The sequence below is a fragment of the Pseudoxanthomonas sp. SL93 genome (assembly GCF_026625825.1).
GTDB lineage: Bacteria > Pseudomonadota > Gammaproteobacteria > Xanthomonadales > Xanthomonadaceae > Pseudoxanthomonas_A.
Genome location: NZ_CP113065.1, coordinates 282,047 through 339,717 on the forward strand (window position 1 = coordinate 282,047; position 57,671 = coordinate 339,717).

At 66.6% G+C, this 57,671-nt stretch carries 39 protein-coding genes and 3 tRNA genes (2 of these 42 running past the window's edge); 30 read left to right on the top strand and 12 right to left on the bottom strand.

The genetic code is table 11. From position 1 onward, the window contains the following. The 3 genes from lspA to OVA13_RS01320 form a co-directional block, all read left to right on the top strand. Positions 1-451: the 3' portion of a signal peptidase II gene (lspA, locus tag OVA13_RS01310; protein WP_267792043.1), read on the top strand. The gene continues 53 nt to the left of window position 1, outside the view; 451 of the gene's 504 nt are visible here — the last part of the coding sequence; its start codon lies beyond the left edge, outside the window; it ends in the stop codon at positions 449-451. Between the two features lie 8 nt (positions 452-459). Next, complete coding sequence (gene ispH, locus OVA13_RS01315) at positions 460-1,410, top strand: 4-hydroxy-3-methylbut-2-enyl diphosphate reductase (RefSeq protein WP_267793593.1); 951 nt, start codon at positions 460-462, stop codon at positions 1,408-1,410. Positions 1,411-2,002: 592 nt separating this feature from the next. After that, on the top strand, positions 2,003-2,485 hold the full coding sequence (locus tag OVA13_RS01320) for a hypothetical protein (RefSeq protein WP_267792044.1): 483 nt from the start codon (positions 2,003-2,005) through the stop codon (positions 2,483-2,485). A gap of 492 nt (positions 2,486-2,977) precedes the next feature. Here the strand turns inward: OVA13_RS01320 and OVA13_RS01325 are convergent, their stop codons facing one another. After that, complete coding sequence (locus OVA13_RS01325; protein ID WP_267792045.1) at positions 2,978-4,048, bottom strand: hypothetical protein; 1,071 nt, start codon at positions 4,046-4,048, stop codon at positions 2,978-2,980. A gap of 63 nt (positions 4,049-4,111) precedes the next feature. Continuing rightward, entirely contained in the window at positions 4,112-5,230 is a 1,119-nt protein-coding gene (locus OVA13_RS01330; protein WP_267792046.1) for a hypothetical protein, read from the bottom strand. 223 nt (positions 5,231-5,453) lie between these two features. On the opposite strand from OVA13_RS01330, the gene OVA13_RS01335 reads away from it, so the two are divergent. From OVA13_RS01335 to radA, 3 genes are all read left to right on the top strand, one after another. After that, the gene (locus OVA13_RS01335) at positions 5,454-6,044 is read left to right on the top strand and encodes a hypothetical protein (protein WP_267792047.1); all 591 of its coding nucleotides are present in this window, start codon (positions 5,454-5,456) and stop codon (positions 6,042-6,044) included. Positions 6,045-6,181: 137 nt separating this feature from the next. Continuing rightward, positions 6,182-6,257 (top strand) — tRNA-Thr (locus tag OVA13_RS01340). Positions 6,258-6,363: 106 nt separating this feature from the next. After that, positions 6,364-7,752 carry a DNA repair protein RadA gene (gene radA / locus OVA13_RS01345; protein WP_267792048.1) on the top strand — a complete coding sequence of 463 codons (1,389 nt, stop codon included), beginning with the start codon at positions 6,364-6,366 and terminating at the stop codon, positions 7,750-7,752. A 130-nt stretch (positions 7,753-7,882) separates the two neighbouring features. On the opposite strand, the gene ccsA is transcribed toward radA, so the two are convergent. Further along, the gene (gene ccsA, locus OVA13_RS01350; RefSeq protein ID WP_267792049.1) at positions 7,883-8,674 is read right to left on the bottom strand and encodes a cytochrome C assembly family protein; all 792 of its coding nucleotides are present in this window, start codon (positions 8,672-8,674) and stop codon (positions 7,883-7,885) included. Between the two features lie 93 nt (positions 8,675-8,767). Between ccsA and ffh the strand changes: the two genes are divergently transcribed. From ffh to OVA13_RS01385, 7 genes are all read left to right on the top strand, one after another. Then, entirely contained in the window at positions 8,768-10,138 is a 1,371-nt protein-coding gene (gene ffh / locus OVA13_RS01355; RefSeq protein WP_267792050.1) for a signal recognition particle protein, read from the top strand. A 121-nt stretch (positions 10,139-10,259) separates the two neighbouring features. Then, the gene (locus tag OVA13_RS01360) at positions 10,260-11,060 is read left to right on the top strand and encodes an aminotransferase class IV family protein (RefSeq protein ID WP_267792051.1); all 801 of its coding nucleotides are present in this window, start codon (positions 10,260-10,262) and stop codon (positions 11,058-11,060) included. 103 nt (positions 11,061-11,163) lie between these two features. Further along, positions 11,164-11,421 (top strand): 30S ribosomal protein S16, encoded by a 258-nt coding sequence (gene rpsP / locus OVA13_RS01365; RefSeq protein WP_267792052.1) that lies wholly within the window; start codon positions 11,164-11,166, stop codon positions 11,419-11,421. Positions 11,422-11,459: 38 nt separating this feature from the next. After that, complete coding sequence (gene rimM, locus OVA13_RS01370; protein WP_267792053.1) at positions 11,460-11,987, top strand: ribosome maturation factor RimM; 528 nt, start codon at positions 11,460-11,462, stop codon at positions 11,985-11,987. A gap of 61 nt (positions 11,988-12,048) precedes the next feature. Then, positions 12,049-12,819 (top strand): tRNA (guanosine(37)-N1)-methyltransferase TrmD, encoded by a 771-nt coding sequence (trmD, locus tag OVA13_RS01375; protein WP_267792054.1) that lies wholly within the window; start codon positions 12,049-12,051, stop codon positions 12,817-12,819. Positions 12,820-12,968: 149 nt separating this feature from the next. Then, positions 12,969-13,367, top strand: coding sequence for a 50S ribosomal protein L19 (gene rplS, locus OVA13_RS01380; RefSeq protein WP_267792055.1), 399 nt, complete (start codon positions 12,969-12,971; stop codon positions 13,365-13,367). A 163-nt stretch (positions 13,368-13,530) separates the two neighbouring features. Then, positions 13,531-13,938: an Hsp15 family ribosome-associated heat shock protein gene (locus OVA13_RS01385; RefSeq protein ID WP_267793594.1), complete on the top strand. Its 408-nt coding sequence runs from the start codon at positions 13,531-13,533 to the stop codon at positions 13,936-13,938. A 164-nt stretch (positions 13,939-14,102) separates the two neighbouring features. Here the strand turns inward: OVA13_RS01385 and OVA13_RS01390 are convergent, their stop codons facing one another. The 3 genes from OVA13_RS01390 to mutS form a co-directional block, all read right to left on the bottom strand. Next, positions 14,103-14,720 carry a DUF937 domain-containing protein gene (locus OVA13_RS01390; RefSeq protein ID WP_267792056.1) on the bottom strand — a complete coding sequence of 206 codons (618 nt, stop codon included), beginning with the start codon at positions 14,718-14,720 and terminating at the stop codon, positions 14,103-14,105. Positions 14,721-14,945: 225 nt separating this feature from the next. Continuing rightward, a complete protein-coding gene (gene katG, locus OVA13_RS01395; RefSeq protein WP_267792057.1) occupies positions 14,946-17,195 on the bottom strand; it encodes a catalase/peroxidase HPI in 2,250 nt (749 codons plus the stop codon). 410 nt (positions 17,196-17,605) lie between these two features. Continuing rightward, the gene (mutS, locus tag OVA13_RS01400) at positions 17,606-20,176 is read right to left on the bottom strand and encodes a DNA mismatch repair protein MutS (RefSeq protein WP_267792058.1); all 2,571 of its coding nucleotides are present in this window, start codon (positions 20,174-20,176) and stop codon (positions 17,606-17,608) included. Between the two features lie 495 nt (positions 20,177-20,671). Here mutS and OVA13_RS01405 point away from each other — a divergent pair, with 495 nt between their 5' ends. The 11 genes from OVA13_RS01405 to OVA13_RS01455 all read left to right on the top strand — a co-directional run bounded on the left by OVA13_RS01405 (position 20,672) and on the right by OVA13_RS01455 (position 32,382). Beyond that, positions 20,672-23,290, top strand: coding sequence for a TonB-dependent receptor (locus tag OVA13_RS01405; RefSeq protein WP_267792059.1), 2,619 nt, complete (start codon positions 20,672-20,674; stop codon positions 23,288-23,290). 127 nt (positions 23,291-23,417) lie between these two features. Continuing rightward, positions 23,418-23,915 (top strand): CinA family protein, encoded by a 498-nt coding sequence (locus OVA13_RS01410; RefSeq protein WP_267792060.1) that lies wholly within the window; start codon positions 23,418-23,420, stop codon positions 23,913-23,915. Positions 23,916-23,966: 51 nt separating this feature from the next. Continuing rightward, complete coding sequence (gene lexA, locus OVA13_RS01415; protein ID WP_267792061.1) at positions 23,967-24,608, top strand: transcriptional repressor LexA; 642 nt, start codon at positions 23,967-23,969, stop codon at positions 24,606-24,608. Between the two features lie 190 nt (positions 24,609-24,798). Continuing rightward, complete coding sequence (recA, locus tag OVA13_RS01420; protein ID WP_267792062.1) at positions 24,799-25,833, top strand: recombinase RecA; 1,035 nt, start codon at positions 24,799-24,801, stop codon at positions 25,831-25,833. Positions 25,834-25,878: 45 nt separating this feature from the next. Beyond that, entirely contained in the window at positions 25,879-26,388 is a 510-nt protein-coding gene (gene recX, locus OVA13_RS01425; RefSeq protein ID WP_267793595.1) for a recombination regulator RecX, read from the top strand. Positions 26,389-26,481: 93 nt separating this feature from the next. Beyond that, positions 26,482-29,133, top strand: coding sequence for an alanine--tRNA ligase (alaS, locus tag OVA13_RS01430; protein ID WP_267792063.1), 2,652 nt, complete (start codon positions 26,482-26,484; stop codon positions 29,131-29,133). 148 nt (positions 29,134-29,281) lie between these two features. Continuing rightward, positions 29,282-29,491 (top strand): carbon storage regulator CsrA, encoded by a 210-nt coding sequence (gene csrA / locus OVA13_RS01435; RefSeq protein WP_267792064.1) that lies wholly within the window; start codon positions 29,282-29,284, stop codon positions 29,489-29,491. Between the two features lie 77 nt (positions 29,492-29,568). Then, a tRNA-Ser gene (locus OVA13_RS01440) sits at positions 29,569-29,661 on the top strand. A gap of 188 nt (positions 29,662-29,849) precedes the next feature. Continuing rightward, positions 29,850-29,926: transfer RNA gene (locus OVA13_RS01445), tRNA-Arg, on the top strand. Positions 29,927-30,053: 127 nt separating this feature from the next. Continuing rightward, a complete protein-coding gene (locus tag OVA13_RS01450; RefSeq protein WP_267792065.1) occupies positions 30,054-30,566 on the top strand; it encodes a hypothetical protein in 513 nt (170 codons plus the stop codon). 151 nt (positions 30,567-30,717) lie between these two features. After that, complete coding sequence (locus tag OVA13_RS01455) at positions 30,718-32,382, top strand: right-handed parallel beta-helix repeat-containing protein (RefSeq protein ID WP_267792066.1); 1,665 nt, start codon at positions 30,718-30,720, stop codon at positions 32,380-32,382. Between the two features lie 63 nt (positions 32,383-32,445). Here OVA13_RS01455 and OVA13_RS01460 read toward each other — a convergent pair whose 3' ends face one another. The 5 genes from OVA13_RS01460 to OVA13_RS01480 are packed head-to-tail and all read right to left on the bottom strand — an operon-like array spanning position 32,446 to position 39,046. Next, complete coding sequence (locus OVA13_RS01460) at positions 32,446-33,798, bottom strand: nucleotide sugar dehydrogenase (RefSeq protein ID WP_267792067.1); 1,353 nt, start codon at positions 33,796-33,798, stop codon at positions 32,446-32,448. A gap of 40 nt (positions 33,799-33,838) precedes the next feature. Beyond that, positions 33,839-35,116: a glycosyltransferase gene (locus OVA13_RS01465; RefSeq protein WP_267792068.1), complete on the bottom strand. Its 1,278-nt coding sequence runs from the start codon at positions 35,114-35,116 to the stop codon at positions 33,839-33,841. A gap of 6 nt (positions 35,117-35,122) precedes the next feature. After that, positions 35,123-36,616 carry an alkaline phosphatase family protein gene (locus tag OVA13_RS01470; RefSeq protein WP_267792069.1) on the bottom strand — a complete coding sequence of 498 codons (1,494 nt, stop codon included), beginning with the start codon at positions 36,614-36,616 and terminating at the stop codon, positions 35,123-35,125. Between the two features lie 42 nt (positions 36,617-36,658). Beyond that, entirely contained in the window at positions 36,659-37,855 is a 1,197-nt protein-coding gene (locus tag OVA13_RS01475) for a glycosyltransferase (protein WP_267792070.1), read from the bottom strand. Between the two features lie 15 nt (positions 37,856-37,870). After that, positions 37,871-39,046, bottom strand: coding sequence for a glycosyltransferase (locus OVA13_RS01480; protein ID WP_267792071.1), 1,176 nt, complete (start codon positions 39,044-39,046; stop codon positions 37,871-37,873). A gap of 246 nt (positions 39,047-39,292) precedes the next feature. On the opposite strand from OVA13_RS01480, the gene OVA13_RS01485 reads away from it, so the two are divergent. The 4 genes from OVA13_RS01485 (at position 39,293) to OVA13_RS01500 (ending at position 44,561) form a co-directional block, all read left to right on the top strand. Continuing rightward, a complete protein-coding gene (locus OVA13_RS01485; protein WP_267792072.1) occupies positions 39,293-40,741 on the top strand; it encodes a right-handed parallel beta-helix repeat-containing protein in 1,449 nt (482 codons plus the stop codon). Between the two features lie 54 nt (positions 40,742-40,795). Further along, complete coding sequence (locus OVA13_RS01490; RefSeq protein ID WP_267792073.1) at positions 40,796-41,548, top strand: 4'-phosphopantetheinyl transferase family protein; 753 nt, start codon at positions 40,796-40,798, stop codon at positions 41,546-41,548. A 184-nt stretch (positions 41,549-41,732) separates the two neighbouring features. After that, positions 41,733-43,130 carry a TIGR03013 family XrtA/PEP-CTERM system glycosyltransferase gene (locus tag OVA13_RS01495; protein ID WP_267792074.1) on the top strand — a complete coding sequence of 466 codons (1,398 nt, stop codon included), beginning with the start codon at positions 41,733-41,735 and terminating at the stop codon, positions 43,128-43,130. Positions 43,131-43,208: 78 nt separating this feature from the next. Next, positions 43,209-44,561 (top strand): glycosyltransferase, encoded by a 1,353-nt coding sequence (locus OVA13_RS01500; protein WP_267792075.1) that lies wholly within the window; start codon positions 43,209-43,211, stop codon positions 44,559-44,561. 48 nt (positions 44,562-44,609) lie between these two features. On the opposite strand, the gene OVA13_RS01505 is transcribed toward OVA13_RS01500, so the two are convergent. After that, positions 44,610-45,260 (bottom strand): J domain-containing protein, encoded by a 651-nt coding sequence (locus OVA13_RS01505; RefSeq protein ID WP_267792076.1) that lies wholly within the window; start codon positions 45,258-45,260, stop codon positions 44,610-44,612. Positions 45,261-45,401: 141 nt separating this feature from the next. Between OVA13_RS01505 and OVA13_RS01510 the strand changes: the two genes are divergently transcribed. Then, the gene (locus tag OVA13_RS01510) at positions 45,402-52,928 is read left to right on the top strand and encodes a polyketide synthase (protein WP_267792077.1); all 7,527 of its coding nucleotides are present in this window, start codon (positions 45,402-45,404) and stop codon (positions 52,926-52,928) included. Next, positions 52,925-57,671, top strand: the 5' portion of a protein-coding gene (locus tag OVA13_RS01515) for a non-ribosomal peptide synthetase (protein WP_267792078.1). The gene runs 1,067 nt beyond the window's last position; the window shows 4,747 of its 5,814 coding nt (coding positions 1-4,747); the start codon lies at positions 52,925-52,927; the stop codon falls past the right edge of the window. The genes OVA13_RS01510 and OVA13_RS01515 overlap by 4 nt, the downstream gene beginning before the upstream one ends.

A 57,671-nucleotide genomic window follows, 5' to 3' on the forward strand; every position in this document is an offset into this window, starting at 1 on the left:
CGTCATCGCGCTTGACCAGTGGTCCAAGGCCTGGGTGCTGGCCGCGTTGCCCGAGTACACCGCCGTGCCGGTGATCGACGGCTTCTGGAACTGGTACCGCACCTACAACACCGGCGCCGCCTTCAGCTTCCTGGCCAACGCCGGCGGCTGGCAGATTTGGTTCTTCAGCCTGCTCGCGGTCGGCATCAGCGGCCTGCTGGCGTTCTGGCTGTCGCGCACCGCTCGCCACGACTGGCGGCAGGCCCTGCCGTACGCGCTGGTGATCGGCGGCGCGGTGGGCAACGTCATCGACCGACTGGTCCACGGCCACGTGGTGGACTTCATCCAGTGGCACTGGCGCGGCCACTACTGGCCCGCGTTCAACATCGCCGACTGCGCGGTGGTGGGCGGGGCCATCGGCATCGCCGTGTTCGGCCTGCTGGAAGGCAAGCGCACGCCCAAGGGTTCATAATGACCGCCATGCAGGTCCTGCTCGCCAATCCCCGCGGTTTCTGTGCCGGTGTCGACCGCGCCATCGAAATCGTCAAGCGCGCCATCGAAACGCTGGGCGCGCCCATCTACGTGCGCCATGAAGTGGTGCACAACCGCTTCGTGGTGGATGACCTGAAGCAGCGCGGCGCGGTGTTCGTGGAAGAACTGGACGAAGTGCCCGACGGCGCCACCGTCATCTTCAGCGCGCATGGCGTGTCGCAGGCGGTGCGGGGCGAAGCCGCGCGCCGCGGGCTGAAGGTGTTCGACGCCACCTGCCCGCTGGTCACCAAGGTACACCTGGAAGTGGCGCGCCACTGCCGCGCCGGCCGCGACGTGGTGCTGATCGGCCACGCCGGCCATCCGGAAGTGGAAGGCACCATGGGGCAGTGGAACGCCGAACGCGGCGCCGGCAACATCTACCTGGTGGAAGACATCGACAACGTCGGCACGCTGCAGGTCAGCCAGCCCGACAACCTGTTCTACACCACCCAGACCACGCTGTCGGTGGACGACACGGTGGGCATCATCCAGGCGCTGCAGGCCCGCTTCCCGCAGATCCAGGGGCCCAAGAACGACGACATCTGCTACGCCACCCAGAACCGCCAGGACGCCGTGCGCGACCTGGCCAAGCAGTGCGACCTGGTGCTGGTGGTGGGCTCGCCCAACAGCTCCAATTCCAACCGCCTGCGCGAGCTGGCCGAGCGCGATGGCGTGGAGTCCTACCTCATCGACGGCGCCCACGAGATCGATCCGGCCTGGGTCACCGGCAAGCAGCGCATCGGCGTGACCGCCGGCGCCTCCGCCCCCGACGTGCTGATCGACGGCGTACTGCAGCGCCTGCGCGACCTGGGCGCCGGCACCATCAGCGAACTGGACGGCGAACCGGAAGACATGGTCTTCGCCCTGCCCAAGGAACTGCGCATCCAGCTGGTCGGCTGAGCCTTCGCCCCCGAGCGGGGCAGGGATCCTTCGTGGGACGCCCCCGGCCGGAACCGGTCAGTGCGGCGCGCATCGCGTGCTGCGACCGGAGAAAATTTCCCCGCTGCCGCACCTCCGCGCCTCGATGCCGCGGAAATTTTCCCCGCCACCGCAGTTCCGAGCCGCACGCGCGCACCTTTCAGGTTCGCGCGCTCACAATGAAGCCGCGTCATCTCACCTGAAAGCCTCGGTGCCGGGGAAAATTTCTTCGTCATCTCACTTCAGAGCCTGGACGTCGAAGAAAATTTCCTCGTCATCTCACTTCAAAGGTCCGGCGGCGGGGAAATTTTCCTCGTCATCTCACCTCAACGCCGCGTCATCGAGGAAAACATCCTCGTCATCTCAGCTGAAAGCCTCGCGCGCGCACCTTTCTGGTTCGATTTCTCACACATGAAGCGCGGCGACGCCGCCCATGCACGCGCGTAAGCCGCGTGCCCCCTCAACTGTGAGCCATTTTCCGTGGCGACCCGCTTGGAAGCGTGCGCGCATCGCGCTAGCGTGGCAGTGCCGTCGGATACGGCGGCTTCACCTGACATGGAATCAAGGAGCGACAATGAGTCAGAACCTCGTGGACCTGCAGATCGACAGCACCATCCTCAACCAGCTGGACGCGGCCATCGTGCAGATGGATGCCTGCCTGGCCGGCCTGGTCTCGCTGACGCCGGAACAGCGGCGCGGCCTGATCAAGATGGGCGACAAATCGGAAGCCTTCTGCCGCGCCGCCTTCAACGTGGCCGAGCAGCACGCCGGCATCATGGCGCGCGACTTCGACATCGAAGGCGTTCGCCGCGACCAGCAGACGCTGGACCAGCTGCGCCCGCGCATCCTGCGCATCGCCCACCTTTACCAGCGATTGACCGACACCGAGATGGCCCTGGGCAGCGACCTGATGGCCGCCGCGCTGGAGGTCTACGGCGTGCTGAAAGTCGCCGGCAAGGGCAAGGGCCTGGACGAAGCCCGCCGCCACCTGGCCAGCCGCTTCCGCATCAGCACCCACGAATCCGATGCGCCGGGGGAGGGCGGTGGCAACGGCTAGCGATGGGGTGTTGGAGGTTTGATCCAAAAAGACGGCCCCGCGGTGCGGGGCCGTCTTCATTCCGGCGATCGACAGGCGATGGGCGCCGCGCCGTGTGCCTGCATTGCGTGACGGGAAACGCGAGTGGGAATTCGTGATGCGGGACAGCTGCCGTTGGCTCTCGCAGAAGAACCCACCCGTGCCGGCTTAGGGGATGTCGCCCGAGCTGGGCAGGGGCGCTGGCACGGTACGGTATTACTTCATCCGTAGGGGGATTGGCGATCAACCCAACGCTCGGGGCGGCGCATCACAGATGCGCCGCTTCCCTGACCGACCCCAACGCGGGTGATCCGTATTGTGGGGCGTGGAAGTCCTAGAACGGTGCTGGGACTGCCGCCCCGAGTGTGTCGAAGTGGAAGACAAGGACGATGCACTCCATAGAGGTGGTCGCTACGGTGAGGTCGCACACCAAAGAAGTGTAAGGCCAAGGTCTCAAAAAACTCACAGGCCCTTTTACTCGCTTATTCTTTTCCGAGGTTTTGGGCGGCTTGTCATGAAGGCTCGAAGCTGGGAGTCGTACTTCTGCGTATGAGTATCAATACAAATTAGACTCTGAAGTCTTGCAATGTAAGAGTCCAGCCACGCGTACAGGTCATCTTCCTGAGCGCTTCTGAAGATAGAGGACTTCACCTTTGTGGTAACGCGAACGAGGAATCCGTATGGTGCTGCACGGTCGAAATCCATAGGTTCAATTAGCTCGAAATCTACGTAAGTTGACGTTTCATCGAACTCAACTTCAAGTGATAGTTCAAAAGTTGGATGGACTATATTAAGTGTGCCGTCCTTCATTCTAGTTATGACGGATTCTTCCGGAAGTTCGATGGAGATTCGGTTGTAGATTGCGCCATTATTTCCGGTTGCGTAATAGAGCTGACCTATCGATTCATCAAAGTTTTCATTTAAAAAGGACTCTCTCTCAGAGTAGTCCTTTGTGAAAGCGTCTAAGGCCTTATTGCGTAGAACTTCCTTGGGAAGATCGTTGCGGCCAAACTCTTTAATTTTTGCCGTGTCTATCTCGTTCTCGACGAAATATGAATTCAGATGAAGGTCGAGTTCGTTGATGAGGATAAATTCAATTACTGACTCTATGATCTCTTTATAGAAGTCAAACCCAGGCGCTCGCTCATTTGGGAGTGATAGTTCTTTCTTTCCTGCGTAAGCAAGAAATCGCTTCTTTAGCGCTGCGTTTTCAGCAAGAAGCGCCATTAGGTGTTCGTAGAACTCATCATTGAACTTGTAGCCGGAAATTCGGACGGGGCTCAGCTTTTCACGCGATGCATCAAACGCAATAGCGCCCCTAAGTCTCAATGTTGCGGCTTGTGCTGGTGCACGAAGCCGGAGGAGTGTTGAGAATGATAAAAGGGTGAGTGTCAGCCCAATTAGGCTAACAAGCAGGATTTTTGATTTAAGAAGTTCGAACGCGGCATTCGTTAAGAGGCCAATTCCCGCGCTCGCGAGTATTGCAACTATCAATATTTCTCGAACTTCGCGTCGCCATTTCTGATGTTGTGCGATAGGTTGCATGTGTTACTGCCTGTATCGGCTGATATTGAGGATTTTCCAGCTTGTCCAGCGGATGTCGCTTGCTTAGGTACAAGTTGTGGTGGCCGTATTGCCGTAGCCGACCGTTCGGCAAGTCGTCGTCTTAAGGCTGCGCAGGAAATTTTGGAAGTTGGCCTGTTGCTGCGCGCGTGCCTGCGCCTGCATGGCAGCGGCCTGATCCTGCATAGCCAAGGCTTTGCCATGTTCGGCAGCAATCAGGCCTCGTTCGAACATGTGTTTTTGCTGGATGGCGTCCTGCTGATCCCTGATCTCGGCTTCCTTCTCGATAGCGAGGTAGTCGAACTCCTCGACCGAAATTTCCTTCTTGGAGAGTCGGGACGCCAGCAGGCGGTAGTAGGTGACCAGTTGCTTCTGACGGTGCGCTTCGAGTGCCTGAGAAAAGTCGAGTTCAGCTTCCTTGTACTCGACCGCAGCTTGACCATAGGAAATCTGCCCGGACGCATGTCTTTGGCTGATTAGCTCGCCTTGGATGTTCAGCTTCGCAAGGTCAGCGGTCCCACCATAAGCATCGGTCAGCTTGTCGTCTCGGAAAACGGCGACCACCGGTCCGCAGTTGTAGGGCAGCCCATTGGCCAGGAAGCCGGTGTACTCCCGAATGACGAAGCCCGTGCCGGGAATCTGTTCCGTCGTTCGGGGCATGCGTGCAAGCGGCTGGCTCGCCGAGATTGCCGTATAGGGCGTGCCTTTCGAGTTCTGGAGGAAGCTGTAGTCGCTACACATCGTCGAAAGTGACGCAGCGATCTCGTTGGTCAGCAGCTTGGTGAAGTCGTTGTATGAGCCGTGGATCTTGCGTTCGCCGTTCGAGCCCTGCTTGAAGTCCAGTTCCCGGCTGTCGGCATAGGTAATGGACACCGATTGGGGCGTGGTCGTCAGGTACGCATAGATCACATGCCTGTTGTTCCATTCCTTGGTGACCCGCAACCGATAACCGCCCGAGACCTCTGTCATTCCGTAAGAGCCATCAACCTTCCAGTCGTTCTTGGACGATTTGACGGCTTCGAGGGCAACACCCAGCAGCTGCAACGGGTGCCGTTGCGGGTTTATCGATATCGGGGGCGGTTCCTTGAGCGTGGCCGCGATGGAGGGCAGGGAGCCCAACGCAATGGTGAAGCCCACGGCAAAGGCAGTGAATCTAGTGCGCATCCTTGTTGTCCCCTTACAGATCAGTACTTTGGCCCTATGGCATGCAATTGCTGGGCCACCCCGGTGCCATGATGCGCCTTCTCTGGCGTTTGTGGATGATCCCGCGCGCCTGAGGGATACTGAAGCAAGGAGGGGCGGTGCGCTAAATGTTGCCTGCCGTGGACGTGTCTCCCCCGTTGGGTCGTTACGACTTCATTGCATTGCTGATCGTGAGGAAATGAGCATGCGCATCTGGTTGCCCATCATGATTGCGTTGGCCGGCATGAGCATCGCCGGCCCGTCGCAAGGCATAGAAGTCGTGAACGACAGATTTACTGGAGAACGATCGGTGTCCAACATCGTCAGTCCGGCCAAGGGTGACCTGCAGACGCCCATACGTGTGTTCAAGGTAGTGCAAGAAAAGACGGGCCAAGTCACCTACGGCGCGATCTTTATGACCGTAGCGAGAGAGTGGCGATACTTGAATTGCCATTCTTTCGATTGGTTGGTCGACGGTGAGCCTATGAAGCCCATCGAGCCGGCAGCTCATCGCGGAGAAGTGATGAGGGGAGGGGCAGTGTCGGTCTTGGAAGTGGTGTACATGGGACTATCCCGCGAACAGTTTCAGCAACTCGCTGATGCACAGAAGGTCGAGTACAGGATATGTCGGGACGAGTTCCAACTTACCGGGGAAGATCTGGTGGGCATCAAGGAAGTCATACGGCGGTTCGACAACCCTACTGCCGCACCGGCCAGTGAAGCCGAGTCACCCGCGAGAACGGATATCAAGCCACGTGCCTCTGGGGATATGAAGTACGAGCCACGCATTCGCTGAGAGTTGTGCCACTGGCAGTTCCGCGCTGTCCCGACATCAGAAGGCCGTGAGCCCCGGCTTCCCACCGGCTTACCACCCCATCCCGAACACCCCCACATTGACCCACCCCCGCCCCAACCCCTAAAATCCATGCCCCGGCCGGAATAGCTCAGTTGGTAGAGCGCGTCATTCGTAATGATGAGGTCGTAGGTTCGATTCCTATTTCCGGCACCAGTTGTGACAAAGCCCCGCTTCGGCGGGGCTTTGTTTTTGCGGTGTCTCGCCGGGGGAGACGCGGGGCCGATACAGTAGCCGCCTGATCGTCATCCGCTGGAACCCCGTGGCCAAGACCTCCTCCAAAGCCCGTACCGCCTTTGTCTGCGGTGAATGCGGCGCCGAACACAGCAAATGGCAGGGCCAGTGCGCCGACTGCGGGGCGTGGAACTCGCTGAGCGAGATCGTGCTGGAACCGGCCGCCGCCACGCCCGCCGCCCGCCGCAGCGGCTGGGCCGGCAAGGCCGAAGCCCCCAAGATCACCGCCCTCAAAGACGTGCGCCACAGCGAAGAGGCGCGCGTGACCACCGGCATCGGCGAATTCGACCGCGTGCTGGGTGGCGGCCTGGTGGAAGGCGCCGTGGTGCTGGTGGGCGGCGACCCGGGCATCGGCAAATCCACCCTGCTGCTGCAGGCGGTGGCGAAGATGGCGGCCAACTTCCCGGCGCTGTACGTGACCGGCGAGGAATCGCTGGCCCAGGTCGCCGGCCGCGCCGTGCGCCTGGACCTGCCGCTGGACAACCTGCAGGCGCTGGCCGAGACGGGCATCGAGACCATCCTGCAGCACGCCTCGGTGGCGCGGCCGAAACTGATCGTCGCCGATTCCGTGCAGACCCTGTGGACCGAATCGCTGACCGCCGCGCCCGGCTCGGTCAGCCAGGTGCGCGAGAGCGCCGCCCGGCTGGTGCGCTACGCCAAGGAGACCGGCACGGCCGTGTTCCTGGTGGGCCACGTGACCAAGGAGGGCGGCATTGCCGGCCCGCGCGTGCTGGAGCACATGGTGGATGCGGTGCTGTATTTCGAAGGCGAGAGCGGCAGCCGCTTCCGCGTGCTGCGCGCGTTCAAGAACCGCTTCGGTGCGGTGAACGAACTGGGCGTGTTCGCGATGGGCGAAAAGGGGCTGAAGGAAGTCCCCAACCCGTCGGCGATCTTCCTGTCCGGCGGCAGCACGCAACAGCCCGGCAGTTGCGTGCTGGTCACCCGCGAGGGCACGCGCCCGCTGATGGTGGAAGTGCAGGCGCTGGTGGACAGCTCGCCGCTGTCCAACCCGCGCCGCGTGGCGGTGGGCCTGGAGCAGAACCGCCTGGCCATGCTGCTGGCCGTGCTGCACCGGCATGGCGGCGTGGTGGTGGGCGACCAGGACGTGTTCGTGAATGTCGTCGGCGGCATCCGCGTGCAGGAAACCGCGGCCGACCTGCCGGTGCTGCTGGCGGTGCTGTCCTCGCTGCGCGACCGCCCGCTGGCCGAGAAGACCGTGGCCTTCGGCGAAGTGGGCCTGTCCGGCGAGATCCGCCCCGTGCCCAACGGCGAGGAGCGCCTGCGCGAAGCGGCCACGCACGGCTTCAAGCGCGCCATCGTGCCGAAAGGCAACGCGCCGAAGTCGGGCATGTTCAAAGGGTTGGACGTGGTGCCGGTGGAGCGGCTGTCGCAGGCGCTGGAGGCGGCGGCGGAGTAGGGCGGGTTGTTGGGAGCGACTGTAGGAGCGACGTAAGTCGCGACCGCACGGCCGGCGCACGCGATGGCCTTCAATGGAGATTCGACCTCGCGGTCGCGACTTACGTCGCTCCTACAGAGGCATCAAGGCACTACGCCCGCCGCAACACCATCTCGTACACGAACGTGCTGCCGAAGAACGCCAGCAGCAGCAGGGCCATGGCGGTCAGGGTCCAGTGCACCGCTTTCGACCCGCGCCAGCCGTAGCGCCAGCGCCCCATCAGCAGCGCGCCGAAGGTCAGCCAGGACAGCACGCTCAGCACGGTCTTGTGCGCCAGGCGCTGGGCCAGGAAATCCTGCACGAACAGCACACCGGTCAACAGCGTGGCGGTCAGCAGGATGAAGCCGACCAGGATCGTGCGGAACAGCAGTTCCTCCAGCTCGGTGAGCGGCGGCAGTGCGCGCAGCCACACGTGGAATTCGCGACGGCGCAGGGCACGTTCCTGCACCCACAGCATCACCGCCAGCAGCGCGGCGATGGCCAGCGTGGCGTAGGCCAGCAGCGCCAGCCACGCATGCAGCTGCACGCGCCAGTCCAGGCCATCGGCGGGCTTGTGGCCGTTCAGGTGGTAGGTGAGCAGCAGCGCGGCCGCCAGCGGGAAGGCGATGACGCCCAGCGCCGCCATGCGCCCCTGCGCACCGACCAGCGTGGTGATGGCGGCCATGCCCAGCGTGACCAGCGACAGCGCGGCGAAGAAATGCATGTCCGGCCCGCCGGCGGTCTGCCAGGCCACCTGCAGGTGGTAGGCGCCATGCAGCAGCACCGCCGCCAGCGCCGGCCACAGCCAGTGGCGCTGCGCGTCCACCTGGTCCTGCACGACGGCACGGACCAGCAGGGCGGTGGCCAGCAGATAGAGCGCGACGGCGATGAGAACGATTGTCATCAGGGAAGTGTCGCATATCGGCCGACCCCTTCAAGGGGAGGCCGGTGGGGCGGGCTATAATCCCGCTCCGCTTTCACCTGCCGTGCCCCCTCCATGTTCGAATCCCTGACCCAGCGACTCTCCGGCACCATCGAACGCCTGCGTGGCCGTGGCCGCCTGAGCGAGGAAAACATCCGCGAAGCCACCCGCGAGGTGCGCATCGCGCTGCTGGAAGCCGACGTGGCGCTGCCGGTGGTGCAGGCGCTGATCGAGCGCATCAAGGTGCGCGCGGTCGGCCAGGAAGTCCTCAAGTCGCTGACCCCCGGCCAGGCGCTGATCAAGATCGTCCGCGATGAGCTGACCGCGGTGATGGGGTCGCAGGCCACCGACCTGAACCTCAACGTGCCCGCACCCGCTGTCATCCTGATGGCGGGCCTGCAGGGCGCCGGCAAGACCACCACCGTCGGCAAGCTGGCCAAGCACCTGCGCGAGAAGCGCAAGAAGAAGGTGATGGTGGTCAGCGCGGACGTCTACCGCCCGGCCGCCATCGAGCAGCTGAAGACGCTGGCCCAGCAGGTGGACGTGCTGTTCTTCCCGTCCGATGCCGAGCAGAAGCCCGAAGCCATCGTCCGCGCCGCCATCGACGATGCGAAGAAGTCCTTCGTCGACGTGCTGATCGTCGATACCGCCGGCCGCCTGGCGATCGACGAAGCGATGATGGCCGAGATCAAGGGCCTGCACGCGGCGGTGAAGCCGGTGGAGACGCTGTTCGTCGTGGACGCGATGACCGGCCAGGATGCCGCCAACACCGCCAAGGCCTTCAGCGAAGCCTTGCCGCTGACCGGCGTGGTGCTGACCAAGACCGACGGCGATGCGCGCGGTGGCGCGGCGCTGTCGGTGCGCTATATCACCGGCAAGCCGATCAAGTTCATCGGCGTGGGCGAAAAGCCCGACGGCCTGGATGTATTCCACCCGGAACGCGTGGCCAACCGCATCCTCGACATGGGCGACGTGCTGTCGCTGGTCGAGCAGGTGGAGCAGAGCGTCGACCGCGAGAAGGCCGAGAAGCTGGCCGCGAAGGTCATCAAGGGCAAGAAGTTCGACCTGAACGACATGCGCGACCAGCTGGAACAGATGCAGAACATGGGCGGCATCAGCGGCCTGATGGACAAGCTGCCGGGCATGGGACAGATTCCCGAGCACGTGAAGCAGCAGGTGCAGCAGGGCAAGGAAGTGCCGCGCATGATCGCCATCATCGGTTCGATGACGAAGAAGGAACGCCGCAACCCGGCGCTGCTAAACGGCTCGCGCCGCGCCCGCATCGCGCGCGGTTCCGGCACCACGCCCGCCGACGTCAACAAGCTGATGAAGCAGTACCAGCAGATGGAAAAGATGATGGGCAAGCTGGCCGGCGGCGGCATGAAAGGCCTGATGCGCGGCATGAAGGGCATGATGGGTGCCCGCGGCGGCATGCCGTTCCGTTGAGGCTTTCTGCCTGTCGTGGGAGCGACGCAAGTCGCGATCGCGAGAACGAAAGCACCCCGAGATATGTTGGCATGCGGTCGCGACTGACGTCGCTCCTGCAAGGGAATCAGAAGGCGTCCGCATGACCTCGGCTTTCCTCAACGGCAAACCCGCCACCGCCGACGACCTGCGCGCATTGGCGTTGGCCAACTATGGCCATTTCACTTCGATGCAGGTGCGCGATGGCGCGGTGCAGGGACGCGCGTTGCACGTAGAACGTCTGGAAGAAGCCACGCTCGCCCTGTTCGGCAGCGGGCTGGATGGCGACGATGCATTGAAGCAGGCCGCGCAGGTGATGGGGCAGGCCGGCCTGCGCGATGCGTCGGTGCGCATCACCGTGTTCTCCACGCGGTTCGACTACCGCGATCCTGCGCGGAGCGTCACCCCCGACGTGCTGGTGTCGCTGGCGCCACCGTCACCGCCGGACAAGCCCGAGCTGCGGGTGAAGTCCTATCCGTTCGTGCGTCCCTTGCCGCAGTACAAGCACGTGGGGACCTTCCCGCTGTTCCACTACCGCCGCCAGGCGGTGGCGGACGGGTACGACGACGCACTGTTCGTCGATCCGGCCGGGCAGGTGGTCGAGGGGTCGATCTGGAACCTGGGCCTGTGGGATGGAAAAACAGTGGCCTGGCCCGAGGGGCCGGCATTGCGCGGCACGGCTGAGCGGTTGCTGCGACAGGCGCTGGAAGAGGTGGGCGTCCCGCAGCGGTGCGGGCCTATCCCGCTGGCCGAGTTGGGCCGCTACCGGGCGGGATTCGCCTGCAATGCCAGCGGCCTGCAGCCGGTCACCGCCGTGGATGGTGTCGCACTGGGTGCTGATACCGCGCTGATGGCGCGCCTGCAGGCCGCGCTGGATCGCCATCCGTGGCAGTCGCTGGGCTGATTCCCGGGCAAGGCAGGGGGGTGGGTTTTCCTGTCGCTTTCAATGGCTTAGAATAGCGGGCTTACCTCGCCATTCTGGCGACTGGGCAACACTGGAAAACACCATGGTCAAGATCCGTCTCACCCGCGGCGGCGCGAAGAAGCGCCCCTTCTACCACATCATCGTCACCGACTCGCGCAGCGCGCGTGACGGTCGCAACATCGAGCGCGTGGGTTACTACAACCCCGTCGCCGCCGGCAACGAAAAGCGCATCGAGCTGGACATCGCCCGCATCGACCATTGGGTCGGCAACGGCGCGCAGCTGACCGAGAAGGTCCGCAACCTGTACAAGGAAGCGTCCAAGTCCGCCCCGGCGGCCTGAGTGACGCGGCCGCGCCTCCGGCGCGGCCCCTCGTTCGCATGAACACCGAGCGCCCACCGACCCCGCAGAAAATGATTCTGCTGGGAAGGCTTCTGGGCGCTTTTGGTGTGCGCGGCCAGATCAAGATCGAATCCTGGACCGAGCCGCGCGACGCCATCTTCCGCTACCAGCCGTGGACGCTGCGCGACGCCAGCGGCGCCGAACGCGAATTCTCCGGCGCACGTGGCAAGGCCTCGGGCAAGCACCTGGTAGCCACGCTGCCGGGCGTGGAAGACCGCGATGAGGTGGAAGCCATGCGCGGGCTGGAGATCTTCGTCCCGCGGTCGGCCTTGCCGCCGCCGAGTGCCGGGGAGTTCTACTGGGTCGACCTGGAAGGCCTGCGCGTGGTCAATGCGGACGGGACCGATTTCGGTACCGTCTCGCACCTGTTTTCCACGGGCGCCAACGACGTGCTGGTCGCGCGTGGTGATCGCGAGCGACTGATTCCGTTCGTCGAACCGGAGTATGTGCGCGCGGTGGATTTCGATGCCGGCGTGGTCACGGTGGACTGGGATCCCGAGTTCTGACGGCGAGGGCGGCCTGCTAGCCCGCGCGGCAAACCGGGCCTCCACCCTTTACTCTTCGCCCATGCGCATCGACGTACTGACCCTGTTCCCCGAGTTCATCGCCCAGGCCGCCGCCGTTGGCGTGGTGGGCCGTGCACAGGAGCGGGGACTGCTGGCCTTGCAGGGCTGGAATCCGCGCGACTACGCCGCCGGCGGCTACCGTCGAGTGGACGACCGCCCTTTCGGGGGCGGGCCCGGCATGGTGATGATGATCGAGCCCTTGCAGGCTTGCCTGTCTGCGGCGCGGGCGGCTGATCCCGCGCCGGCCCCGGTCATCTACCTGAGTCCGCAGGGGCGGCCGTTGACGCAGAAGATCGTGCGCGAGCTGGCCGCGCAGCCCCGCCTGATCCTGCTGTGCGGGCGCTACGAGGGGGTGGACGAGCGCTTCCTGGCCGCCGAAGTGGACCAGGAGATCTCCATCGGCGACTACGTGCTGACCGGCGGCGAACTGGCCGCGGCCGTGCTGATCGATGCGGTCGCCCGCCTGCAGGACGGGGCGTTGAACGACGCCGATTCGGCGGTGCAGGACAGTTTCGAAGGTGACGGCCTCTTGGACTGCCCGCACTACACCCAGCCCAGCGTCCACCCGCTGGGCGAGGTACCGGCCGTGTTGCGGTCCGGGGACCACGCCGCCATCGCCCGCTGGCGGCGGCAGCAGTCACTGGGTCGCACCTGGCTGCGCCGGCCCGACCTGCTGGACGAAAGCCGCCTCTCCAAGGCCGACCGCGCCCTGCTGGAGGCCTTCCGCCAGGCCCGGGCCACCCGGGAAGAGGGCGGGCAGGGCCAGCCCTAGCCACACGGGGCCGGAATCGGCTAGAATGCGCGACCCTTGGGCGGTTCACGCCTGCGGACCCCATAACAATATCGTGCAGCGCAATCCGGCGACTGCATCAGTTTCCGTTGTCGCAAGACACAGCCACGCCTAAAAGTATCGGTGCCAACATGAGCAAGCTCCTCCAGGAATTCGAAGCCTCCCAGATCCAGCGCGAGCTGCCCGCGTTCGGCCCCGGCGACACCGTCGTCGTCAACGTCAAGGTGAAGGAAGGCAACCGTGAACGCGTGCAGGCGTACGAAGGCGTGGTCATCGCCAAGAAGAACGCCGGCCTGAACTCCGCCTTCACCGTGCGCAAGATCTCGCACGGCTATGGCGTCGAGCGCGTGTTCCAGACCCACAGCGCCACCATCGACTCGGTCGAAGTGAAGCGCCGCGGCAAGGTCCGCGCCGGGAAGCTGTACTACCTGCGTGACCTGGAAGGCAAGGCTGCCCGCATCAAGGAAGACCTGGCCGCCAACGCCGCCGCCAAGCAGGCCCGCCTGGCTGCCGCCGCCGCTGCAGAATAAACAGCGCCCAATGCGTTGTCCGGACGGCCACCTTCGGGTGGCCGTCTGCGTTTGTGCCGCCCTATTCGCGCGACACACGAGTCCGTGGTGCGTGGGGGTGGTGAACGGGCTTCCGCGGCCCCATCCATGACGAAGACTGATGCAGACGCTTTTCAGGAACACGATGATCGAAACCGCTCCCTCCTCTGCTTCCCTCCGGCTTGATGTCTGGCTGTGGGCCGCGCGCTTCTTCAAGACGCGCAGCCTGGCCAAGCACGCGGTGGAAACCGGCAAGGTCGAGATCGGAGGCCAGCGCGCCAAGCCATCGCGGTCCGTGCGCGTGGGTGATGCGTTGGTCATCGCGCGCGGCGAAGAGCGTTACGAGATCACCGTGCTGGGGTTGAGCGAGCAGCGTGGACCGGCCGCCGCGGCGCAGACGTTGTACGCCGAATCGGAAGCATCGCGGCAGGCGCGTGAGGCACGGCTGGCGGCGCGGCGGGCGGAGCGCGCAGGCTACCAGGCGCCGGAAACCCGTCCGGACAAGCGTGCGCGCCGGCTGATCCGCGCACTGGGCGATATCGACGCGATGTGATCGGCTGGCGGCGATGATGCCGGCATTCCTGCCGTACCGCCGCAGTTGAAAGCGATCTGGCCGGGTAACGCGAGCGATCCGCGCCGCTGCCACGATTGCGCAGCAAGGGCGCAACGAAAAGAGGCGCCCGCAGGCGCCTCTCCATATCGATGATCGTGCTGGCCTCAGCGGCCGCCGCCGAACATGCCGCTGCCGATCTTGAGGATGTCGCCCAACCCCAGCTGGCCATCGCCATCCTGGTCCAGCACCGCACCCATCAGGCCGCCACCCAGGCCGCCCTGTTGCTGGGCAACCTGGCGCTCCTGGCCCAGGACCTGGCTCAGGGCGCCGGGATTGGCGTTGCCCTGGCCCAAAAAGCGTTGTGCGAGGAACGACAGCACGATGGGGGCGAGGATCTTCATCAGCATCGCCGACTTGTCGCCGCCAAGGCCGGTAGCCTGTCCCAGGCTGGCTTCCGCACGCGGCTGTGCGCCGCCGAAGATGTGTCCCAGGATGGCGGCACCATCGGTCTGCCGGCTGGGGGCCGAGCCTCCGCCCAGCACCGCACCCAGCACACTGCCCAGGTCCAGCCCGGCGTGATCCTTCTGCAACGCGCCGAACAGGGCTTCCGCGCCTTGTGGCTGCGCCGCGTTCTTGCCCAGCGCACCCAGCAGCAGCGGCAGGGCCGCGGCCACCGCGCCGGAGGTCTGCATCTGCCCGATGCCAAGCTGCTGCGAGACCTGCTGCAACGGTGCACCCTGCAACTTGGTGAAGAGTTCTTCCGCGAGTGACTGGTTGCTCATCGTATGCCGTCCTCCTGGACGTAGGTGAAAGTGCGCGCATGATGCTAGCGCCTTTCCACCGCATTCCCGACTCACATTGGAGCAGGGCCGACCAGCGGCCGACGCAGGCATGCCTCGGTGCGGAGAACGCTGCACGCGTCATCGCCGGACCACTGCACAACGCTCGCCCTGGCCGGGAATGATCCAGGCCAGGGCAATGCACCCCGTCCACTCCTGCGCGCGGGCTCAGGCCGCCTTGTCGAAGCGGTCCAGGTTCATCACCTTGCCCCACGCGGCAACGAAATCCTGCACGAACTTCTCCTTCGCGTCGGCACTTGCATAGACTTCGGACAGCGCACGCAGCACGGAGTTGGAACCGAACACCAGGTCCACGCGCGTGCCGGTCCAGCGCGGCGCGCCGGTCTTGCGATCACGGCCCTCGTAGCCATTCGCGCCAGTCGCCTTCCACTCCGTGCCCATGTCGAGCAGGTTCACGAAGAAGTCGTTGCTCAACACGCCTGGGCGATCGGTGAACACGCCGTGCTTGCCGCCGTCCGCATTCGCACCGAGCACGCGCAGCCCACCGACCAGCACGGTCATCTCCGGCGCGGTCAGCGTCAGCAGCTGCGCCTTGTCCACCAGCAGGTGTTCGGCCGGTACCGTCGAACGAGCCTTGAGGTAATTGCGGAAACCGTCGGCAAAAGGTTCCAGCACCGCGAACGATTCGACGTCGGTCTGGTCCTGGCGCGCGTCGGCACGTCCAGGCACGAAGGGCACGCTCACGTCGACGCCCGCTGCCTTCGCTGCCTGTTCAACGCCGACGCCGCCCGCCAGCACGATCAGGTCCGCCAGCGAAATCTTCTTGCCGCCGGTCGCGTCCAGGTTGAACTCCATCTGCACGCGCTCCAGCGCCTTCAACACTTTCGCCAGCTGCGCGGGCTGGTTCACCGCCCAGTCCTTCTGCGGGGTCAGGCGGATACGCGCACCGTTGGCGCCGCCGCGTTTGTCGCCGCCGCGGAACGTGGAGGCCGATGCCCATGCAGTGGACACCAGTTCGGAGACCGACAGGCCGGATGCCGCGATCTTCGCCTTCAAGGCCTCGATGTCGGCGGCCTCCACCAGCGCATGGTCGACGGCGGGGATCGGGTCCTGCCATACCAGCTCTTCCTTCGGCACTTCCGGGCCGAGGTAGCGCGCGCGCGGTCCCATGTCGCGATGGGTCAGCTTGAACCACGCGCGCGCGAAGGCATCCGCGAACGACTGCGGGTTCTCCAGGAAGCGTTTGGAGATTGGGCCGTAGATGGGGTCGAAGCGCAGCGAGAGGTCGGTGGTGAGCATCTTGACGCGCTGCTTCCTGCTCTTGTCGTGCGCCAACGGCACGTCTTCGGGCGCGTCCTTGGCGACCCACTGGTGGGCACCGGCAGGCGACTTCTCCAGTTCCCACTCGAAGCCGAACAGGTTCTCGAAGAACTTGTTGCTCCACAGCGTCGGCGTCTGCGTCCAGGTGACCTCGATGCCGGAGGTGATCGTGTCGCCTCCCTTGCCGCTACCGAACTTGTTGTGCCAGCCGAAGCCCTGCGCCTCGAGTTCCTCCGCTTCCGGCTCGGCGCCCACGTTGTCGGCCGGGCCGGCACCGTGGGTCTTGCCGAAGGTGTGGCCACCGGCGATCAGCGCGACGGTTTCCTCGTCGTCCATCGCCATGCGGGCGAAGGTGTCGCGGATGTCCTTGGCGGCGAGCAGCGGATCCGGGTTGCCGTCCGGGCCTTCCGGATTGACGTAGATCAGGCCCATCTGCACGGCGGCCAGCGGGTTTTCCAGCCGGCGCGAGTGCACGTCGCCATCGGCCGTATCGTCCGACACCAGCACGCCTTCATCGGCGGGCTTGTCGACCCCTGGCGATCCATGCGCATAGCGGATGTCGCCGCCGAGCCAGGTGGTCTCGCGGCCCCAGTACACGTCGTTGTCCGGTTCCCAGACATCCTCGCGGCCGCCACCGAAACCGAACGTGCGGAAGCCCATCGTTTCCAGCGCCACGTTGCCGGCCAGGATCATCAGGTCGGCCCAGGAAATCTGTTGGCCGTACTTCTGCTTGATCGGCCACAGCAGCCGGCGTGCCTTGTCCAGGCTCACGTTGTCCGGCCAGCTGTTGAGGGGGGCGAAGCGCTGTTGACCACGACCGCCGCCACCGCGCCCATCCTGGATGCGGTACGTGCCCGCGCTGTGCCACGCCATGCGGATGAAAAGGCCGCCGTAGTGGCCGAAGTCGGCGGGCCACCAGTCCTGCGAATCGGTCATGACGTCGCGCAGGTCCTTCTTGAGCGCGTGGTAGTCGAGCTTCTTGAACGCTTCGGCATAGCTGAAGCTGCCATCGAGCGGATTGGACTTGGACGAATGCTGGTTCAGCAGGTCCAGCCGCAGTTGCTGGGGCCACCAGTCGCGATTGGTGGTGCCGCCGCCGGCGGTCTGGTGGAACGGGCACTTGGCTTCGGTCGTCATGGGTTTCCTTCCTCTGGACAGCGGGTGGGTTGTACGAATGGAGTCGTGCGGGACGCGGATATCCGCGTGCCAGGTGGTATTCGACGTTACTCAGAGATGACGCGGGAAGGACACGCGGTCATGGCGCGGTGCGGGGTCGTCGGTTCTCGGGTATGAGGTGCGGCCATCGTGGCGCCGGCAGGCTTGTACATGGCTTACGTCCTCGTGGGCGTTGGCGGATGACGACCAGACTAGGCAACGCAAACGATCAATGAAAATCGTTTGTGGCGAACACTTCGATAGCACGCAGCTATGGTGCAGTGCGGCGCGAGGGGTTCACGCGCCCACAACAATACCGCGCCGCTGTTACACGGATGTTGTCTGCGATTGCGCGATGTCGCGGCCGCGCAGCGTGCGCGACCGCGGTGCTGTCAGAGCAGCGACTTGAGGCGATAGAGCGCTTCCAGCGCCTGCTTGGGGGTCAGCTCGTCCGGGTCGATCGCCGCCAGCGCTTCCTGCGCGGCCGACGGTGCCGGTGCGAACAGCCCGAACTGCTGCGGTGCGTCCAGCGCCTGCGGCGCCATCCCGGAAGCATGGCTTTCGTGGCCACGCTGTTCCAGTTCTGCCAGGCGACGCCGCGCCTGCTGCACGGTCGTCCGCGGCAGCCCCGCCAGCGCCGCCACCTGCAGGCCGAAGCTGCGATCCGCCGGGCCGTCCTTCACCGCATGCATGAAGACCAGCGTGTCACCGCGCTCCTTGTCGTGGTGCTCCACGGCGTCGAGGTGCACGTTGGCGATGCCGCTGCCGGGTTCGGCCAGCGCCGTGAGTTCGAAGTAGTGCGTCGCGAACAGCGTGTAGCAGCGGTTGGTCGCCGCGAGGTGGCGTGCGACGGCATCGGCCAGAGCCAGGCCATCGTAGGTCGAGGTACCGCGGCCGATCTCGTCCATCAGCACCAGCGACTGCGCGGTGGCGTGATGCAGGATGTAGCTGGTCTCGGCCATTTCCACCATGAAGGTGGACTGCCCGCGGGCCAGGTCGTCACCGGCGCCGATGCGGGTCAGGATGCGGTCGATGGGGCCGATGCGCGCGCGGCTGGCCGGCACGAAGCTGCCGATGTGCGCCAGCAGCACGATCAACGCGTTCTGTCGCATGTAGGTGCTCTTGCCGCCCATGTTGGGGCCGGTGATCACCAGCATGCGGCGGCCGTCTTCGCGGACGTCGCCATCGAGGTGCAGGTCGTTGGGTTCGAACGGTTCCTGCCGCACGGCTTCGACCACCGGGTGGCGACCGCGGTCGATGTGCAGGCCGGCTTCGGCAAGCAGTTCCGGCTGCGACCAGTCCAGGGCCTGCGCGCGCTCGGCGAAGCAGGCCAGCACATCCAGCTCGCTGAGGGCGGCGGCGCAGCGCTTCAGCGGTTCGAGATGCGCGTTCAACGTGTCCAGCAGGCCTTCGTAGAGCAGCTTCTCGCGCGACAGCGAGCGCTCGCGTGCCGACAGCACTTTGTCCTCGAAATTCTTCAGCTCTTCGGTGATGTACCGCTCGGCGCCGGTGAGGGTCTGCCGGCGGGTGTAGTGCACCGGGGCACGGTCGGCCTGGCCCTTGCTGATCTCGATGTAATAACCGTGGACGCGGTTGTAGCCCACCTTGAGCGTGGCGATGCCGCTGCTTTCGCGCTCGCGCGCTTCCAGGTCGATCAGGAACTGGTCCGCATGCGTGCTGAGCCGGCGCAGTTCGTCCAGTTCGGCGTCGAAGCCGTCTGCAAGCACGCCGCCATCGCTCAGCTTGAGCGGTGGCTGCGGGGCCACGGCAGCCACCAGCAGGGCCGTGGTGTCGGCGTGTTCACCCAGTTCGGCGCCCAGCGACTGCAGCCGCGGCGCGTCCAGGGGTGCGAGCACGTCGCGCACCCGCGGCAACATGGCCAATCCATCGCGCAGCGTGGACAGGTCGCGGGGACGCGCCGAGCGCAATGCCACGCGGGTGAGGATGCGTTCCACGTCGCCCAGGGCACGGAAGCGTTCCCGCAAGGTATCGCCGCCGCCCGATTCGATCAGCGTGGCCACGGCCTGGTGGCGCTCGGCCAGCACGCGCTGGCTGCGCAGTGGCCGGTGCAGCCAGCGGCGCAGCAGCCGCCCCCCCATCGGCGTGATGGTGGAATCCAGCACGCCGAGCAGGGTGTGGCGGGTATCGCCATCGACGCGCGTGTCCAGCTCCAGGTGGCGGCGCGTCGCGGCGTTCATCGCGATGGCGTCGCCCGCCGACTCCACCGCGATGGCGGTCAGGTGGGGCAGCCGCTGCTTCTGGGTCTCTTCCACATACCCGAGCAGGGCGCCTGCGGCGGCGGTGGCCAGTGGCTTGTCGTCGATGCCGAAGCCGGTGAGGTCATGCAGGCCGAAGAACTGCAGCAACTGGCGGCGGCCGCTGTCGGGATCGAACAGCCAGGGCGCGCGCCGGCGGATGCCGGTGCGCTGTTGCAGGAACACGGGCCAGCCTTCCTCGTCGGGGAGCAGCAGCTCGGCGGGTTCCAGGCGGGAGAGTTCGGCCTCCAGCGCATCGTCGCTGTCGACTTCGTTGACCAGGAAGCGGCCCCCGGCCAGGTCGGCCCAGGCCAGCCCGTAGCCGCTGCGGCCGCGGGCGACCGTCATCAGCAGGGTGTCACGGCGCTCGTTGAGCAGCGCTTCGTCGGTGACCGTGCCGGGAGTGACGATGCGGACGACCTTGCGTTCGACGAGACCCTTGGCGAGGGCCGGGTCACCGATCTGTTCGCAGATGGCGACCGATTCGCCCAGCGCCACCAGGCGGGCCAGGTAGCCTTCGTAGGCGTGCACCGGGACGCCGGCCATCGGGATCGGTGCGCCGCCCGAACTGCCGCGCTGGGTCAGGGTGATGTCCAGCAGTCGCGCCGCCTTGCGGGCATCGTCATAGAACAGTTCGTAGAAATCCCCCATCCGGAAGAACAGCAGGAGGTCCGGGTACTCCGCCTTGGCGGCGAAGAACTGCTTCATCAGGGGGGTGTGTTCCGACTTGTCTTTGCTCACGAGGCCAGCGCGGGTGGGGTAGGGCAAAAGGACGCTGATTGTACCGGTGGCGCCGCGCATGCGCGGGAGGACGCCTGCCACCGATCCCTGCGGGAAGATTTTTCTGCACCCCTGGGAATGTGCGTGCCCTGCGTCGACGGCACGGCCCGCGGGGTTCGGCAGTTGTGACACCTGTTCGTAACCGATGAGGCAGTCGCGGAATCGCGGTCCGTGCGCAACGTGGCGGCCGGGTGCGCGGAGTAATCGTGATTCCGCACGACCGTGCGGAAAAACAGCCTGTTTTCCGTGCCAAAGCAATGACCTGCGTATCGACGCAGTGCAGAATGCCGTTCTGTGAAGCGGGTGTTAATTTCGGTTGGACGCAAGGGGAGTTGCGTACTCATTGGCGGCAGCGCCGCCCATTCGACATCGCCGTACTTAGAAGCACCATTCGTCAGAACATGACCCTTGGGAGGGGAGAACATGGTCACTGCAAAGCCCAGGCACAAAGCACTCACGCTGGCGGTCTTCACCGCACTGTGCGCCACCTCGCACGCCAACGCACAGCAGGCGCAGGAGGAAGAAGCCACCACGCTGGCCACCATGACGGTAACCGCGCAGAAGCGCGAGGAAGCCGCGCAGGACGTGCCGATTTCGGTGACCGCGATTTCCGAGCAGCTGCTGCAGGACACCGGCGTGCGCGACATCAAGGACCTGCAGGTCCTGGTGCCCGGCATGACCGTGACCAGCACGCAGAGCGAAGCCATCACCACCGCACGCATCCGCGGCATCGGCACGGTGGGCGACAACGTCGGCCTGGAGTCCTCGGTCGGCGTGGTGATCGATGGCGTGTACCGTCCGCGCAACAGCGTCGGCTTCGGTGACCTCGGCCAGCTGGAACGCATCGAAGTGCTGAAGGGGCCGCAGGGCACCGTGTTCGGCAAGAACACGTCGGCCGGCGTGATCAACGTGGTGACCCGTCGCCCCAGCTATACGCAGAGTGCCGAAGGCGAAGTCACCGTCAGCAACTATGGCGGCCTGGGTGTGTCCGGCAGCTACAACGACGCGCTGGGCGAAGTGGGTGCGTTCAACATCTATGCGGCCAAGCGCAAGCGCGACGGCTGGATGGATGTGCGCACCGGCAACGGTCCGCGCCGGGAAAAAGACGATTACGACCAGGATTTCCATACCCTGCGCGGCAAGCTGCTGCTGGAACCGTCGGAGAACCTGGACATCATGCTGTCCGCCGACTTCACCAGCCGTGACGAGAACTGCTGCACGGCGGTGCAGACCACGGTGGGCGCGACCGCCCCGGTGATCACCGCCGTTTCCGGTGGCGGTGGCCAGGCCATCGCCGCGCCGGGCGACGATCCGTTCGACCGCGTGGCCTACAGCAACCGCCCCACGTCGCAGAACATCGAAGACAAGGGCGTCGCCCTGGAGGTCAACTGGGATCTCACTGGCCTGGGCGGCGCCACGCTCACGTCGATCACGGCGAACCGCGAGTGGCAGGCCATCAACGGCCTGGACTACGACTTCACCACGGCCGACATCCTGTACCGCAATCCCGACGAGGACGAATCCTTCACCGGGTTCGAAACCTTCAGCCAGGAATTCCGCCTGACCGGCGCGACCGATCGGCTGGACTGGATGGTGGGTGCCTTCTACTCCGACGAGGACCTGAACCGCACCGAGACCTACCGCATGGGGCCGGCGTACGAACCCTACCTTTCCTCGCTGGTCGGCAACCAGGTGCTGGGCGCACTGGCCCAGCAGCTGGCGCCGTTCGGCCTGACGGTGAACACCGCCAACCCGGCGATCTTCCTGTCGCAGGTGAGCGGGCAGCCGTACGGCACCAACTTCGCCGGCCTGGGCGCGCTTGATCGCTACCAGCAGAACGCGAAGAGCCTGGCGTTGTTCACCAACAATACCTGGCACGCGACCGACGCGCTGGACCTGACCCTGGGCCTGCGTTACACCCGCGAAGAGAAGGAACTCAGTTCCGTCTACAGCAATCCGAACGGCAGCGTGGGCTGCGCAGCCACCCTGGCCAATCCCGCTGCACGCGTCGGTGGTGCCCTGGCAGCACGCATCCCCGGCTTCGGTGCGTTGCCGGCGAACGTGCGCGCGCAGATCATCGGCGCCACCGCGCCGCAGGTGGCCGGCTTCATGTGCCTGCCCTGGGCCAATGCGCTGCACAACGGACGCTCCACGATGCAGGAGAGCGAGGAGAAGGAATGGTCCGGCACGCTGAAGGCGGCCTACCGCTGGAACGAGAGCGTGATGACCTATGCCTCGGCCGCGCGTGGCTACAAGGGCGGCGGTTTCAACCTGGATCGCGTGCAGTCCTCGACGGGCCTGTCCAGCGGGGGCGCCGGCATCACGCCGGTCAACGACACCTCGTTCCCGGGTGAGTTCGTTGACAGCTACGAGCTGGGCGCCAAGACCACCTGGGCCGACGGCAACCTGCTGCTGAATGCCACGCTGTTCCACCAGAAGTACGAAGACTTCCAGCTCAACAGCTTCCTTGGCACCAGCTTCGTGGTCCGCTCGATCCCGGAAGTGGTGTCGCAGGGCCTGGATGCGGAAATCATGTGGCAGCCGAAGGCCGTGCGCGGCCTGATGCTGCAGGGCGGCCTGATGTACGCCGACACGCAGTATGGCGACAACATCCCGGGTGCCGACTTCGTCGCGCCGACCGGCCAGCTGTACAAGCTGCCGGGTGGCCAGATGAGCTTCGCGCCCAAGTGGTCGGGCTCGGCGTCGGTCACCTACGAATGGGACTTCGGCAACCTGATGGGTCGCTTCAACTTCGGCGCCAAGTACATGTCCGAATACAACACCGGTTCGGACCTGGACGTGGAGAAGATGCAGGACGCCTACACGGTGGCCAATGCGCGGTTCGGCATCGGCGCTCAGGACCAGAAGTGGATGCTGGAGGTGTGGAGCACCAACCTGTTCGACGAGGATTACGTGCAGGTCGGCTTCGACGGCCCGCTGCAGGCCGTCGGCACGCCGCAACCGAACGATCCGCTGAATACCTACAACGCGTTCCTGGGCGCACCGCGCATGTACGGCGTGACCCTGCGCGTACGCTACTGATCCTGTCGCACGTACGTTCTTGCTGAATCGACGGCCCGCCTCCTGGCGGGCCGTCTTGTTTCGGCGACGCGACAGCCCCGCGGAAATCGGCTACAACACGCGGACCCCACGCAGAAGCTCCCCGGCGATGTCAGGACCCAGTGACGAACAACTCAGCCAGCTCGCCCACGCCCTGGGGGAGCGGCTCCGGCAGACGCGCGACCATCTGGTGACCGCGGAAAGCTGTACGGGTGGATGGATCGCCAAATGCGTCACCGACATCGCCGGCTCGTCCGACTGGTTCGATTGCGGCATGGCGGCCTACAGCTACGAGGCCAAGCAGGCCCTGCTGGGCGTGCGTCCGCAGACGCTTGAAACCCATGGCGCGGTCAGTCGCGAGACGGTCATCGAGATGGTTTCGGGCGCGCTGGTCAATTCCGGCGCGAGCGTGGCGGTGGCGGTCACCGGCATTGCCGGTCCGGGCGGCGGCAGCCCCGACAAGCCCGTGGGCACGGTCTGGATCGGCTGGAAGCGCCGGGGCGGCTACGCGCGCGCGGAGGTGTTCCATTTCGATGGCGACCGCGAAGCGGTGCGGCGGCAGACGGTGGCGTCCGCGCTGCGGGGGCTGGAGGCCCTGGTCGGCTGACGTCCGGCAAAGGCTTGCGATCCGTCATCGTTAGTAGTATTACTACTAACCATGGACCTGACCGATACCCAGCACGCCATCCTCGCCCTGATCGCCGAACGCCTTGAGGCGGAAGGCATGCCGCCTTCCCAGGCGGAGATCGCCCGCGCCTTCGGCTTCAAGGGCGTGCGCGCGGCGCAGTACCACCTGGAAGCGCTCGAAGAGGCCGGTGCCATCGAGCGGGTACCGGGCCGGGCGCGCGGCATCCGCCTGCTGAAGGCGCCGCTGCCGCCGCAGCCTGAGCTGTCGTTTCTCGCCTCGAATGACGATGGCCTGCGCCTGCCCGTGCTGGGCCAGGTGGCTGCCGGCGCACCCATCGGTGCGGATGCCGGCCATCACGACTATGTATTGCTCGATCGCACCTTCTTCGCCCCGGCGCCTGATTACCTGCTGAAGGTGAAGGGCGATTCGATGCGGGATGAAGGCATCTTCGACGGCGACCTGATCGGCGTGCATCGTACGCGTGACGCGCGTACGGGCCAGATCGTGGTCGCCCGCATCGATGATGCCATCACCGTCAAGCTGCTGAAGATCGGCAAGGACCGCATCCGCCTGCTGCCGCGCAATCCCGACTATGCCCCCATCGAAGTCCTGCCCGATCAGGAGTTCGCCATCGAAGGCCTGTATTGCGGGCTGGTGAGGCCGAACCGGTGATCACCGTCCGGCTCCTGCCGTTCCTGCCGAACGACAGCGCGGCATTCCCTGATAACCCGCATGCCCTTCCCCCGATGCCTGCCATGCAGGTACCGGGATTATTTTCATCCCACGCCTCCCAGTCGCAACCCGTGCGATGGACGGCGCCCACACTGGTCACCACTTGAGCACATCACCTAGGAAATCGACGATGGACGAGAACAAGAAGCGCGCACTTTCCGCGGCCCTGACCCAGATCGAACGCCAGTTCGGCAAGGGGTCGGTGATGCGCATGGGTGACCGGGTCATCGAACCCGTGGAAATCATCCCGACCGGTTCACTGATGCTGGACATCGCCCTGGGCATCGGCGGACTGCCGCGCGGCCGTGTCGTGGAAATCTACGGCCCCGAGTCTTCGGGCAAGACCACGCTGACGCTGCAGGCCATCGCCCAGTGCCAGAAGCAGGGCGGCACCGCCGCCTTCATCGACGCCGAGCACGCGCTGGACCCGATCTATGCCGCCAAGCTGGGCGTCAACGTGGACGACCTGCTGCTGTCCCAGCCGGATACCGGTGAGCAGGCGCTTGAAATCGCCGACATGCTCGTGCGTTCGGGCTCCATCGACATCGTGGTCATCGACTCCGTGGCGGCGCTGACCCCCAAGGCGGAAATCGAAGGCGAAATGGGCGACCAGCTGCCCGGCCTGCAGGCACGCCTGATGAGCCAGGCCTTGCGCAAGCTGACCGGCAACATCAAGCGCTCCAACACCACGGTCATCTTCATCAACCAGCTGCGCATGAAGATCGGCGTGATGATGCCCGGCCAGAGCCCGGAAGTGACCACCGGCGGCAACGCACTGAAGTTCTACGCCTCGGTGCGCCTGGACATCCGCCGCATCGGCGCCATCAAGAAGGGCGACGAGATCATCGGCAACCAGACCAAGATCAAGGTCGTCAAGAACAAGCTTGCGCCGCCGTTCAAGCAGGTCGTCACCGAGATCCTGTACGGCGAAGGCATCAGCCGCGAGGGCGAACTGATCGACATGGGCGTCGAGGCCAAGCTGGTCGAGAAAGCCGGCGCCTGGTACAGCTACGGCAGCGAACGCATCGGGCAGGGCAAGGACAACTCCCGCACGTTCCTGCGCGAGAACCCCCAGATTGCCGCCAAGCTCGAGGCGGAACTGCGCGAGAAGTTCCAGCCTGCCGAGGCCCAGCGCGACGAAGTCGCTGATGAGGTCGAAGAGTAACCAGCCCGGGGGCAAGGATGCCCTCAGGCAGGGGATGTCATGCGGATGGGTGAGCAACACGATCCAGATCGTCGTTCGCGTCGGCGCAAACCGGTTGAGCAGACCCCGGTGCAGCGCGCACTGGGGTTGTTGACCCGGCGCGAACATTCCCGCAAGGAGTTGTCCCGCAAGCTGTCAGCGCGCGGGGTGGAGCCGGCCGATGTGCGATCGGCCGTGGAGCGGTTGGCGGGAGAAGGGTGGCAGAGCGACCAGCGCTTTGCCGAGTTCCTGGTCCGCAGTCGCGTCTCCGGTGGCTATGGTCCGTTGCGTATCCGTGCCGAACTGGCGACCCATGGGCTGGGTCGTGAGGAGGTCACGGCGGCCCTGGCCACCTTCGATGGCGATTGGACCGAAACGGCGTGCGACCTCGTCCGCCGCCGTTTCGGTCCAGTAGGCCCGGGCGACATGGCGCAACGCCGGAAGATCGCCGATTTCCTGGTCCGGCGCGGTTTCGATGCCGCCGCCGTTCAGGCCGCCAGCCGCATGGCCGCAGACGACTGGGACGGCATGGCCTGATAATCTAGGGCATTGGGTTGCCTTCACCCGGCCGCGACCGCATCTTGCGGGAGACGCGTTCACCGGATGCGCCCTCCAGCCAATGCCAGCCAGATGACCAGCCCCTCCAAGACCAGCACCCGCCAGATCCGCCAGGACTTCCTCGACTTCTTCGCAAGCAAGGGTCACACCATCGTGCCATCGGCGCCGTTGGTGCCTGGCAACGATCCCACCCTGCTGTTCACCAACTCCGGCATGGTCCAGTTCAAGGACGTGTTCCTGGGGGCGGAAAAGCGCAGCTACGTGCGGGCGGCCGACGTCCAGCGTTGCCTGCGGGCCGGTGGCAAGCACAACGACCTGGACTCGGTGGGCTATACCGCACGCCACCACACCTTCTTCGAGATGCTGGGCAACTGGTCGTTCGGCGATTACTTCAAGAAGGACGCCATTGCCTGGGCGTGGGAGCTGCTGACCGAAGTGTGGAAGCTGCCGAAGGAACGCCTGCTGGTGACGGTGTACCACACCGATGACGAGGCCTACGACCTGTGGCACGACATGATCGGCATTCCCGCCGAACGCATCGTCCGCATCGGCGACAACAAGGGCGCGCCGTACGCTTCCGACAACTTCTGGCAGATGGCCGATACCGGCCCCTGCGGCCCTTGCACCGAGATCTTCTACGACCACGGCGACCATATCGCCGGTGGTCCGCCGGGCTCGCCGGATGAGGACGGTGACCGCTACATCGAGATCTGGAACAACGTCTTCATGCAGTTCGACCGCCAGCCCGACGGTACGCTCGTGCCGCTGCCGGCGCCGTGCGTCGATACGGGCATGGGCCTGGAGCGCCTGGCGGCGGTCCTGCAGCACGTCCACACGAACTACGACATCGACCTGTTCCAGGGGTTGATCCGCAAGGCCTCCGAGTTGACGGGTACCGCCGACCTGGAGAACAAGTCCCTGCGCGTGATTGCCGACCACATCCGCGCCTGCAGCTTCCTGATCGTGGATGGCGTGCTGCCCTCCAACGAAGGCCGTGGTTATGTGCTCCGCCGCATCATCCGCCGTGCCTTGCGCCACGGCTGGATGCTGGGCGTGCGGCAGCCGTTCTTCCACAGGATGGTGGGCACGCTGTCGGAACTGATGGGTGACGCCTACCCGGAACTCCCGGCGGCCCAGGCGCTGGTCGAGAAGGCGCTCAAGGCCGAAGAGGAGCGTTTCGCCGAGACGCTGGACTCGGGCATGCGCATCTTCGACGACGTCGCGGTACGTGCCGGCAATGGCGTCATTCCGGGCGCGGATGCGTTCCGCCTGTACGACACCTATGGCTTCCCGGTCGACCTGACCGCCGACATCGCCAGAGAGCGCGGCCTCTCGGTGGACATGGCGGGTTTCGACGCGGCCATGGAGCAGCAGCGTGAAACCGCCCGTGCGGCCGGCAAGTTCACCTCCAACACGGGCCTGCCGGCCGACCTGGTGGCGCAGATGGCGCCGACAGGGTTCCTGGGCTATGACCAGCTGGATGTCGGCGGCCTGCAGATCGTGGCGCTCCTCAAGGACGGCCGGCCGGTCGAGTCCGTGCAGGCGGGCCACGAGGCGGTGGTGTTCCTGGACCGCACGCCCTTCTACGCCGAATCCGGTGGCCAGGTGGGCGACACCGGCGTTCTGGCCGAGCAGGGCGTCAAGTTCGACGTGTCCGATACGGTCAAGTTCGCCGGGCAGTTCCATGGCCATGTGGGCCGGCTTGCGCAGGGTCAGCTGAAGGTGGGCGACCATGTGGTCGCGTCCGTCGACGGTTCACGCCGCGCCGCGACCATCCTCAACCATTCCGCCACTCACCTGCTGCATGCCGCGCTTCGGGAAGTGCTGGGTACCCATGTGCAGCAGAAAGGCTCGCTGGTGGCCCCGGATCGGCTGCGGTTCGACTTCTCCCATTTCCAGCCGATGACGGCTGCCGAACTGGCCGAGATCGAGCGTCGCGTCAACGCGCAGATCCGCGCCAACCATGAGGCCGAAGTGCACCACATGGGCATGCAGGAGGCACTGGACTTCGGCGCCATGGCCCTGTTTGGCGAGAAGTACGGCGAGAACGTCCGCGTGCTGCGCATGGGCGGGTACTCCACCGAGCTCTGCGGCGGTACCCACGTCGGACGTACCGGCGACATCGGTGTGTTCAAGCTTGTCAGCGAAAGTGGCGTGTCGGCCGGCGTGCGCCGGATCGAGGCGGTGACGGGGCAGGGCGCGCTGGACTACATCGAGGATGAGGAGCGTCGCCTGGACGAAGCGGCCGCACTGCTCGGCGGCAATGCCGGCGAAGTGGTGGACAAGATCCGGGCCCTCACCGACCGGCAGAAGAAGCTGGAGCGCGAGCTGGAATCCCTCAGGGCCAAGGCCGCCTCCAGTGCCACCTCGGACCTGGCGGGGTCGGCGGTGGACGTCGGGGGTATCCGCGTATTGGCCGCAAGGCTGGAGGGCTTCGATGCCAAGGCGCTGCGCGAGGCGGTGGACCGCCTGAAGCAGCAGCTGGGTGATTCGGTCATCGTGCTCGCCGGCGCTTCGGACGGCAAAGCGTCCCTCGTGGCCGGCGTGAATGGCGGCGCAACCGGTCGGGTCAAGGCGGGGGAACTCCTCTCGCATATCGCCAGTCAGATCGGCGGCAAGGGCGGTGGTCGCCCGGACCTGGCCCAGGGTGGTGGCGAGGACGGGCCCGCCCTTGCCTCGGCCTTGCAGGGGGTATCGGGTTGGGTCCAGCAGCGCCTCAGCTGACCGGCGGCCCCGCGCCAGCGCTTGCGGCTGCCGGCCTCCGGCCGCTACCATGCTTTAGGTTCATGAATTTACCTAGGAAGCCTTCTGACCGGTTTCACGGTCAGGACGCGCCCCCGGCACTATCCTTGCCGGATTACGGAGAAGAAACATGTTGATCTTGACCCGCCGTGTCGGCGAAACCCTGATGATCGGTGATTCGGTCACGGTGACCGTGCTCGGTGTCAAAGGCAATCAGGTGCGCATCGGCATCACTGCGCCCAAGGACGTTGCCGTGCATCGCGAGGAAATCTACCAGCGCATCCAGCGCGGCGAGGAAGTGGTCTCGTCAGCGGCACCGGAAAATTCGGCGTCGGAGTGAATTCCGTTTGCCGCATGCGCAGTGAGCGGCTATCCTATGCGGCCGCCGCAGCCTGGGTTGCGGCGAGCAACAATCCCGGAGTGATGCCCGAGTGGCCGAAGGGGCTCCCCTGCTAAGGGAGTATAGGGTCAAAAGCCTTATCGAGGGTTCGAATCCCTCTCACTCCGCCAGTTGATGCGTGGCCACAACAGGCGGCGCAGGAAGCTGGAAACCGCACGCTTTCATTGCCTCAGGGCGGTGCAGGCGGGTTGCAACTGCCCTGGTCGGTGCGCGATGTACGACGCGCCTTCGGAAGCAGCGCGGTGCAGCAAAAAGGTTGACGAGCGGAAAGCGCTTCACGCATAATTCCGCTTCTTACGCGCCCGTAGCTCAGCTGGATAGAGTACCTGGCTACGAACCAGGCGGTCGGGAGTTCGAATCTCTCCGGGCGCGCCATACAAGCAGAAGCCGGCAAGGAAACTTGCCGGCTTTTGTCTTTTCTGCATTCTGATTTCGCGTCCAGGCGACCCCAGCGCGAGTCCGAACATCCGTATCGGATCTACCACGGCATCCGCATCGGGGCATGCGGCCGGACCGTGCGGCTTTTGACGTCACATCAGAAGAAAAAGACGCGCCTGCACGTGAGCTGCGGGTATTGCCGGCTGCGCCGACCCCTTCGTACGAGGACATCATGAGCACCTTGGCTCGCCACGCCATCTTCCTCTGCCTGAGTGTGTTGCTGCTGGCCCTGGCTGCATGCGGCGGAAATGACGCGTCAGACGCCCGCAGGCAGGCTGCGCTGGTGGCGTCGCCCGGGGTCGGGGATTATTACGCGGCCGAGCTCACCTATTTTTCAGGCGCGGATTTCGAATCGCGCGAGCGGGTATTCGGGCTGATGAAGATTGTCGCCGTCGACGGCGACGATATTACGCTGGTGACGGAAAATGGCGGTTCGCCGGATCGCGACGTGGCATTGAAGGATATTGATGCAGATCCGTCGGCCATCGAATTCGACCAGAGCGAACGCATCATCATTACCCGCGCCGATCTGGAAGCGGCGCATGCAGCGGGCAAGATTTTCGCGGTGAAACGCTAGATCCGCGGATTAATGCACTCTTTTTCAGAAACCCGCCCATATTAATGTGTGACGGTATTCATTAATTGAAATATCCGTCGTTGTTTTTCACGTGGGGTTGGAAGGGCGCCGATATAGTTTTTCGCGTCCCCTGCCTTGTGTCCCTGTGAATATGCATCGTTTCCGTAAGGTCGCCATCGCGATTTCCGTTGCGCTTCTCCCGTCCGTCGCGTGGTCCGCCACTTACACCGTCGGCCCATCGGGCCGCCAGTACACCCAGCTCTCGACGGTGTTCGCCAACAACAATCTGGCGCCGGGCGACATCATCGAGGTGGACGGTAACGCCACGTACTCGGGCAACATCGTCGTCAATACCGACGATGCCGGCGCGGCTGGCAATCCCATCATCATCCGGTGGAAGCGTGGCGCCGGCCAGACGCGCCCGATCCTGCAGGGCGGTACCAACACCATCAAGTTCCAGCAATCCAACCATGTGGTGCTGGAAGGGTTCGAAGTCACCGGGGGCAGCAACACGTGCGTGTTCAGCGAGGCCAATGACGTCACGGTGCGCGACGTGCTGATCCGCGACTGCCCGTCGCACGGCATCCTCGCCGCCGACCAGCTGTCAGGCTCCTTCACCCTGGAGTACAGCGAGATCCGCAATGCGGGCAGCAGCACCAACCGCCATCCCATCTACATGCAATCGGACGAGGTAGCTTTCCCCGGTTCCGTGTTCCGCATGCGCTTCAACTACATCCACAGCGGCAAGGGTGGCAACCTGGTCAAGGTGCGCCATGAGCGCAGCGAGATCCATTACAACTGGCTCGAAGGCGCCTCGTACCAGGCCATCGAACTGATCGGACCGGATTGCTACACGCAGCAGAGCGGCTGGTCGACGGGGCTGAAGCGGGAGGATGCGGACGTGGTCGGCAATGTCATCATCCAGTCGGGCACGTGGGCCAATGCGATCCGCATCGGCGGCGACCTCAATGGCCGCAGCCAGGGCCGCGTGCGTCTGGTCAACAACACCATCCTGTTCACCCGTACCGGTACCGCCAACGCGGTGATGGTGCAGATGGGCGCGGGCTCGCTGGAGATGCACAACAACGTGATCCACCAGACGACGAGCGGCGCGCCGGTCGTGGTGAAGGAGAACAACTCGGCCGGTACGCCGGAACCCTGCGAGCCGCAGAGCTCCGCCGCGTGGACTGCCGGTCGCAAGGTCGCGGGCAGCAACAACTGGGTCAAGACGGGTTCCGACTCGCCTTCGGAATGGACCGGCACGCTGAGTGGCAGCGATCCGGGCCTGACCAATATCGCCCAGGGTCAGCTGCGTCCGCTGTCCAGCAGTGCGCTGATCGGTCGTGGCGTGAATCCTCCGGTCACGCCGTCGGCGTGGCCGTTCCCGTCGCCGCTGGCGATCCCGCAATTCGATCCGCCGACGCGCGCGATGATGGCGATCGGCTCGCAGACGCCACGCGTGTTGTCGGGTGGGAAGATCAGCATCGGTGCGCTGGAGCCGACAGCAGGCTCCCCTCCGCCCTCCGGACCGATCCGCGCCAATGGTTCGCAGCCGCTGATCCCGGTGCGTGGCGCCAACGCGGGCGCGACCACGCAGAGTAGCGCGTCGATCCCCGCTCTGGAGACGACTGCCGCCACCACATCCGGTGACGCACCCGCCACCACCAGCAGCTCAAGCAGCACCTCTGCCGTTGGAAAGGTACGCAAGTATGCAAGCCAGCGTCCGCAGGTGCGTTACGTCCGCTGGAGCCCGCGCAGCGTGTCGCTGTGCGACAGCGACGAGAGTGCGGACGGCGACCGGGCCATCTGCCGGTAACCGACGTTCTCAAACGTTGTTGCGGACATGCCGCCGTCAGTAGTGACGGCGGCATGTTGCGTTTCAGGCAACCGCAACGCGGGCGGCGCTGGCTGCGTCGGCAGCCTCGCCTGAGTTGATCTTTGCGGACGCCGCGGCCAGCGGACGCGCCAGGTCGGCGCGCAGGTCTAGCACGCGGCCATGATGCGCGGCGTTCCAGTCGAAATCATTTGCCACGTCCGTGCACAGCAACAGCACGTCGGCGTGATCCAGCAGCGTGCCGGTCTCCTCGACCAGCATCTGCGCCAGATGGGGCAGGGTGCGGTCGATGTAGCTGAGGTTGCGACCGCGCAGGCGCCCCAGCATGACATTGGGGTCGTAGATCTTCACCGAATAGCCCCAGCCGGTCAGTGTTTCCACCATTTCCACCATCGGACTTTCGCGCAGGTCATCGGTGCCGTTCTTGAAGCTCAGCCCGACCAGGCCGACCTTCTTCTGCCCGGTGTCGCGCACCATCTTCAGGGCGCGCTTCAGGTGGCTTTCGTTGGACGGCAGCACCGACGACAGCATGTTCAGGCGCAGCGCTTCGTGCTCGGCGAAGCGGCTGATGGCACGCAGGTCTTTCGGCAGGCAGGAACCGCCGAAGGCAAAGCCCGGCCGCATGTAGGCGGTGGAGATGTTCAGCTTGCTGTCTTCGCAGACAAGTTTCATCACCTCATGGCCATCGGCGCCCATTGCCTTTGCCACGCTGCCGATCTCGTTGGCGAAGGTGACCTTGACGGCGTGGAAGGCGTTGCACGCGTACTTCACGAGTGCGGCGGTACGCGAATCGGTGACGAACTTCTTGGAGTCCACCGCGTGGTACAGGTCGATGATGGGCTGCGCGGCCGCGTCGCTCTCGGCGCCGACCAGCACGTAGGGCGGATGGTAGTAATCCTTCAGTGCCGACCCTTCGCGCAGGAACTCCGGGTTGTTGCACAGGACCACATCGCTGCGGAGCGGACGCCCCAGAGCCTGTTCCAGCACCTCGCGCATGCGGGTTTCCAGCAGGCCAGGCAGCAGGGTGGAGCGCACGACCACGTGATACGGCTTGGGCGAGGCGCGCAGCGCCGTGCCGATGTCGGCGATGACCTTCTCAAGGATGTGCACGGTGACCGCGCCATCTTCGGTGGAAGGGGTGCCCACGGCGATCAGCGCGATGTCGGACTCGCGCACGGCCTGTGCGGTGTCGCCCGTGGCGCGCAGGCGGCCGCTGGCGACCTGTTGCTGCATCAACTCATCCAGCCCGCGCTCGCTGATGGGCGCCTTGCCTGCGTTGACCTCGGCCACCTTGTCCGCATCGATGTCCACGCCGATGACCGAATGGCCATCCTGGCTGAGGCAGGCGGCGGTGACGCAACCCACGTAGCCCATGCCGAAAACCGCGACTTGCTTCATGTCTGGATACTCTTGGATGAAAAGGAATGCGTGGGAGGCGTCATGCCGCGGAAGCGGAGACGACCGGTGTCGGTGTCGCGGCGGCGTGCGCGCCGCGCACCACCCGCTCGCAGATGGCTTCGAACTGCCTGGCGATGGTTTCGCTGCCGTAGTGCTGCCGGACGAAGGCATTCGCCGACTCGCCGATGCGCGTGCGCAGGGCGTCGTCCTGCATCAGCCGCACGATGTCGGCGGCGAAGGCGTCCGCGCTGTCGGCCTGCAGGAAGTGCTCGCCCGGCGTTACCGGCAGGCCTTCGGCACCGATGGTGGTGCTGACGGTGGCGCGCGCCATCGCCATGGCTTCATAGATCTTCAGCCGGGTGCCGCCACCGACCAGCAGCGGCACCACCACCACGGAGGCCTGCGCCAGGTATGGGCGCACGTCGGGCACCGAACCGGTCACCTCGATGCCCTGGCGCTCGGTCAGCGCCTGCACGGCCGGTGGCGGATTGCGTCCGACGATCTGGAACACGGCATCGGGCCGCTGGCGGATCACCTGGGGCCAGACCTCGTCCGCGAAGAAGCGCACGCCGTCCTGGTTGGGCAGCCAGTCCATCGAGCCGAGGAACATCACCCGGTGCGCGCGTTCCTGTTCCGGCTTGGGCTGGAAGAAATCCGTGTCCACGGCGGTGTCGATGGCGTCGACGTTCTTCCAGCCATAGCGGCGGTGGAAGATTTCCTTGTCCTGCTGGCTGACCGCGATGACGTGGTCGAAATGATTGCCGCAGCGCCGTTCGAACGAACGCATCTTGCGGTACTGGTCGAACATGTAGGTGCGGCGCAGCAGTCCATTGCTGACCTGTGCGTGGCGCTCGAGGATCTGGGCTTCCACGTTGTGCTGGAACAGGATGGTCGGCGGCAGTCGCAGCCCCATGGTGTGGCGTGCCATCTGCACGGTGTCGCAGATCACCAGGTCGAAGGATTCCCTGGCCAGCAACCCGGCGATGGCGTCGCGCACGCGCGGATCGAAATTGCGGTCCACCGCATACGGCCGCGGTGAGGCAAGGTTGGCCACGGCCTCGGCCAGGAAGCGCGCACCGCCGCGCGCCGAGGTTTCACCCGGCACGGCGACCACGCGGAGGCCCAGGGCTTCCATCTCGGGCAGGTACTGCTCTTCGCCGCCGCGCAGGTTGCAGACGTAGGTGATGTCGTGCCAGCGGGCAAGGTGCTTGAGCAGGTTCAGCACGCGGATCTTGCCGCCGGTGTCACGCGGAAACAGGATCTGCTTGTGCAGGAACAGGATCTTCATGCGGTGTCCGCTGGAGGAAAGGTTGTCCATGGACACTCAGGCGGCCTCGTCGACGGTGGCGGGGGAGGTGGTGGCGGCCACGACCACGGAGGGCGCGGCCTGTCCCTTGAACGCCGATTGCAGGACCCGGCCGCCCATGTGCGCGGGCACGTCCATCTGCAGCGCTTTCAGCATGGTGGGCGCGAGGTCCAGCGTGGAGCAGCTGCCCAGGTCGACGCCCGGCGCGATGTCCGGGCCGGCCATGATCAGCAGGCCGGTACGGTCGTGGTGGCCCTGCTTCGGCGTGGGATCCTTTTCCGCGCACAGTTCGTCCATGCGGATGCGCTTGCCGGTGGTGGGGAACACGCACTCGGCGGCGCCGTCGATCGGGCGCGGCAGCTTCTGGCGGATGTTGATGCACAACGTATTGCCGGCCGAGGCGCACGCGAACAGCGCATGCTCCGGCGTGCCCACGTACGCTTGCTCCAGCGCCAGGGCGGCGGCCCGCTGCACCTGTGGGTCGTCGAATTCCAGGTTCCACTGCGGCGCCATCACCGAGTAGGCGCGGCATCGACCGGTGGCGCCGATCAGGTCCAGTACGCGATGGATGTCGCGCATGCGGACCACGCTGCGTCCACCGCGGAACTCCTCGGTGACATAAGGTTGCTGGGCCAGCGCCGAGGCCACCACGATGGTGGTCTCGGCATCGGCCATGGCCATGATGCGGCCCAGCAGTTCATCTGCGACCCGGTAGCCGAAGCGGATGGCACCGCCGTACTTGCGCACTTCCTCCGCGTCCGGTTTTTCCAGGAACGGTGTCGGATCGGTGGCGCGCCAGTAACGGTGCTGGTAGTGCGCCACGTGATTGGTATGGAACGTGGCGAAGACGGGACGGTGCTTGCGCCACAGGCGCTCGAAGAAGTCGAAGTTGATCAGCGGCTGCATGCTGACCTTTTCCCATTCCTGCGCCGCACCGGTGGCGCGACGCGCGAAGAAGCCGGCGATGCGGGTGAGGGTGGCCACCCGCAGGCCGAGCGCCTTCAGCTTCAACACCAGTTCCACCTTGCCCATGCGACGGCGAACGTCGCCACCCACCGGCATGTGCTCGCGGGTGTAGGTCAGGTTGAGTTCCTGGATGGGCTCCAGCGAGGCGGGGAAGGTCTGGTGGCCGGGCGAGAACGTGCCCGGCACCCAGAAGCCCGTGACGTCCTGGCGCGGCGGCCACGACATGATCGAACCGAAGATGCCGACCGGCTTTCCCGCATCCGCGACGATGTCCCACAGGCGCGGCCCCTGCACGGTTTCCGGCGGCTGCTCCAGGAACTTCACGCCGTGCTCCGACACCTTGCGGCCGGTGTACACCGTGGTCCACGACACCCAGGGATCCAGGTCAGCACCCTCTTCTTCGGCGACGGGCGCGGCGCGTACGCCGCGCGCGATCAGCCTGGCGAAGTGGGGCAACTCGCCCTTGGCCAGCAGGGGATCGACCAGACGCCACGTGATCTCGTTCATCTCCACGAGGATGAGTTTTTTCACGGGGGCAGCATTCATGGAAGAAGGACTCGGTCTTGGGGGTGTCTGCAATAGCAAACGTCAAGCGGCGCGGTGATGGGACACGCTGCGCGCCACGTGACGTTGCCGTGTCTCTTCGAGGAAGCACGACAGCACTTCCACGGCTTGTGTGCGGTCGCGCGGGCCCGATGCCGGAGGCGCGGGCGGCGCGTCGAGCATGGCGCCGATCGCCTCGGCGAGGACGGCGGGCTGTTCCGGCGGCACCAGCCGGCTTGCACCCAGCGCAGCGATTTCCGGAATGCCGCCGACGGCACTGGCCACGTAGGGCGTGCCGCATGCGGAGGCTTCCAGGAGCACATTGGGAATGCCTTCGGAACGGCTGGGCAGCACGAACAGGTCCGCCGCCTGCAGCCAGGTCGGCAGGGTGTGGTGGGGCAGGCTGCCGTGGAAGACCACGCGCTCGGCGACATCCAGTGATTCGGCCAGCCGCACCAGTGCCGCGCGCCGCTTGCCGTCGCCGATGAGGTGCAGCTGCCAGTCGCTGCGCTTGCCCTGCAGGATCCGGCCGGCCTGCAGCAGGATGTCCACGCCCTTCACGTCGAGCAGGTTGCCGATGAACAGCAGATGGCGGATCTGCGGATCCAGCCCCAGTTGCCGGCGCGCGTCGTCCCGTGGGCCGGGGTGGAACACCTGCTTGTCCACGCCGTCGATGATCACGCGCACGCTGTCTTCGGCCGCGCCCAACCCCACGACACGCCGCGCCAGTTCGGCCGACACCGCGACCACGCCGTCCGCCTGCACCAGCGCCTGGCGCGTGCCGCCTTCCCGGGCGCCGAACTGGTCCAGCTGGCGCACATCGCTGCCATGCACCTGGATGACGGCGGGCAGGCCATGCCGGTGCGCCAGCTGCACCGCCGCCCAGCCATCCGGATAGGTCCACGGGGAGAACACCAGGTCGGGCGCGAACTCTTCCACCGCGCGGTCGAAGGTCTTCTTCACCGATGCCTTGAAGAAATGCCCGTAGAAGCCACGCAGCAGCTTGGGCGTGTACCAGTAGCGGGGATGGTCGACGACGATGCCCTCGTTGACCACGCGGCGCGGCGCCGGGATCCGCACGCCGCTGCGCTTGCCCTGCTGCCATTCGTCCACCCACAACGTCGGCGCGATCACCTGCAGTGCGTGCCGTTCGCTCAGCAGGCGGAACTGGTGCCGGTTGAACGACGCCCGATGCGGTTGCACGGGATTCGGGTAGAGGTTGGTGAGGGCGAGAATTCTCATGGTGCGCGCGAAGTCTCAGCGTGGCGTCAGTGCGGTGCGGTAGTGCGCGTCATAGCGGTCGGCCGTGCGTTCCAGCGAGTAGGACGCCATGACCGTGTCGCGGCCCGCCGCGGCGAGGTTGGCGGCCGCGGCCGGATCGTCCAGCAGGTGCGCCAGCAGGGCGGCCAGCCCCGCTTCGTCGCCGTTGTCGAAGAGCAGGCCGTTGTGCCCATGCCTGACCACCTGCGGGATGCCGCCAACGGAGGACGACACGACGGGCAGGCCCGCCGACCAGGCTTCGAGCAGCGCCAGCGGCAGGCCTTCGTGGCGGCTGCTCAAGGCGAACACGTCCATCGCCGCCAGGAAGTGTTCCGTCTGCGTCTGGTAGCCGGCAAAGCTGATGCGTCCAGCCAGGTCGAGCGTCTGCGCCAACGCTTCCAGGTGCGGGCGTTCCGGGCCATCCCCCACCAGCAGCAGGCGCGCTTGTGGCCAGGCTGCGGCGATGCGGGCGAAGCCGCGCAGCAGCAGATCCTGTCGTTTCACTTCGTTGAGCCGGCCTACCGTGCCGATGACCACGTCGCCGGGCGAAAACCCCAGCGATGCACGGACCGGGGTGCGCTGGCTGCGGTCGGCGAACAGCGCCGTGTCCACCCCGTTGTCCACCACGCTGACCTTGGTGGCTGGAACGGTATGCCAGCGGCGCACGGACCGGGCGATATCTTCGGAGACACAGCAGAACCGGTGCGACAGCCGTCCGGCACGCCGCCACCACAGACGGTTCTTCCACTGATCGGTCAGGCGGCTGGCGAGCGTGGCGTGGTCGCTGTGTTCGGTGTGCACGACGGCCATGCCGTCGCGCATACGGGCGGCGCGCCCCAGGTGCCACAGCGCGCCGATCTGATGGGTGTGCAGCACGTCCGGGCGCAACCGGTCGAACAGTCCCGCGGCACGCGCCGTGGCCTGGCTGCGATCGCCGGCCAGGTCGAGCGAATGGACGTCCGCACCCAGTGCGCGCGCGTCATCGGCTAGGCGGCCGGGCTGGTCGATGCAGACCACGCTGATGCGGTCGCCGCGCTGCCGTCCATTGCGCGCCAGGGCCAGCACCAGCCGCTCCAGTCCACCCAGGTCCAGCGACAGCACGCCATGGACCACATGGCGCGTTTCCGGCAATGACTCGGGGTGATCGGTGAGCGCGTGCATCCTCCTGGTCATGGCCTTCGTTCATCATCGGCGTGACGCTGCCGGGCGTGGACCCGGCAATCGACATCACGCACGATGGTTCGCTCCCCTGTGGTCGTCGCATCGTGTGGAACGCCACGGCACTTGGCCATGGTTCTCCTGTCATAGGGAAACAACGCGCTCCGCTGGCCAGACCGGCCAACGTGGGAAGACGCACGACCGGTTGCGGGCGCGTTCCGCGTTGGTACCCCGATACCTTGTCGAGAAGGGGATGCCCGAGTGCCTGCCGCCGCGAACCGCGCCCTGCTGCCTGTCGGTGTGTTGCTTCTGCTGGCCGTGATACCGCCACTGCAGGCCAAGACCTACACCGTGGGTCCTTCGGGCCGGCAGTACACGCAGCTGGCCGACGTGTTCGCCGACAACGACCTGCAACCCGGCGACGTGGTGGCGGTGGACGGGGGCGCGGAATACGAGGGCGGCATCGTGGTGGGCGACGACGACGGGGGCAGCGCCGAGGCGCCGGTGGTGATCCAGTGGCGGCGGGGCGTGGGCGCGACGCGTCCGGTGCTCAAGGGTGGCGAATACCACACCCTCAAGTTCGCCCAGTCCAACCATGTGGTGCTCGAGGGCTTCGAACTGACCGGCGGCCCCAACAGCTGCCTCTTCAGCGAGGCGCACGACATCACCGTGCGTGACGTCATCATCCGCGACTGTCCGGGGCACGGCATCCTGGGGGCGGACCGGTTGTCCGGCTCGTTCACGCTGGAGTACAGCGAGATCCGCAACAGCGGCGACGGCACCGGCCAGCATCCCATCTACATGCAGTCAGACGAATTGGCCTTCCCGGGCTCGGTGTTCCGCATGCGCTTCAACTACCTGCATGGCGGCCGCGGCGGCAACCTGGTGAAGGTGCGGCACGAGCGCAGCGAGATCCACTACAACTGGCTGGAAGGTGCGGTCTACCAGGCGCTGGAGTTGATCGGCCCGGATTGCTGGGAACAGGAAAAGGGCTGGACGCCCGCCATGGCGCGCGAGGATGCGGACGTGGTGGGCAACGTCATCATCCAGTCCGGGCGCTGGCCCAACGCGATCCGCATCGGCGGCGACTTGAACGGTCGCAGCGAAGGGCGGGTCAGGCTGGTCAACAACACCATCCTGTTCGATCGTCCCGGACCGGCCAACGCGGTGATGGTGCAACTGGGGGCCGGTTCGCTCGAGATGCACAACAACGTCGTCTACCAGAGCGGTGGCGTGCCCACCCTCGTGTACGAAAACAACGACGTGGATGACACCCCGGAGCCCTGCGGTCCGCAGGAGCGCGCGCCCTGGAGCAAGGGGCGCCGCGTTTCGGGCAGTGGCAACTGGGTGCAGCGCGGTGCCGCCGCGCCACCGGAATGGAAGCAGACCGTCGTCGGTGAGACGCCAGGGCTTGCGGATATCGACCAGCTCCTGCTGCGCCCCCGTCCCAATAGTCCGTTGGCGCGCCGCGGCGCAGCGCTGTTGGCGCCTGCGCCAGCCGCTGCATTCGAGCCACCCGCGCGCGAGCGGATCGAGCCGGGTGGTGAACAGCGGCGCGACGACGATCCGGCGTCGCCCGATATCGGTGCGTTCGCCGTGGGCGGCGATCCTGTCGCCCTGGCATCGGTGCAGGCCGGCAAGGTGCGGAAATGGTCCGGCACCATACCCGCGCCACATGCCAGGCGCTGGTCCCCGCCCTCGCGGGATTGAGCGCATGAAGATGATCCTTGCGTCGCGTCCCGATCTCTGTCGCGCAGGCACCGCGTGAGTGCGCTGCCGCGCGGCATGTGCGCATCCTCGGCCACGACGGACGGTCTGCAGGAGGCGTTCGACGGCGCCTGGCGTTTGCCGCACGCGGCCGGCAGCGGCGTCGTGCTGGCGTTGGCCGATCTGGCGGACTGGCGTCCGTATCGGAACGATGCCGGCCGGTTGCTGAGCGAGGCGGAGCGCGCGCGCGTCGAGCGGAAGCGGCGCTCGATCGATCAGGAGGAACTCACCCTGACCTATGCGCTGCACCGCCTTTTCCTGGCGGCGATATGGAACGCGTCGCCCCATGACGTGGCGCTGGCGCGTGACGGCGCAGGTCGCCCTTGCCTGCAGGGCAGGGAGGGCTTTACCAGCCTCAGCCATGCGCCGGGGGCAGCCGCTTTTGCGTTTTCCGCGTCCGCTGCGGTCGGTGTCGATGTCGAGCCGCGTGCACGCGCGTCGGTGATGGATGAGCTTGCCAGCCAGGTGGCGCATCCGGCGGAGCACGCGGCACTGCCGTGCGGTACCGTGCGCAACGAGGAACTGCTGGCCCTATGGGTGCGCAAGGAGGCCTTCCTCAAAGCCGCCGGGGTCGGCCTGGCCTGCGAGATGAATACCTTCAGGGCACCGGCGGGCGAGGTGCTGGACACCGGATGGGCCGGAGCCGCCGTGCCGCAGCCGGTGAGGTTGTCGGCATGGGATCTGCATCCGCATTTCCACGTGGCACTGGCGTCAGCTCCCGGTCTGCCGGTCCACGCCCTGCGCCTTTGACCGCGCGCATATTCCTGCAGCGGACGCGAGTGGCCGCATTCCGCCGTGGCCGGATCGCTCCCCCGATGGCGTTCCAACTGATGAACGCGCAACAGGTGGCCATGGGCGCCTGCCGCGAGAAGACGCCGGCGGTGGTTGCGGGCCCTGCCGGGCAACGGGCGATGCCTGTTATAGGGGAAAACCGATGAAGCACGTGCAGTCGAGCCGGAAGAACCGCGTGATGCGGATGATCTGGCTGCTTGAAGTCCTGGTGCTGATGCTCTGCGTGGCCGTTGCTGCCCACCTGCGATTCCTAGGCGATGCCGAGGGCCACGCGGTCTTCATCGAAACCGCACCGTTGCGCGCGCTGCTGGTGGCGCTGGTGATCACCGGCGCGATGGCCGCCTTCGGCCTGTACCAGTCGCATGGCCGGCACAGCCGCGCGCACCTGCTGTTGCGGCTGTCGCTGTCGTTCTTCTTCGGTGGCATCGGCCTGCTGGTGGTGTTCTACGCGGTGCCGCAGACGTACGTCGGCCGTGGCCCGTTGGCATTGACGCTGGGCCTCGGCTTCATCGCGCTGCTGTCGCTGCGCCTGATCATGCAGGACCTGCTGCATGTGGAAGCCCTGCGCCAGCGCGTGCTGGTCTTCGGTGCAGGCAACAACGCCAACCTCATCAACCGCCGCATGCGCCGCCAGGCGGACCGCAAGTCCTTCGTCATCGTCGGCTTCGTGCCCATCCCCGGCCAGCCGGTGGTGGTACGGGAGGAGGACCTGCTCGCCAACGACTGCGAGTCGCTGGCCACGCTGGTGGAAGAACTTGAAGTGGACGAAGTGATCATCGCCCCCGATGAACGGCGTGGTGCGTTGCCGATGGAGGAGATGCTGAAGTGCGTGCAGTACGGCGTGTCGGTGGTGGATCTTTCGACGTTCTTCGAACGTGAATCGGGCACCGTCCAGCTCAGCGTGGTGGATCCTTCCTGGCTGGTGTTTTCCGGTGGCTTCGACTATTCGATGCCGCGCCGCTTCAGCAAGCGCCTGTTCGACCTGAGCGCGGCACTGCTGTTGCTGGCACTCGCATGGCCACTGATGCTGCTGGTGGCGCTGGCGGTGTATCTGGAATCCGGCGGGCCCGTGCTCTACAAGCAGGTGCGTGTCGGTGAGCGTGGCCGGCATTTCGAACTGATCAAGTTCCGCAGCATGCGCCAGGACGCGGAGAAGGGTGGCGTGGCGATCTGGGCCAGCAAGGACGACGACCGTACCACGCGCGTGGGCAAGTTCATCCGCCTGACACGGCTTGACGAACTGCCGCAGCTGTTCGCCGTGATCCGCGGCAACATGAGCTTCGTCGGCCCGCGGCCGGAACGCCCGCACTTCGTCGACATGCTCAACGACCAGGTGCGTTACTACGGCGTGCGCCACAGCATCAAGCCGGGCCTGACCGGCTGGGCGCAGCTGCGCTATCCGTACGGTGCATCGGTGCAGGATGCCGAGGAAAAGCTGAAGTTCGACCTGTTCTACGTCAAGAACCATGGGCTGGTGTTCGACATGATGATCCTGCTGCAGACGGTCGAGGTGGTGCTGTTCGGCCGCGGTGCGCGCTGACGTGCACTGCATCGTCGTAGCGTCTCCTGGGCAGAAGATGCCGTCCTGCGTGGCTGCCCTTAGCGCGGGAGTCGAGGCGTGAACGCCGTCGAACAGGCACCGCCGGCCGACATCGGTCAGCGTGGAGATGTCCTCAAGCGCCTGCGGCTGTCGGTACGCGACCGGATTGCGTTCTCGCCGGCGGCCAGCCTCGGCATGGGGATCAAAGGCCTGCTGAAGGCGCAGTTTGGACGGGGCGCGCAGCGCGTCGATGCCCTCTGTGGCGCCGTGCGCCGCCTGCCCCAGGGCAGCCTGCTGCGCGTGGCATCGCGGCACTTGCGCGAATGCATCGACCACGATGCGGATCACGTGATCGCCGCCCACCACGCCGCGCAGATGCGGCGCGAACTGAGCCCGGCGCTGACCCGCACGACTGTACTGAAGGCGCCCGGCCCCGACGGCGAACGCGGCGTCATCTACTGCCAGTTCGAATACAACTGGGGGCGCCTGATGGAGGGCGTCGGCCCCCTGGCGCCGCTGCTGCGGGACTACGACGTCATCTGGGGCGCTTCGTGGTCGCCGCTGGAGTACCTGGCGCTTGCACGCGTGCTGGCCACGTCCGACGGTCCGGTTTACGTGCATCCGGCCAACCTGGGCGAGATCGCACGCATCGAAGCGCTGCACCCGCGGGTGCGGGTCATTCCCCAGCTGGCGGGCGAATTCCAGGATCCGGAGGCGGCGTCCTCGCTGCCGGCGGAACAACGCGACATCGACCTGCTGGTGGTGTCCAACTGGGCGCCGTTCAAGCGCCACTGGGACCTGTTCAATGCGCTGCGCGACATGCCGGCGGACCTGCGCATCGTGCTGGTCGGGCAACCGGAATCGGGCTACGGCATGGACGACATCCGCGAGCTGATGCGGCTGTACCGGGTGCCGCAGCAGATCGAGTTGCGCCAGAGCATTCCGCTGGACGAAGTCCATCGCCTGCAGTCGCGTTCCAAGGCGTCCGCGGTGTTCTCGCGGCGCGAGGGCCAGTGCATCGCGGCGGTGGAAGCGCTGTTCGCAGGGGCGTCACTCGGCCTCAGGCGCGATGCGATGATCGGCTCGGCGGCCTACATCAACGAGCAGACCGGCCTGCTGCTGGATCCCGCCCACATGGCGAGGGACCTGATGCGCCTCATCCAGGGCGCGTCGTCGCGTGATCCGCGCCGCTGGGCGGTGGAGCATCTGGGCCGCGACCAGGCCACGGCACGCTTGAACGCGTGGCTCAGGAAACAGGCGGAAGAACGCGGGCTGCCTTGGACGCGCGACATCGAGCGCCATTGGTGGTGCCCGTATCCGTGGGTGGGTGACGCTGCAAGCCGGGAGCGGCTGGCGCCCGCCGCGGCGGATCTGCATGCGCGCCATCCCGACACGTTCCGTGCCGATCTGCTCGATTCGAGTCGCCTCTAGCTGTCCCCGTCGCCCGGCGTCCACGCTGCAGGGTAGAGCCGCGCGGTACTACCGGCTGCCGACCCGCGGCTCGCGTGTCTTCAACTGGTACAGCGGCGAGCTGTACCACTCCACCACCCGGTCTTCCTCGAATCGCACCCACGAAGGGCCGTATTCCCAGACGGTACCGCCCTGGTGCGTGGGCGCGCCCTGGAGCGCGAGCACCGTCTCCATGTCCATGCCGACGAACAGATGGTCGGGGGCGTTCTCGGTGCGCACGGCGACCGCTTCGGTCTCCGCGCTCGTTTCCGGGGTGTCCTCCCTGCGGGATTCGGCCGCATTCCACAGCACACCGATGCCCAGCAGCAGCAGCGCAGCCAGCAGCCACCCCGCGCGGGCCTGCGGCAGCGCGTCGCGGGGCGGATCCGCTGCCGGCGGGGGGCTGGACGGCCTCATGGGGCTGTCTGCGTCCGCGGGAGCTTCGGGGGGGAGGTCGGAGGTGCCGCCCGGCAGTCGGCCATGCAGGGCATGGAAACGCAGCGCCTGCTTGTACAACGTGATCAGCTGCGGCAGTTCCATGCCGTCGGTCGACATGTCCGCATGGCGGCGGTCGGGGTGCAGGCCCGCCACGCGCCTGCGATAGGCGTGTTTCAGCTGCGCCAGGCTGCAGCCGGGGCGCAGGCCGAGTTGTGCGTACAGGTGGGAAAAGTCGGAGTCCATCGCCTGTTCCTTTGCGGCACATCCTAGCGGGGCAGGGCGGTGTTTGCAGCACGCGCCTCGTGGCCTGAAGCGGTGACTCGATGCGTTATGTCAGATGAGCACAGGAAGTTGCCACGAGCTGGCAGGAAACGGGGGCGGCGGTTGAACACATTCCATGACAAGGCCGGAGACTGGCAGGACCTGCTGGTCGGCGCGAACGTCCGCTTCGAGCTGCCCGGCGAGCGCCCGCTGGCACAGCGCGGTGAAGCGACCCGGGCAGCGTCCGCGCTGCCGTCCGATCTTGCCCGCGTCGCCGCGCTCACGGGTCATGCGCCACGCGACATCGCGCTGGTCCTCTGGTCGACGTTGATCGCCCGGCTGTCCGGACAGGACGATGTCGTCGTCGGCGCGGTGATGGGTCCGACGGCGACACGGCTGCTGCCGTTCCGCGTGAATGTCGGGCCAGACACCACGCTTGCGGATGCGCTCGCCCGGCTCGCCGCGCTGCGCGATGACGCCACGCTCGGCCAAGGGCTTCCGCTGGCCGCGCTCGACGAATTCCTGTTGCCAGGGTCCGACCATGGCCAGCCAGGCAGACTGCAGGTCGGATTCGCATGGGAAGACGCGGCACCCCTCGACATCGCACGCTGGCATGCCACGGGCCAGGCCAGTGCGCTGGCGCTGGTGGTGGTGCAGGACGCGTCCGACGGCCCGCAGGCCGTGCTCCACAGCGCGGACGGTACCTATGCGGCCGAAATCCTGGCGGACTTCCTCGCGTGCTGGTGCACCCTCTTGCAGGACCTTGCCCTGCATCCCGACCTGCCGTTGGCGCGCCTGGCCATCCTGGGACCTGAGCAGGCGCGTGCCGCTGTCCAGCATGGCAACGACACCGACGAGATGTATCCCGCGGCGAGCGGCGTGCATCGCCTGTTCGAAGCCCAGGCGGCGCGTACGCCCGATGCGGTGGCCGTGGTGCAGGCATCGCGCATGCTCACCTATGCGCAGTTGAATGCGCAGGCCAACCAGCTGGCGCGCTACCTGAAACAGCAGGGTGTCGTCGCCGACGACCGCGTGGCGATCTACGTCGATCGCGGCATCGAAATGGTGCTGGGTCTGCTGGCCGTGCTGAAGGCCGGCGCTGCCTACGTGCCGCTGGACCCGACCTATCCGTCGGACCGCCTGGCTTACACGCTCTCCGACAGCGAGCCCCGCGTGCTGCTGACGCAGTCGGGCATGGAGCAGGACGCGCGTGAGGTGCTGGGCGACCTGCCGCCGCAGCTCCCCGTGATCGATCTGCTGCAGCCGTCGCCGCCGTGGTCCACGCTGCCGGCACAGGATCTGGACGATGCCGAGTGCGCCGTCGATGCGTCGCACCTGGCCTACGTGCTCTACACCTCCGGGTCCACCGGCAAGCCCAAAGGCGTGGCCATGACGCATGGCCCGCTGTTCAACCTGATCCAGTGGCAGGTACGCCAGCCGGGTGCCGCCACGCCGTTGCGCACGCTGCAGTTCGCCGCACTCGGGTTCGATGTCGCGTTCCAGGAAACGTTCGCCACGCTGTCCACCGGCGGCGAGCTCCACCTGGTCGACCAGGCCACGCGCCTGAGCGCGGGCAAGCTGTTCGAATTCATCGTGGCGCACCGCATCGAGCGCATGTTCCTGCCCTACTTCGCGCTGCAGATGCTGGCCGAGGGGCTGGAAAACCATCTCGCCGCATTGCCGCCCGGCGGCCGTGTCGCCTGCGAGCTGCGCGAAGTGATCACCGCCGGCGAACAGCTTCGCATCGAGCCGAAGATCGTGCGCTTCTTCCAGCACATCCCCGGCTGTCGCCTGCACAACCATTACGGCCCCACCGAAACGCACGTGGTCACCGCGCTGACGCTGGCGGAGGATCCGGCCTTGTGGCCACGCCTGCCGACCATCGGTCGGCCCATCGCCAATGCGCGCGTCTACCTGCTCGATGCGCATGGCCGTCCGGTGCCGCAGGGTGTCGTCGGCGAGCTCTACCTGGCCGGGCCGGTGGTCGCACGCGGCTATCTCAAGCGCCCGGAGCTGAGCGCCGAGCGCTTCCTGCCGGATCCGTTCCGCGCCGACCTGGATGCGCGCATGTACCGCACCGGCGACCTCGGCCGCTGGTTGCCGGAGGGCGAGATCGAGTACCTGGGGCGGCAGGATTTCCAGGTCAAGATCCGGGGCTTCCGCGTCGAGCTGGGCGAGATCGAGGCGCAGGTGATGGCGTTCCCGGGCGTGCGCCAGGCCGGCGTGCTGGCGCGCGAGGACGCGCCGGGCCTGAAGCGCCTGGTGGCGTACGTGTCGCCGATCGATCCGCGCGCGCCGGTGGACCTGGAACGCCTCCGCCAGCACCTGGTCGCGCACGTGCCCGACTACATGGTGCCGGTGGCCTACGTACAGCTGGAAGCGTTGCCGCTGTCGCCCAACGGCAAGCTGGATCGCGCCAGGTTGCCCGCGCCGGGACGCGAGCGGCCCGAGTGGGCCGGTGTCTACGAAGCGCCGCGCGGCGAGACGGAAGCCGCGCTGTGCCGCATCTTCGCCGAGGTGCTCGACCTGGAGGATCTTGGGCGGCACGACAACTTCTTCGACCTGGGCGGCACCTCGCTGCTGGCCATCCGCGTGCTGGAAGCCGTGCGCCGCCAGCGGTTGGGCGACGTGCCGGCCATGGCGCTGTTCCGCGCACCGACACCGGCGCAGCTGGCCATCGCGCTTGAGGAAGGCACGGCGACGCCCATCGAAGCGGCGCGGCTGTCGATGCCGCGCCATGCGCATGACGAACCCATCGCCATCGTCGCGATGGCCGGGCGTTTCCCCGGTGCGTCGACGGTGGAAGCGTTCTGGGACAACCTGTGCGAAGGGCGCGACAGCGTCAGCCGGTTCGGCGCGGCGGAACTGGACGCCAGCATTCCCGAGGCGCTGCGCGCGAACCCGGCCTACGTGCCGGCGCGCGGCGTGTTCGACGATGTCGACAAGTTCGATGCGGCGTTCTTCGGCATCTCGCCGAAGGAGGCCGAGCTGATGGACCCGCAGCAGCGCGTGTTCCTGGAACTGTGCTGGGAATGCGTGGAGCGTGCCGGCCATGTGCCGGATGCGACCACGGTGCCGGTGGGCGTGTTCGCCGGCATGTACAACGCAAGCTACTACCAGCGCAACGTGCTGGCGCACCCGGACCTGGTGGAAAAGCTGGGTGCCTTCCAGGTGATGCTGGACAACGAGAAGGACTACATCGCCACCCGCGTGGCGCACAAGCTCAACCTCACCGGTCCGGCGATCAGCGTGCACACGGCCTGTTCCACCTCGCTGGTGGCGATCAGCGAAGCAGTGGACAGCCTGCGCGCCGGCCGCTGCGGCATGGCGCTGGCCGGCGGCATCGCGGTGACCTGCCCGGTGAACAGCGGCCACCTGTACCAGGAAGGCGGCATGCTGTCGGCCGACGGGCACACGCGCAGTTTCGATGCGGCGGCGACCGGCACGGTGTTCAGTGATGGCGCCGCGGTCGTCCTGCTGAAGCGGCTGTCCGATGCCATCGCCGACGGCAACCCGGTTTATGCCGTCATCCGCGGCTCGGCCGTCAACAACGACGGGGGCCAGAAGGCCAGCTTCACCGCGCCCAGCAGCGAAGGGCAGGCCGCCGTCATCGCGATGGCGCAGGCGGATGCGGGCGTGGAGCCGCGCAGCATCGGTTACGTGGAAGCGCACGGCACGGCCACGCCGATGGGCGACCCCATCGAGATCGAGGGCCTGACACGTGCATTCCGCCTGGGCACGGAGGACAGCGGCTTCTGCGTGGTGGGCTCGGTCAAGAGCAACGTCGGCCATCTGCTGATGGCCGCCGGCGCGGCGGGCGTCATCAAGACTGCCTTCGCGTTGCAGCAGCAGCGCATTCCCGCGACGGCGCACTTCGGCCAGGCCAATCCCGTCATCGATTTCGCCAGCACGCCGTTCGTCGTGCATGGCCACACGCAGGCATGGCCCGTGCAGCCCGGTGCGCTCCGGCGTGCGGGCGTCAGCTCGTTCGGGGTCGGTGGCACCAATGCGCATGTGGTGATGGAAGAAGCGCCGCTGCTCGCGCCCTCCGATCCCGCCACCGGCACGCAACTGCTGACCCTGTCCGCGCGCACGCCGGCGGCGCTTGCCGTGGCCGTGTCGAACCTGGCCAACCACCTGGAAGCGGATCCGGACCGGAACCTGGCGGACGTGGCCTGGACGCTGGCCGTGGGCCGCAAGGCCTTCGCCCATCGCATCGCGGTGGCGGCGGAAACCGCCATCGCAGCCATCACCCAGCTGCGCAGCGCCGACCTGGCCGCGGCGGTCAGCAAGTCGAAAGCCGCGCAGGCCAGCGACGTGATCTTCATGTTCCCCGGCCAGGGTTGCCAGTACGCGGGCATGGGTCGCGAACTGCATGCGCGCGAGCCGGCGTTCCGCGACGCGTTCGACGCGTGCGCACGAGGGCTGTCGGACGAACTCGGCTGCGACCTTCGCCAGATCGTGTTCGGCGATGATGCCGATGCCATGCTCCCCACGGCGATCATGCAGCCGGCGATCTTCAGCATCGAGTATTCGCTGGCCCGCTGGTGGATGACGCAGGGCCTGCAGCCGGTGGCGATGGTCGGCCACAGCATCGGCGAATTCGTCGCGGCGACGCTGGCCGGCGTGTTCTCCCTGGCGGATGCGCTGAAGCTGGTGGCCCGCCGCGGCCGCCTGATGCAGCAGCAGCCCGCTGGCGCGATGCTCTCGGTGCGCATGCCGCTGGATGCCTTGCTGCCGCGCCTGCCGGCCACGCTGTCGCTGGCGGCCGAGAATGCACCTGGCGCCTGCGTGGTGGCCGGCCCGCACGAAGTGGTCGCCGCGTTCCAGCAGCAACTGGAAGGCGAGGGCGTGGCGTGCCGGGCGTTGAAGACGTCGCACGCTTTCCATTCGTCGATGATGGATGCGGTGGTCCCGCTGTTTCGTGCCGAGGTGGACGCCCTGGTCCGCCATGCCCCCCGTATCCCCGTCCTGTCGACCGCCACTGGCGACTGGCTGGACGACACATCGGCCGTCTCGCCGGACTACTGGGCACGGCACCTGCGCGAGCCTGTGCGGTTCTCCCCGGCCATCGCGCGCCTGCTGGAAACACCGGGCCGGGTGCTGCTTGAGATAGGGCCGCGCGCCACGCTGGCCACGCTCTCGCGCCAGCAGCCGCTGCTGCAGAAGCAGCGTGTGGCCGCCGTCGCATCGCTGTCCGATGCCGTCGATGGCGAGCATGCGCAGCTGCTTTCCGCCTACGGCCAGCTGTGGAGCCAGGGCGTCGCCCTGTCGCCTTCGCAGCTGGACCGTCGCGACCGGCGCCGGCGACTGTGCCTGCCGACCTATCCGTTCGAGAAAAAACGTTATTGGGTGGAACCGCAGCCCGCGGTGGCCAGCAATGTCGTTCCCCATCCCACCATCGTCGCGCGTGCGACCCTGGAGCCCCTGATGTCCGTTGTGTCCGAAACCGTCGCCCCCGCCATCGCCGACCGCAAGCCGCGCCTGGTGGCGCAGCTGAAGGAGGTATTCGAGGATGTGGCCGGCTTCGACCTGGCCGATGCCGACGGCGATGCCAACTTCATCGAGCTGGGCCTGGACAGCCTGATGCTGACCCAGGTGGCGTTGCAGTTGCAGAAGGAGTTTCCGGTCAAGATCACCTTCCGCCAGTTGATGGGCGAATGCGCCAGCCTGGATCGCCTGGCGCAGACGCTGGACGCGCAGCTTCCGCCCGAAGCCGCGCCTGCGCAGGCTGCACCGGTTGCCACGGCACCGGCGACAACGTCGGTGCCGGTGACGCCGGTGTCGTTGCCGCCGGTCCCCTCCCAGGCCTCCGTCGCTTTCGCGCCGATCGCCATGCCGGTGCAGGCGATGGGCGGCGATGGCGATGCGCTGCGCCACCTGATCGCACAACAGATGCAGCTGATGTCGCAGCAACTGGCCGTGCTGGCCGGCGCCGCACCGGTGATGCAGACCACGCCTGCCGTCGCCGCGCCCGCGCCCATGGCGGCCGTCGCCGTACCGACCGCCGTCGCGCCCCCGGCTCCATCCGCCGCGCAGGCGGCCGCCGCGCCGGCGCCCGCGTCGGCTGACGATGAAGTGGCCGCCCTGGCGCACACGCGTTACGACGTGAAAAAGGCCTTCGGTGCCATCGCACGCATCGACGCGGCCGGTGGCATCGAACTGAATCCGCACCAGCGCGAACGCCTGGATGGCTTCACCCGCCGGTACATCGCCCGCACGCCGAAGTCGAAGGCCTACACGCAGCAGCATCGCGGCCACATGGCCGATCCACGCGTGGTCACCGGCTTCCGTCCGTTGACCAAGGAAATCGTCTACCAGATCGTCGTCGAGCGTTCGAAAGGCTCGCATGTCTGGGACATCGACGGCCATGAGTATGTCGACGCGCTCAACGGCTTCGGCACCAGCCTGTTCGGCTGGCAGCCGGACTTCGTGATCGATGCCGTCAAGCAGCAGCTGGACAACGGTTACGAGATCGGCCCGATGCATCCGCTGGCCGGCGAAGTGTCGCAGCTGGTCTGCGAGCTGACCGGCCACGACCGCGCAGCGCTCTGCAATACCGGTTCCGAAGCGGTCCTGGGTGCGATGCGCATCGCCCGCACAGTGACCGGCCGCGAGACCATCGTGGTGTTCTCCGGCTCCTACCACGGCATCAATGACGAAGTGATCGTGCGTGGCACCAAGAAGCTGCGGGCGGTGCCCGCCGCGCCGGGCATCCTGCGCAACACCGCGGACAAGGTGCTGGTGCTGGACTACGGCACGCCGGAAACGCTGCAGATCATCCGCGAGCGCGCACACGAACTGGCAGCCGTGCTGGTCGAGCCGGTGCAGAGCCGGCGTCCCGACTTCCAGCCGGTCGAGTTCCTGAAGGAAGTGCGCAGGATCACCAGCGAATCCGGCGCCGCGCTGATCTTCGACGAAGTGATCACCGGCTTCCGCTCGCACCCCGGCGGCGCGCAGGCCCTTTTCGGCGTCAAGGCGGACCTGGCGACCTACGGCAAGGTGGTGGGCGGCGGCTACCCGATCGGCGTGATGGCCGGCAAGCGCGAATTCATGGACGCGCTGGATGGCGGCTACTGGCAGTACGGTGACGCGTCGGTGCCCACGGTGGGCGTGACGTACTTCGCCGGGACCTTCGTGCGCCACCCGCTCACGCTGGCCGCGGCCAAGGCGTCGCTGCTGCACATGAAGGCCCAGGGCACTGCCCTGCAGCAGGCGCTCAATGCGCGCACCACGGCGATGGCCGACGAGATCAACGCCTTCTGCGAAGAGGTCGGCGCACCCGTGCGCATCAAGCACTTCGCTTCGCTGTGGCGCACCCACTTCGAGGAAGACCATCCGCTGCAGGACCTGCTGTTCGCGATGATGCGCAGCCGCGGCATCCATATCCTCGACAACTTCCCCTGCTTCTTCACCACCGCGCACAGCGAGGCGGATTTCCGCGCCATCATCCAGGCCTACAAGGAATCCGTGCTGGAGCTGCAGGAAGCCGAGCTGCTGCCGCGCAGCGCGGTGACGTCGCGCACGGTGATGGATGCCGCGCAGCCTGCCGTGCCCGGTGCACGCCTGGGTCGCGACCCCGAGGGCCGCCCGGCCTGGTACGTGCCCAATCCCGAAAGCCCCGGCCAGTACCTGAAGGTGGGCGCATGAGCGAGCCGATGGCCAAGCGGCGGAGCACCCCCGTGGCCGTCGATTACGATCCGTTCGCCGGAGGTGCCCTGGCGCGCGTCGTGCCGACCACCGAGCCGCAGCGTGAGCTGTGGCTCGCGTCGCGGCTGGGCGATGATGCATCGCTGGCCTACAACGAATCGGTCTCGCTGCACCTGCGCGGGCCACTGGATGCCAACCGCCTGCAGCACGCGCTGCAGGCGGTGGCCGAGCGCCACGACGCGCTGCGCGCCAGCTTCGGTCCGGATGGCGAAACCTTCTGCGTGCTGGAGCCGGCGCCGTTGCTGCTGCCTTTCAGCGACCTCTCCGGGCTGGCCGAGGCCGAGCGGGCCGCGCAACTCGCGCAACGCAAGCGCGCCGGCGTGGAAACGCCGTTCGCACTGGAGCAGGGTCGCCTGTTCCGCGCCGAGCTGCTGCAGCTGGCGCCGCAGGAACACGTGCTGCTGATGCACGCCCATCACATCGTGTGCGATGGCTGGTCGTGGTGGGTGATCGTGCGCGAGCTGGGCGCCGCCTATGCGCAGGCCGCCGGCAACGCAGCCGCGCTGCCCGCCGCGGAAAGCTACGCCGACTACGCGCTGGCCGAAGCGGTCCATCCGGCGGGTCCGGAGTTCAAGCACGACGAGCAGTACTGGCTGTCGCGCTTCGCCGGCCAGACGCCGGTGCTCGAACTGCCGACCGATCACGCCCGTCCTGCGCGGCGCAGCTTCGCCTCGCAGCGCGAGGACTACGTGCTCGATGCGGACCTGGTGACGGCCGTGCGCCGGCTGGGTGCGCGCCGCGGCGCCAGCCTGTTCGCCACGCTGCTGGGCGGTTTCGCCACGCTGCTTTCGCGTATCGCCGGGCAGGAACAGGTGGTGGTGGGGATTCCCGCCGCCGGACAATCGGTGGACGGCCACGATCACCTGGTCGGGCATTGCGTCAACCTGCTGCCGCTGCGTTTCGACCTGCAGGCCGGCGACAGCTTCAACACCGTGCTCGATGGCGCGCAGGACGTGCTGCTGGATGCGATCGAGCACCAGCGCTATACCTTCGGGACGCTGCTGAAGAAGCTGCGCATCGCGCGCGATCCCGCGCGGCTGCCGCTGGTCAGCGTGATGTTCAACATCGACCAGGCGCTGGACCAGGAGAAGAGCGGTTTCCCCGGCCTGTCGCTGGATTTCACCACCAACCCGCGGCATTACGAGAACTTCGAACTCTCCATCAATGCCGTGCAGGTCGATGGCAGGTTGCGTCTGGAAACCCAGTACAGCACCGACCTGTTCGACGCACAGACGGTGCGCCGCTGGCTGGGCGCCTATGAAGGCCTGCTGCGCGCCGCCTGCGAGAACCCGGACGAACGCATCGCGCGCCTGCCGCTGGTCGGTGCGCAGGCGTTCCAGGAGCTGGTGGCCCTGCAGCCTGCAGCCACGGCGTTCGACCGCAACTGCCGCATGCACGAGCACTTCGAGCGGCAGTGCGACCGTGCACCGGATCGCACGGCGGTCCGCAGCGACGAACAGGCGCTCAGTTACCGGCAACTGGAAGCGCGCGCCAACCGCATCGCCCATCTGCTTCGCCAGCGCGGCGTGCAGCGTGGTGCCCTGGTCGGCCTGGCGATGGACCGTGGCGCCGACATGCTGGCGGCACTGCTGGGCATCCTGAAGGCCGGTGCGGGTTACGTGCCGCTGGATCCGCAGTTTCCGGCGGACCGGCTGGCCTACATGGCCAGCGACGCCGGACTGGCGGCGCTGCTGACGCAGCAACGCCATGCCGCGCAGTTCGACCTGCGTGGCCGGCCGGTGCTGGCGCTGGATGCCCTGGCGGATGAACTCGCCGCCCAGCCCGAACGCCGGCTGGGTCGCGATGCCGGTGCCGCAGATCCGGAATCGCCGGCCTACGTCATCTACACGTCAGGCTCCACCGGACGCCCCAAGGGCGTGCAGGTGCCGCATCGCGCCGTGTCGAATTTCATCACCGCCATGCAGGCCGAGCCCGGCCTGTCGATCGACGACCGGCTGGTGGCGGTCACCACGCTGTCGTTCGACATCGCCGTGCTGGAACTGATGCTGCCGCTGGGCGTGGGGGCGGAGGTGATCCTCGCCGGCAAGGACACCGTGATCGATGGCGTTGCGCTGTCGGCCCTGCTGCAGTCCTCGCGTGCCACCGCCATGCAGGCCACGCCGGCCACCTGGCGCCTGCTGCTGGAAGCGGGCTGGCCAGGCGCTGCGAACTTCAAGGCGATGTGCGGCGGCGAACCGCTGCCGCCGGACCTGGCGCAGGCCCTGCTGCCGCGCTGCAGTGAACTGTGGAACCTGTACGGCCCCACCGAGACGACCGTGTGGTCCACCAGCATGCGCGTGCGGGCGGAGCAGGGCGGACTTCCCGACATCCATATCGGCCGACCCATCGCCAATACGCAGGTGTGGATCCTCGACGAACATGGCCAGCCATGCCAGCGCGGCGTGCCGGGCGAGATCTGCATCGGTGGCGAAGGCGTCACCCTCGGCTACCTGGCGCGCCCCGAGCTGACCGCCGACCGTTTCCTGCCGGATGCGTTCGCGGACAGCGAAAGGGGATTCGGTACCGGCATCCCGGCGCCGATGCTCTACCGCACGGGTGACCGTGGCCGCTGGCGTGCCGACGGCAACCTGGAGCACATGGGCCGCCTGGACTTCCAGGTCAAGGTGCGCGGCTACCGCATTGAGCTGGGCGAGATCGAAAGCACGCTGCTGGCGCATCCGGCCCTGACCCGTGCGGTGGCGATGGCGCGCGAGGACCGGCCCGGCGACGTACGCTTGGTGGCGTACGTGGTGCCGGCGTCTTCCGTCGACATCCCCGACACGGCGCTCGTCGCCCACCTGAAACAGCAGCTGCCGGACTACATGGTGCCGCAGCATTTCGTGCGCCTGCCCGCCATCCCGCTGCTGCCCAACGGCAAGGTGGATCGCAAGGCGCTGCCGGCGCCCGACACCGCGCTGGTCCGGACGGATTCGTTCGTCGCGCCGCGGAATGAGGTCGAGCGCAAGGTCGCCGCGATCATGGCCGGCGTGCTGGGCCTTCCCGAGATCGGCGTGCAGGACAATTTCTTCGTCAGCGGCGGTCACTCGCTGCTGGCTGCGCAACTCACCTCGCGCCTCAATCGCGAGCTGGAAATCAACCTGTCCCTGCGCACGCTGTTCGATGCGCCGACCGTCGAGAAGCTGGCCGCGGCCATCGGCAACGCGTCCCACGACGCGTTGCCGCCGCGCCCGCCCATCCGCCATCGCGACGATCAGGGCACGGCCCCGCTTTCCCTGATCCAGGAGCGGTTGAAGCTGCTGGAGGAATTCAATCCGGGCCAGCTGACCTACAACACGCCTTCGGCGCACTGGCTGGTGGGGCCGCTCGACGTGGCCAAGTTCGATCTTGCCTTCCAGTCGGTCATGCAACGGCAATCCGTGCTGCGCACCACCATCGAGGAGCGCGACGGCGAGAGCCTGCAGGTGGTCCACGACACGCTGGATACCGGCCTGGCCGACGTCGAGGATCTGACGCACCTGCCGCGCGACGAGCGCGAGCGCGTGCTGATGCATCGGCTCAACACGATGATCGAAACCCCGTTCAAGCTCGTCGGCGAACCCTTGTTCCGGGCGCGGCTGTTCAAGTTCGAACAGGACCGGCATGCACTGCTGTTCATGACCCACCACATCATCTGGGACGGCTGGTCCTTCGACCTGCTGTACCGGGACCTGGCCGAAACCTACGCCGCCCTGGTCGAGGCGCGCGCGCCTGATCTGCCGGCGCTGCCGGTCAGCTACGGCGATTTCTCGGCCTGGCATCGCGAATGGGTGGAGACCGAGGGCTACGCACGCCAGCGCGAATTCTGGCGGCGCAAGCTGGGCGAACCCTACGACCCGGGTGAAGGCGGATCGCTCGATCTGGCGCGCGGCCGCAGCAAGCGCGGCACGGCCTCCGGACGTGGCCTTTCGCAGTCGTTCCACATCGACAAGGCCCTCAGTGACCAGCTGCGCAAAGTCGGGCTGTCGATGGACGCGACGTTGTTCGTGGTGCTGCTGACCGCGTACTTCGTGCTGCTCAATCGCCTGACCGGGCGCAAGGACATGGTGATCGCCACCCCGGTGCGTGGACGTAACAGCGCGGAGGTGGAGGAGCTGATGGGCTACTTCACCAACCTGTTGCCCCTGCGGGTGAAGCTGGACCCCGATCTGCCGTTTTCCGATGCCGTCAAACGCGTGCGCGACGTGGTGCTGGACAGCTTTGCCCACCCGGACATCCGGCTGGAAGAGGTGGCCCAGGAACTCAGTTCACGTGGCGGGCAGCGGGCGGCGGCGTTGTACCAGACGCTGTTCTCGCTGCAGGACATCCGCCAGCGCGTCACCCGCTGGGGAAATCTTGCGCACGAGCGGTTGGAAGTGTTCCAGCCCGGCGCCACCGAAGATCTGGGCCTCTGGTTGCTGGAGCGCGACGACGGTGTGATCGCCAGCATGGTGTACAACGCCGACGTCCTGCTTGCAGATGACGTGGCGGCCCTGCGGGGCCATTACGTGGCCTTGCTCGAGCGCATCGCCAGTGCCCCGCACAATCGGATCAGTGCATTCGATGTCGTGGCGCTGAGTGCCGTCTTGCCCGAGGACACGGCGGCGAAGACGGAAGACATGCCCGCCGCCGCCGCGCCCGTGGCCGTGCCGTCGCCTGTCGCAACAGCCGCCCCCGCACCCAGGGCAGCGCTGGATCCGCGCGTGG

Bases quoted from the DNA above. Each gene is read 5' to 3' on its own strand.
- ispH (WP_267793593.1), top strand. From the start codon at position 460: ATGCAGGTCCTGCTCGCCAATCCCCGCGGTTTCTGTGCCGGTGTCGAC.
- OVA13_RS01320 (WP_267792044.1), top strand. From the start codon at position 2,003: ATGAGTCAGAACCTCGTGGACCTGCAGATCGACAGCACCATCCTCAAC.
- OVA13_RS01325 (WP_267792045.1), bottom strand. From the start codon at position 4,048: ATGCAACCTATCGCACAACATCAGAAATGGCGACGCGAAGTTCGAGAA.
- OVA13_RS01330 (WP_267792046.1), bottom strand. From the start codon at position 5,230: ATGCGCACTAGATTCACTGCCTTTGCCGTGGGCTTCACCATTGCGTTG.
- OVA13_RS01335 (WP_267792047.1), top strand. From the start codon at position 5,454: ATGCGCATCTGGTTGCCCATCATGATTGCGTTGGCCGGCATGAGCATC.
- ccsA (WP_267792049.1), bottom strand. From the start codon at position 8,674: ATGACAATCGTTCTCATCGCCGTCGCGCTCTATCTGCTGGCCACCGCC.
- ffh (WP_267792050.1), top strand. From the start codon at position 8,768: ATGTTCGAATCCCTGACCCAGCGACTCTCCGGCACCATCGAACGCCTG.
- OVA13_RS01360 (WP_267792051.1), top strand. From the start codon at position 10,260: ATGACCTCGGCTTTCCTCAACGGCAAACCCGCCACCGCCGACGACCTG.
- rpsP (WP_267792052.1), top strand. From the start codon at position 11,164: ATGGTCAAGATCCGTCTCACCCGCGGCGGCGCGAAGAAGCGCCCCTTC.
- rimM (WP_267792053.1), top strand. From the start codon at position 11,460: ATGAACACCGAGCGCCCACCGACCCCGCAGAAAATGATTCTGCTGGGA.
- trmD (WP_267792054.1), top strand. From the start codon at position 12,049: ATGCGCATCGACGTACTGACCCTGTTCCCCGAGTTCATCGCCCAGGCC.
- rplS (WP_267792055.1), top strand. From the start codon at position 12,969: ATGAGCAAGCTCCTCCAGGAATTCGAAGCCTCCCAGATCCAGCGCGAG.
- OVA13_RS01385 (WP_267793594.1), top strand. From the start codon at position 13,531: ATGATCGAAACCGCTCCCTCCTCTGCTTCCCTCCGGCTTGATGTCTGG.
- OVA13_RS01390 (WP_267792056.1), bottom strand. From the start codon at position 14,720: ATGAGCAACCAGTCACTCGCGGAAGAACTCTTCACCAAGTTGCAGGGT.
- katG (WP_267792057.1), bottom strand. From the start codon at position 17,195: ATGACGACCGAAGCCAAGTGCCCGTTCCACCAGACCGCCGGCGGCGGC.
- mutS (WP_267792058.1), bottom strand. From the start codon at position 20,176: ATGAAGCAGTTCTTCGCCGCCAAGGCGGAGTACCCGGACCTCCTGCTG.
- OVA13_RS01405 (WP_267792059.1), top strand. From the start codon at position 20,672: ATGGTCACTGCAAAGCCCAGGCACAAAGCACTCACGCTGGCGGTCTTC.
- OVA13_RS01410 (WP_267792060.1), top strand. From the start codon at position 23,418: ATGTCAGGACCCAGTGACGAACAACTCAGCCAGCTCGCCCACGCCCTG.
- lexA (WP_267792061.1), top strand. From the start codon at position 23,967: ATGGACCTGACCGATACCCAGCACGCCATCCTCGCCCTGATCGCCGAA.
- recA (WP_267792062.1), top strand. From the start codon at position 24,799: ATGGACGAGAACAAGAAGCGCGCACTTTCCGCGGCCCTGACCCAGATC.
- recX (WP_267793595.1), top strand. From the start codon at position 25,879: ATGGGTGAGCAACACGATCCAGATCGTCGTTCGCGTCGGCGCAAACCG.
- alaS (WP_267792063.1), top strand. From the start codon at position 26,482: ATGACCAGCCCCTCCAAGACCAGCACCCGCCAGATCCGCCAGGACTTC.
- csrA (WP_267792064.1), top strand. From the start codon at position 29,282: ATGTTGATCTTGACCCGCCGTGTCGGCGAAACCCTGATGATCGGTGAT.
- OVA13_RS01450 (WP_267792065.1), top strand. From the start codon at position 30,054: ATGCGGCCGGACCGTGCGGCTTTTGACGTCACATCAGAAGAAAAAGAC.
- OVA13_RS01455 (WP_267792066.1), top strand. From the start codon at position 30,718: ATGCATCGTTTCCGTAAGGTCGCCATCGCGATTTCCGTTGCGCTTCTC.
- OVA13_RS01460 (WP_267792067.1), bottom strand. From the start codon at position 33,798: ATGAAGCAAGTCGCGGTTTTCGGCATGGGCTACGTGGGTTGCGTCACC.
- OVA13_RS01465 (WP_267792068.1), bottom strand. From the start codon at position 35,116: ATGGACAACCTTTCCTCCAGCGGACACCGCATGAAGATCCTGTTCCTG.
- OVA13_RS01470 (WP_267792069.1), bottom strand. From the start codon at position 36,616: ATGAATGCTGCCCCCGTGAAAAAACTCATCCTCGTGGAGATGAACGAG.
- OVA13_RS01475 (WP_267792070.1), bottom strand. From the start codon at position 37,855: ATGAGAATTCTCGCCCTCACCAACCTCTACCCGAATCCCGTGCAACCG.
- OVA13_RS01480 (WP_267792071.1), bottom strand. From the start codon at position 39,046: ATGACCAGGAGGATGCACGCGCTCACCGATCACCCCGAGTCATTGCCG.
- OVA13_RS01495 (WP_267792074.1), top strand. From the start codon at position 41,733: ATGAAGCACGTGCAGTCGAGCCGGAAGAACCGCGTGATGCGGATGATC.
- OVA13_RS01505 (WP_267792076.1), bottom strand. From the start codon at position 45,260: ATGGACTCCGACTTTTCCCACCTGTACGCACAACTCGGCCTGCGCCCC.